Annotated in this window: 56 protein-coding genes and 1 other RNA gene (1 of these 57 running past the window's edge); 12 read left to right on the forward strand and 45 right to left on the reverse strand. The window is 36.7% G+C overall.

The features are described 5' to 3' along the window. Nucleotides 1-194, reverse strand: a 194-nt coding sequence (locus BUB03_RS00005) for a protein O-mannosyl-transferase family (protein WP_139258717.1), incomplete at its 3' end; no start/stop codon positions are given. Nucleotides 195-416: 222 nt separating this feature from the next. On the opposite strand from BUB03_RS00005, the gene BUB03_RS00010 reads away from it, so the two are divergent. From BUB03_RS00010 to BUB03_RS00025, 4 genes are all read left to right on the forward strand, one after another. Continuing rightward, nucleotides 417-1,454 carry a PLP-dependent cysteine synthase family protein gene (locus BUB03_RS00010; protein ID WP_073059390.1) on the forward strand — a complete coding sequence of 346 codons (1,038 nt, stop codon included), beginning with the start codon at nucleotides 417-419 and terminating at the stop codon, nucleotides 1,452-1,454. A gap of 81 nt (nucleotides 1,455-1,535) precedes the next feature. Continuing rightward, nucleotides 1,536-2,807 carry an aminotransferase class I/II-fold pyridoxal phosphate-dependent enzyme gene (locus BUB03_RS00015; protein ID WP_175547485.1) on the forward strand — a complete coding sequence of 424 codons (1,272 nt, stop codon included), beginning with the start codon at nucleotides 1,536-1,538 and terminating at the stop codon, nucleotides 2,805-2,807. A gap of 71 nt (nucleotides 2,808-2,878) precedes the next feature. After that, nucleotides 2,879-3,775 (forward strand): DMT family transporter, encoded by an 897-nt coding sequence (locus BUB03_RS00020; protein WP_073059391.1) that lies wholly within the window; start codon nucleotides 2,879-2,881, stop codon nucleotides 3,773-3,775. A 147-nt stretch (nucleotides 3,776-3,922) separates the two neighbouring features. Further along, nucleotides 3,923-6,112: a B12-binding domain-containing radical SAM protein gene (locus tag BUB03_RS00025; protein ID WP_073059393.1), complete on the forward strand. Its 2,190-nt coding sequence runs from the start codon at nucleotides 3,923-3,925 to the stop codon at nucleotides 6,110-6,112. A 142-nt stretch (nucleotides 6,113-6,254) separates the two neighbouring features. On the opposite strand, the gene BUB03_RS00030 is transcribed toward BUB03_RS00025, so the two are convergent. From BUB03_RS00030 to atpD, 3 genes are all read right to left on the reverse strand, one after another. Next, nucleotides 6,255-7,073 (reverse strand): hypothetical protein, encoded by an 819-nt coding sequence (locus tag BUB03_RS00030; RefSeq protein ID WP_073059394.1) that lies wholly within the window; start codon nucleotides 7,071-7,073, stop codon nucleotides 6,255-6,257. 81 nt (nucleotides 7,074-7,154) lie between these two features. Beyond that, nucleotides 7,155-7,436, reverse strand: coding sequence for a FoF1 ATP synthase subunit delta/epsilon (locus BUB03_RS00035; RefSeq protein WP_073059396.1), 282 nt, complete (start codon nucleotides 7,434-7,436; stop codon nucleotides 7,155-7,157). An 82-nt stretch (nucleotides 7,437-7,518) separates the two neighbouring features. Then, nucleotides 7,519-9,027, reverse strand: coding sequence for a F0F1 ATP synthase subunit beta (gene atpD, locus BUB03_RS00040; RefSeq protein WP_040994950.1), 1,509 nt, complete (start codon nucleotides 9,025-9,027; stop codon nucleotides 7,519-7,521). Between the two features lie 203 nt (nucleotides 9,028-9,230). On the opposite strand from atpD, the gene BUB03_RS00050 reads away from it, so the two are divergent. Continuing rightward, the gene (locus tag BUB03_RS00050; RefSeq protein WP_073059400.1) at nucleotides 9,231-10,151 is read left to right on the forward strand and encodes a bifunctional riboflavin kinase/FAD synthetase; all 921 of its coding nucleotides are present in this window, start codon (nucleotides 9,231-9,233) and stop codon (nucleotides 10,149-10,151) included. On the opposite strand, the gene BUB03_RS00055 is transcribed toward BUB03_RS00050, so the two are convergent. Further along, on the reverse strand, nucleotides 10,148-10,501 hold the full coding sequence (locus tag BUB03_RS00055; protein ID WP_073059402.1) for an MmcQ/YjbR family DNA-binding protein: 354 nt from the start codon (nucleotides 10,499-10,501) through the stop codon (nucleotides 10,148-10,150). The genes BUB03_RS00050 and BUB03_RS00055 overlap by 4 nt on opposite strands. A gap of 96 nt (nucleotides 10,502-10,597) precedes the next feature. On the opposite strand from BUB03_RS00055, the gene BUB03_RS00060 reads away from it, so the two are divergent. Further along, nucleotides 10,598-11,254: an NAD(P)H-binding protein gene (locus BUB03_RS00060; protein ID WP_073059404.1), complete on the forward strand. Its 657-nt coding sequence runs from the start codon at nucleotides 10,598-10,600 to the stop codon at nucleotides 11,252-11,254. Nucleotides 11,255-11,271: 17 nt separating this feature from the next. On the opposite strand, the gene BUB03_RS00065 is transcribed toward BUB03_RS00060, so the two are convergent. From BUB03_RS00065 to BUB03_RS00110, 10 genes are all read right to left on the reverse strand, one after another. Then, on the reverse strand, nucleotides 11,272-11,787 hold the full coding sequence (locus BUB03_RS00065) for a VOC family protein (protein WP_317041460.1): 516 nt from the start codon (nucleotides 11,785-11,787) through the stop codon (nucleotides 11,272-11,274). A gap of 166 nt (nucleotides 11,788-11,953) precedes the next feature. After that, nucleotides 11,954-12,529: a glutathione peroxidase gene (locus tag BUB03_RS00070; protein WP_040994944.1), complete on the reverse strand. Its 576-nt coding sequence runs from the start codon at nucleotides 12,527-12,529 to the stop codon at nucleotides 11,954-11,956. A 76-nt stretch (nucleotides 12,530-12,605) separates the two neighbouring features. Next, nucleotides 12,606-13,268: a hypothetical protein gene (locus BUB03_RS00075; protein WP_040994942.1), complete on the reverse strand. Its 663-nt coding sequence runs from the start codon at nucleotides 13,266-13,268 to the stop codon at nucleotides 12,606-12,608. 105 nt (nucleotides 13,269-13,373) lie between these two features. Then, nucleotides 13,374-14,096, reverse strand: a complete 723-nt coding sequence (kdsB, locus tag BUB03_RS00080; protein WP_040994941.1) for a 3-deoxy-manno-octulosonate cytidylyltransferase — start codon at nucleotides 14,094-14,096, stop codon at nucleotides 13,374-13,376. A gap of 207 nt (nucleotides 14,097-14,303) precedes the next feature. Next, nucleotides 14,304-15,557, reverse strand: coding sequence for a pyridoxal phosphate-dependent aminotransferase (locus BUB03_RS00085; protein WP_040994939.1), 1,254 nt, complete (start codon nucleotides 15,555-15,557; stop codon nucleotides 14,304-14,306). Between the two features lie 99 nt (nucleotides 15,558-15,656). Further along, complete coding sequence (locus BUB03_RS00090) at nucleotides 15,657-17,372, reverse strand: phospho-sugar mutase (RefSeq protein ID WP_073059405.1); 1,716 nt, start codon at nucleotides 17,370-17,372, stop codon at nucleotides 15,657-15,659. Nucleotides 17,373-17,537: 165 nt separating this feature from the next. Continuing rightward, nucleotides 17,538-18,239, reverse strand: coding sequence for a GIN domain-containing protein (locus tag BUB03_RS00095; RefSeq protein WP_040994937.1), 702 nt, complete (start codon nucleotides 18,237-18,239; stop codon nucleotides 17,538-17,540). Between the two features lie 202 nt (nucleotides 18,240-18,441). Next, complete coding sequence (locus BUB03_RS00100; RefSeq protein ID WP_073059407.1) at nucleotides 18,442-18,819, reverse strand: hypothetical protein; 378 nt, start codon at nucleotides 18,817-18,819, stop codon at nucleotides 18,442-18,444. Between the two features lie 186 nt (nucleotides 18,820-19,005). Next, nucleotides 19,006-19,956, reverse strand: coding sequence for a glycosyltransferase family 2 protein (locus BUB03_RS00105; protein WP_040994933.1), 951 nt, complete (start codon nucleotides 19,954-19,956; stop codon nucleotides 19,006-19,008). Nucleotides 19,957-19,971: 15 nt separating this feature from the next. After that, the gene (locus tag BUB03_RS00110; RefSeq protein ID WP_073059409.1) at nucleotides 19,972-20,571 is read right to left on the reverse strand and encodes a DUF4199 domain-containing protein; all 600 of its coding nucleotides are present in this window, start codon (nucleotides 20,569-20,571) and stop codon (nucleotides 19,972-19,974) included. 131 nt (nucleotides 20,572-20,702) lie between these two features. Between BUB03_RS00110 and ffs the strand changes: the two genes are divergently transcribed. Further along, an RNA gene (gene ffs / locus BUB03_RS00115) (signal recognition particle sRNA small type) lies at nucleotides 20,703-20,800 on the forward strand. A 103-nt stretch (nucleotides 20,801-20,903) separates the two neighbouring features. Here ffs and BUB03_RS00120 read toward each other — a convergent pair. The 6 genes from BUB03_RS00120 to gyrA all read right to left on the reverse strand — a co-directional run bounded on the left by BUB03_RS00120 (nucleotide 20,904) and on the right by gyrA (nucleotide 27,750). Further along, the gene (locus tag BUB03_RS00120) at nucleotides 20,904-21,590 is read right to left on the reverse strand and encodes a metal-dependent hydrolase (RefSeq protein ID WP_040994928.1); all 687 of its coding nucleotides are present in this window, start codon (nucleotides 21,588-21,590) and stop codon (nucleotides 20,904-20,906) included. Between the two features lie 69 nt (nucleotides 21,591-21,659). Then, the gene (locus BUB03_RS00125; RefSeq protein WP_073059410.1) at nucleotides 21,660-22,106 is read right to left on the reverse strand and encodes an SRPBCC family protein; all 447 of its coding nucleotides are present in this window, start codon (nucleotides 22,104-22,106) and stop codon (nucleotides 21,660-21,662) included. 12 nt (nucleotides 22,107-22,118) lie between these two features. After that, on the reverse strand, nucleotides 22,119-23,048 hold the full coding sequence (menA, locus tag BUB03_RS00130; RefSeq protein WP_073059412.1) for a 1,4-dihydroxy-2-naphthoate octaprenyltransferase: 930 nt from the start codon (nucleotides 23,046-23,048) through the stop codon (nucleotides 22,119-22,121). 66 nt (nucleotides 23,049-23,114) lie between these two features. Beyond that, nucleotides 23,115-23,951: a 1,4-dihydroxy-2-naphthoyl-CoA synthase gene (locus BUB03_RS00135; protein ID WP_040994924.1), complete on the reverse strand. Its 837-nt coding sequence runs from the start codon at nucleotides 23,949-23,951 to the stop codon at nucleotides 23,115-23,117. A gap of 159 nt (nucleotides 23,952-24,110) precedes the next feature. Next, nucleotides 24,111-25,136, reverse strand: coding sequence for a tetratricopeptide repeat protein (locus BUB03_RS00140; RefSeq protein ID WP_073059413.1), 1,026 nt, complete (start codon nucleotides 25,134-25,136; stop codon nucleotides 24,111-24,113). A gap of 28 nt (nucleotides 25,137-25,164) precedes the next feature. Next, nucleotides 25,165-27,750, reverse strand: a complete 2,586-nt coding sequence (gene gyrA / locus BUB03_RS00145) for a DNA gyrase subunit A (protein ID WP_040994920.1) — start codon at nucleotides 27,748-27,750, stop codon at nucleotides 25,165-25,167. 148 nt (nucleotides 27,751-27,898) lie between these two features. Here gyrA and BUB03_RS00150 point away from each other — a divergent pair, with 148 nt between their 5' ends. Then, the gene (locus tag BUB03_RS00150; RefSeq protein WP_040994917.1) at nucleotides 27,899-28,213 is read left to right on the forward strand and encodes a DUF4286 family protein; all 315 of its coding nucleotides are present in this window, start codon (nucleotides 27,899-27,901) and stop codon (nucleotides 28,211-28,213) included. A 45-nt stretch (nucleotides 28,214-28,258) separates the two neighbouring features. Here the strand turns inward: BUB03_RS00150 and BUB03_RS00155 are convergent, their stop codons facing one another. The 4 genes from BUB03_RS00155 to BUB03_RS00170 all read right to left on the reverse strand — a co-directional run bounded on the left by BUB03_RS00155 (nucleotide 28,259) and on the right by BUB03_RS00170 (nucleotide 29,973). Continuing rightward, a complete protein-coding gene (locus BUB03_RS00155; RefSeq protein WP_073059415.1) occupies nucleotides 28,259-28,492 on the reverse strand; it encodes a hypothetical protein in 234 nt (77 codons plus the stop codon). Between the two features lie 158 nt (nucleotides 28,493-28,650). After that, on the reverse strand, nucleotides 28,651-29,145 hold the full coding sequence (locus tag BUB03_RS00160; RefSeq protein ID WP_073059417.1) for a GNAT family N-acetyltransferase: 495 nt from the start codon (nucleotides 29,143-29,145) through the stop codon (nucleotides 28,651-28,653). A gap of 8 nt (nucleotides 29,146-29,153) precedes the next feature. Then, a complete protein-coding gene (locus BUB03_RS00165; protein WP_040994914.1) occupies nucleotides 29,154-29,666 on the reverse strand; it encodes a DUF421 domain-containing protein in 513 nt (170 codons plus the stop codon). Nucleotides 29,667-29,838: 172 nt separating this feature from the next. Further along, on the reverse strand, nucleotides 29,839-29,973 hold the full coding sequence (locus BUB03_RS00170) for a bacteriocin-like protein (RefSeq protein WP_073059419.1): 135 nt from the start codon (nucleotides 29,971-29,973) through the stop codon (nucleotides 29,839-29,841). A 200-nt stretch (nucleotides 29,974-30,173) separates the two neighbouring features. Here BUB03_RS00170 and BUB03_RS00175 point away from each other — a divergent pair, with 200 nt between their 5' ends. Continuing rightward, nucleotides 30,174-30,653 (forward strand): hypothetical protein, encoded by a 480-nt coding sequence (locus tag BUB03_RS00175; RefSeq protein WP_042279033.1) that lies wholly within the window; start codon nucleotides 30,174-30,176, stop codon nucleotides 30,651-30,653. Between the two features lie 80 nt (nucleotides 30,654-30,733). Here the strand turns inward: BUB03_RS00175 and uvrA are convergent, their stop codons facing one another. The 5 genes from uvrA to BUB03_RS00200 all read right to left on the reverse strand — a co-directional run bounded on the left by uvrA (nucleotide 30,734) and on the right by BUB03_RS00200 (nucleotide 38,670). Next, nucleotides 30,734-33,565, reverse strand: coding sequence for an excinuclease ABC subunit UvrA (gene uvrA, locus BUB03_RS00180; RefSeq protein WP_073059421.1), 2,832 nt, complete (start codon nucleotides 33,563-33,565; stop codon nucleotides 30,734-30,736). A gap of 228 nt (nucleotides 33,566-33,793) precedes the next feature. Beyond that, nucleotides 33,794-34,726, reverse strand: coding sequence for a DUF3829 domain-containing protein (locus BUB03_RS00185; RefSeq protein WP_073059423.1), 933 nt, complete (start codon nucleotides 34,724-34,726; stop codon nucleotides 33,794-33,796). Between the two features lie 21 nt (nucleotides 34,727-34,747). Continuing rightward, complete coding sequence (locus tag BUB03_RS00190) at nucleotides 34,748-36,631, reverse strand: type VI secretion system baseplate subunit TssF (protein ID WP_040994906.1); 1,884 nt, start codon at nucleotides 36,629-36,631, stop codon at nucleotides 34,748-34,750. Nucleotides 36,632-36,654: 23 nt separating this feature from the next. Further along, complete coding sequence (locus BUB03_RS00195; protein ID WP_040994904.1) at nucleotides 36,655-37,095, reverse strand: GPW/gp25 family protein; 441 nt, start codon at nucleotides 37,093-37,095, stop codon at nucleotides 36,655-36,657. A gap of 159 nt (nucleotides 37,096-37,254) precedes the next feature. Then, nucleotides 37,255-38,670, reverse strand: a complete 1,416-nt coding sequence (locus tag BUB03_RS00200; RefSeq protein WP_073059424.1) for an APC family permease — start codon at nucleotides 38,668-38,670, stop codon at nucleotides 37,255-37,257. A 143-nt stretch (nucleotides 38,671-38,813) separates the two neighbouring features. On the opposite strand from BUB03_RS00200, the gene BUB03_RS00205 reads away from it, so the two are divergent. Then, on the forward strand, nucleotides 38,814-39,323 hold the full coding sequence (locus tag BUB03_RS00205) for a DUF4920 domain-containing protein (protein ID WP_040994902.1): 510 nt from the start codon (nucleotides 38,814-38,816) through the stop codon (nucleotides 39,321-39,323). A gap of 156 nt (nucleotides 39,324-39,479) precedes the next feature. On the opposite strand, the gene BUB03_RS00210 is transcribed toward BUB03_RS00205, so the two are convergent. Next, nucleotides 39,480-40,589, reverse strand: a complete 1,110-nt coding sequence (locus BUB03_RS00210) for a M14 family zinc carboxypeptidase (protein ID WP_073059426.1) — start codon at nucleotides 40,587-40,589, stop codon at nucleotides 39,480-39,482. A gap of 778 nt (nucleotides 40,590-41,367) precedes the next feature. Here BUB03_RS00210 and BUB03_RS00215 point away from each other — a divergent pair. Further along, on the forward strand, nucleotides 41,368-41,904 hold the full coding sequence (locus tag BUB03_RS00215) for a helix-turn-helix transcriptional regulator (protein ID WP_073059428.1): 537 nt from the start codon (nucleotides 41,368-41,370) through the stop codon (nucleotides 41,902-41,904). Nucleotides 41,905-41,960: 56 nt separating this feature from the next. On the opposite strand, the gene BUB03_RS00220 is transcribed toward BUB03_RS00215, so the two are convergent. From BUB03_RS00220 to BUB03_RS00260, 9 genes are all read right to left on the reverse strand, one after another. Continuing rightward, complete coding sequence (locus BUB03_RS00220) at nucleotides 41,961-43,127, reverse strand: proline dehydrogenase family protein (protein ID WP_040994896.1); 1,167 nt, start codon at nucleotides 43,125-43,127, stop codon at nucleotides 41,961-41,963. A gap of 64 nt (nucleotides 43,128-43,191) precedes the next feature. Beyond that, nucleotides 43,192-44,121, reverse strand: coding sequence for a UbiA family prenyltransferase (locus BUB03_RS00225; RefSeq protein ID WP_073059430.1), 930 nt, complete (start codon nucleotides 44,119-44,121; stop codon nucleotides 43,192-43,194). A gap of 10 nt (nucleotides 44,122-44,131) precedes the next feature. Further along, nucleotides 44,132-45,058: a mevalonate kinase family protein gene (locus BUB03_RS00230; RefSeq protein WP_073059431.1), complete on the reverse strand. Its 927-nt coding sequence runs from the start codon at nucleotides 45,056-45,058 to the stop codon at nucleotides 44,132-44,134. Nucleotides 45,059-45,246: 188 nt separating this feature from the next. Further along, nucleotides 45,247-47,412, reverse strand: coding sequence for a M12 family metallo-peptidase (locus BUB03_RS00235; RefSeq protein WP_073059433.1), 2,166 nt, complete (start codon nucleotides 47,410-47,412; stop codon nucleotides 45,247-45,249). A gap of 220 nt (nucleotides 47,413-47,632) precedes the next feature. Next, entirely contained in the window at nucleotides 47,633-48,016 is a 384-nt protein-coding gene (locus BUB03_RS00240; protein WP_083538844.1) for a DUF3060 domain-containing protein, read from the reverse strand. A 131-nt stretch (nucleotides 48,017-48,147) separates the two neighbouring features. Continuing rightward, nucleotides 48,148-49,635, reverse strand: coding sequence for an MFS transporter (locus tag BUB03_RS00245; RefSeq protein WP_073059434.1), 1,488 nt, complete (start codon nucleotides 49,633-49,635; stop codon nucleotides 48,148-48,150). Between the two features lie 233 nt (nucleotides 49,636-49,868). Continuing rightward, complete coding sequence (locus BUB03_RS00250) at nucleotides 49,869-51,038, reverse strand: hypothetical protein (RefSeq protein WP_073059436.1); 1,170 nt, start codon at nucleotides 51,036-51,038, stop codon at nucleotides 49,869-49,871. A gap of 39 nt (nucleotides 51,039-51,077) precedes the next feature. Then, nucleotides 51,078-51,653, reverse strand: coding sequence for a DUF6705 family protein (locus BUB03_RS00255; protein ID WP_073059438.1), 576 nt, complete (start codon nucleotides 51,651-51,653; stop codon nucleotides 51,078-51,080). A gap of 12 nt (nucleotides 51,654-51,665) precedes the next feature. Further along, complete coding sequence (locus tag BUB03_RS00260) at nucleotides 51,666-52,994, reverse strand: hypothetical protein (RefSeq protein ID WP_073059440.1); 1,329 nt, start codon at nucleotides 52,992-52,994, stop codon at nucleotides 51,666-51,668. Nucleotides 52,995-53,132: 138 nt separating this feature from the next. Here BUB03_RS00260 and BUB03_RS00265 point away from each other — a divergent pair, with 138 nt between their 5' ends. Further along, complete coding sequence (locus tag BUB03_RS00265; protein ID WP_052352586.1) at nucleotides 53,133-53,498, forward strand: helix-turn-helix domain-containing protein; 366 nt, start codon at nucleotides 53,133-53,135, stop codon at nucleotides 53,496-53,498. A 165-nt stretch (nucleotides 53,499-53,663) separates the two neighbouring features. Here BUB03_RS00265 and BUB03_RS00270 read toward each other — a convergent pair whose 3' ends face one another. The 5 genes from BUB03_RS00270 to BUB03_RS00290 all read right to left on the reverse strand — a co-directional run. Next, a complete protein-coding gene (locus tag BUB03_RS00270; protein ID WP_073059441.1) occupies nucleotides 53,664-54,842 on the reverse strand; it encodes an acetyl-CoA C-acyltransferase in 1,179 nt (392 codons plus the stop codon). Nucleotides 54,843-54,901: 59 nt separating this feature from the next. Continuing rightward, nucleotides 54,902-55,315, reverse strand: coding sequence for a hypothetical protein (locus tag BUB03_RS00275; protein WP_073059444.1), 414 nt, complete (start codon nucleotides 55,313-55,315; stop codon nucleotides 54,902-54,904). Next, nucleotides 55,312-55,716: a hypothetical protein gene (locus BUB03_RS00280; protein WP_073059445.1), complete on the reverse strand. Its 405-nt coding sequence runs from the start codon at nucleotides 55,714-55,716 to the stop codon at nucleotides 55,312-55,314. The genes BUB03_RS00275 and BUB03_RS00280 overlap by 4 nt, the downstream gene beginning before the upstream one ends. A 149-nt stretch (nucleotides 55,717-55,865) precedes the next feature. After that, complete coding sequence (locus tag BUB03_RS00285) at nucleotides 55,866-56,963, reverse strand: OmpH family outer membrane protein (RefSeq protein ID WP_073059447.1); 1,098 nt, start codon at nucleotides 56,961-56,963, stop codon at nucleotides 55,866-55,868. A gap of 77 nt (nucleotides 56,964-57,040) precedes the next feature. Continuing rightward, nucleotides 57,041-57,671, reverse strand: the 3' portion of a protein-coding gene (locus tag BUB03_RS00290) for a hypothetical protein (protein WP_073059449.1). The gene runs 80 nt beyond the window's last position; only the last 631 of its 711 coding nucleotides appear in the window; the start codon falls outside the window, past its right edge — the gene reads right to left on this strand; it ends in the stop codon at nucleotides 57,041-57,043.

The following is a 57,671-nucleotide window of genomic DNA, read 5'->3' on the forward strand; positions in this document are numbered from 1 at the left end:
ACAGCACCCACAATCTGGAATAAAGCCGCTCCGGGAGCATGCGTTACTTCAAGTTTTACCGCAGAAGAAATATACTCGCCACAGTCCCAGAAACTGAAATTAGGTTCTATGGTCGACAAGTACGTGAAAAATGCAATGACGAAAATCACCCATCCTAAAACGGTGTTCCATTGCCTAAAAGTCCAATTTTTCATAGTATTAAATCAATTACGCGAAAATAAGGCTTTTATACGATTCTATGGTGTTTTTAACAAAATTTAAAAATTTTGGCGTAGTATTTGCGATCGTACTTCAGCTAAGATTGCAAATCAGAAAATAAATTTTGCTGAATCACAGGCTTGAAATCAAACAAAAGTTTAGTAATTATTTATTTTTTTGTATTTTTGCGGTCAGATTTTTATTGAAAATAACAAATAATGAGTAATGTTTACGATAATATTCTTGGCCTAATAGGAAATACTCCTATGGTGAAGCTTAATACTGTTACAAAAGATATTCCTGCAACCGTTTATGCCAAGTTAGAATCATATAATCCTGGACATTCCACAAAAGATAGAATAGCACTTCATATTATAGAAAACGCTGAGAAGAAAGGTTTATTAAAGGAAGATTCCGTAGTTGTAGAAACTACTTCAGGAAATACCGGGTTTTCTATTGCGATGGTCTGTATTATTAAAGGATATAAATGTATTCTGGCGGTAAGCGACAAAACAAAGCCCGAGAAAATTGCTTATCTGAAAGCATTAGGGGCTACGGTATACATATGCCCTGCCAATGTTGCTGCAGATGATCCTAGATCTTATTATGAGGTTGCTAAAAGAATAGCTTCAGAAACACCAAATTCAGTTTACATCAATCAGTATTTCAATGAATTGAATATTGATGCGCACTATCAGACTACCGGTCCTGAAATTTGGGAGCAGACAGAAGGCAAGGTTACACACCTTTTTGCCTGCACTGGAACAGGTGGAACATTGTCCGGTTCAGGTAAATTTTTGAAAGAAAAGAATCCTGATATCAAGATTATCGGTGTGGATGCGGACGGCTCGATACTAAAGAGCTACCACGAAACGGGAGAGATCCGTAAAGAAGATGTTCATCCTTATCAGATTGAAGGAATGGGAAAAAATTTGATCCCTTCTGCCCTGCTTTTTGACAAGGTAGATGAGTTTGTAAGGGTAAATGATGAGATGTCTGCTTACAGAACCCGTGAAATAGCCCTTAAAGAAGCTATCATGGGAGGATATACAACAGGAGCTGTAACCCAGGCGCTGATTCAGTATGCCCAATCCCATGAATTGACCAAAGATGACATTATAGTACTGATCTATCCTGATCACGGATCAAGATATATCACAAAGGTATACAGTGACAAATGGATGGCCGAACAAGGTTTTGTAAATAACTGCGTACATAATTACGATGAAGTTTTCAAGACAGAATTTATTAAATAGATTTAAATAAACCACGATACAAATCAAGCCTTTTGTGTTCTACAGGAAAGGCTTTTTTACTTAAAATTACGATACAAAATGTTGGATATTTTTGAAAGAATAAAAGAAAATCCAGGACCTCTTGGACAGTTTGCAGATTACGGTGAAGGTTATTTTATCTTCCCAAGACTAGAAGGACCTATCGGGCCGAGAATGCAGTTTCAGGGAAGAGAAGTGATTTTCTGGAGTGCCAATGACTATTTAGGATTATGTAATCACCCTGAGGTGATAGAGGCTGATGCTAAAGCCGCTGCAGAATATGGAATGTTTTATCCAATGGGCGCAAGAGCTATGTCCGGTGAAACAGAACAGCACCTTCAGCTGGAAAGAGAACTGGCAGATTTTGTACAAAAAGAATCAGCGTACTTATTGAATTTCGGGTACCAGGGAATGGTTTCTACCATTGATGCTTTGGTAAGCAGAAATGATGTGATTGTATATGACGTGGATTCTCATGCCTGTATTGTAGACGGAGTAAGACTTCACTCCGGGAAAAGATTTACCTACAGACACAATGATATTGAAAGTCTTGAAAAAAACCTTCAGAGAGCAACAAAAGTAGCTGAAGAAACCGGAGGCGGTATTCTTGTCATTACGGAAGGAGTTTTCGGAATGAGAGGCCAGCAGGGAAAACTTAAAGAAATCTGTGATCTTAAATCCAAATACAGCTTCAGACTGCTTGTAGATGATGCACACGGATTCGGAACTCTTGGAAAAACAGGAGCCGGAGCAGGTGAAGAGCAGGGATGCCAGGACCAGATCGATGTATACTTCTCTACATTTGCCAAATCTATGGCAGGTTTCGGAGCTTTTCTTGCCGGTGATAAAGAGATCATCAGATATCTGAAATTCAACTTAAGATCTCAGATCTTTGCCAAATCTCTTACAATGCCAATGGTAATCGGAGGGTTGAAAAGACTGGAACTTTTAAGAACCAGACCGGAAATTAAAGCTAAGCTTTGGGAAAATGTAAACAAATTACAAAGCGGACTTACAGAGAGAGGATTCAATATTGGAAATACCAACACCTGCGTAACACCAGTAATGATGCAGGGAACTCCGGTAGAAGCTACTCTTCTTGTAAAAGATTTAAGAGAAAATTATCGAATTTTCACCTCTGTAGTTGTTTATCCGGTAATTCCAAAGGGAATGATCCTGTTAAGATTGATTCCTACTGCTTCCCATACCGATGCAGAAATTAATGAAACATTAGCTGCGTTTGAAGCTATTCATGATAAACTAGTAAGTGGTTACTATAAAGAGCAGGAACAGAAACTTCTGCAAGAGCAGGGTTTAAGTTTTAAGCCAATCTAATGAAAAAGATAAAACCACTGAAAATTTCAGTGGTTTTTTTATGGAACGCTTTATTTTAAATCATAACAAAAATGAAATTCAAAGGTTATATGCTGGGAATTTTATCAGCCATTTCATTCGGGCTGATTCCTATTTTTATCCTTCCTCTGAAGCAGGCTCACTTTTCTATGGACATTACTTTGTTCTATAGATTTTTATTTTCAGCGATGATGGTCGGCGGATACCTGCTGTATTCCAAAGAGCGTTTCAGGATCAATAAGAAAGAAACTCTGATCCTTGCTGTTTTGGGAGTATGCTATGCTCTTTCCTCAGAGTTTTTATTTATCGGTTATGATTTTCTTACGCCGGGAATTGCTTCTACCGTTCTTTTCATTTATCCGGTTATTGTTGCTTTAATCATGTTTTTCTTTTATAAGGAAAAGCTTACCAGCCTTTCGGTAGGATCTTTGGTTTTTGCTTTTGCAGGTGTTATTGTCTTATGCTTAAAAGAAAAAGGCCTGGAAATCAATTTTGCAGGTTTGGGAGTTGTCATGCTGAGTTCCCTGTTTTATGCATTGTATATGGTGATTGTAAATAAATCGGATATGAAAGTCTCCGGGTTTAAGCTTTCTTTTTATTCAATGCTATTCACCTCAGGATTTTTTATGATAAAAGCCTTTACAGAAGGTGAATCTTTTGTTATTCCTTCCCTGTCTGTTTTTTTTAATTTCATTGTCTTTGCTTTTCTGACGACTGTAATTTCCGGCCTATGCTTAGTGTATGCTATAAAATATATCGGATCTACGCCTACCGCTATTTTAGGGGCACTGGAACCGGTAGTTGCTGTAATGGTAAGCGTGCTGATGTTCCATGAAAGGTTTACTGTAAATCTGCTTATTGGCATTATTCTGATTCTTTTAGGGGTTATTTTAAATGTGATTGCGGATAATAAAAAGTCCAAACATCATGAGATTTTAGAAAATGCATAAACATTTAATTTTGATAAGGTCAATTGCAGCATACGGCACAATTTAACTATCTTTGCAAATAAAATCTGGTGAAGACGAAAAGCATTAAATCAATGTAAATCAACATCTTAAAACCGGATTAATATAATTAATTTGAAAAATTTCCTGTTGAAAGACCTGCTTCTCATTACTCCGCCTTTTACCCAGCTCAATACTCCATATCCGGCAACAGCTTATATAAAAGGTTTTCTGAATACTAAAAATATTTCCAGCTATCAGATCGATCTGGGACTGGACGTTATTTTAGAATTGTTTTCAAAAAGAGGATTAGAGAAAATCTTCAGCACAGGAATTAACCTTCAGGAAATATCGGAGAACTCACAGCGAATTTATGCGCTACGGGAAGAATATTTAAAGACAATAGATCAGGTTATTCCTTTTCTGCAAGGAAAAACCCCTACACTGGCCAGACAGATCTGCAGCATGAACTTCCTGCCCGAGGCGTCCCGTTTTAACCAGCTGGATGATATGGATTTTGCGTTTGGGAATATGGGACTTCAGGATAAAGCCAAGCATCTTGCCACCTTATATTTAGAGGATATTTCTGATTATATCATTGAAAATATCGATCCGGACTTCGGATTCAGCAGATATGCCGAACGCCTGGGGAAAAGTGCCAATTCTTTTGATGAGCTGTATTCTAAACTAGCAGATAAACAGACGTTTATTGATGATTTTACTTTAAAAATACTTCAGGAAAACCTAGAGTTTATCCAACCTAAATTAGTCTGTTTTTCTATTCCGTTTCCGGGAAATCTTTATGCAGGTTTCAGATGTGCCCAATATATTAAAAAACATTATCCACACATTAAAATTGCAATGGGTGGAGGATTTCCCAATACCGAACTTAGAGAAGTAAAAGATCAGAGGGTTTTTGAATTTTTTGATTTCATTACTCTTGATGATGGCGAGCTTCCTCTTGAGCTTCTTTATGAAAATTTAAACAGACCAAGCGAAACTGCAGAATACAAAAGAACATTTTTAATTGAAAACCAAAAGGTTACCTATAAAAATAACTCCAAACGTCACGACTATAAACAGGCCGAAATCGGTACTCCTGATTATACTGACCTGAAGCTGGATCAATATGTTTCTGTTATTGAAATTGCCAATCCCATGCACAGTTTATGGAGTGACGGAAGATGGAATAAGCTAACAATGGCACATGGCTGCTATTGGGGAAAATGTACTTTCTGTGATATTTCTCTGGATTATATCAGGATTTATGAACCTGTTTCTGCCAAAATATTGGTTGACAGAATGGAAGAGCTCATCAAAACAACTGGTGAGACGGGATTCCATTTTGTGGATGAAGCAGCACCGCCAGCTTTAATGAGGGAAGTTGCACTGGAAATTCTACGAAGAAATCTGGTCGTTACATGGTGGACGAATATCCGTTTTGAAAAAAGCTTTTCCCGGGATTTATGCTATCTCCTGAAGCTTTCAGGCTGCGTTGCAGTTTCCGGAGGTCTTGAAGTAGCCAGTGACCGTTTATTGAGATTAATCGAAAAAGGTGTTTCGGTGGAACAGGTGGCACAGGTAACCCGAAATTTTACAGAAGCCGGGATCATGGTTCATGCCTATCTCATGTATGGCTACCCTACCCAAACCATACAGGAAACAGTGGACTCTTTGGAAATGGTAAGGCAAATGTTCGAAATGGGAATTCTGCAAAGTGGTTTCTGGCATCAGTTTGCCATGACCGCTCACTCACCTGTCGGAATCAATCCTGAAGAGTTCGGGGTAACTCCTGTCAAGGAAGAAATTCTGTTTGCCAATAATGATATTGATTTTAAAGACAAAACAGGAATCGACCACAGTAAGTTCAGCTTCGGATTGAAAAAGTCTCTTTTTAATTATATGCACGGAATCAATTTTGAAATTCCGCTTCAGGAATGGTTCGATTTTAAAATTCCGGGAACAACTATTCATCCTGACTATATTCATGACTGTCTTCTGGACGAAAATCAATTTGGCTTTAAAGCTAACTCCAAAGTTGTTTTTTTAACGAAAAACGTAATCGCTGAGAATCGCGTAAAAAATAAAAAGAAATACTCCGGTATCTATACGCTTCTTACATTTCACTTAAAAACGAACATTATAAAGATCGATCTGGAACAGGATAAGGCGGAATGGCTTCTGAATGTACTGAAAGAAAACTCTATAGAAAACCCTAAAAAAGTTACAGCTCAGCAACTTAAAAATCAGTTTGAAGAAAATTTTGAAGATTTCGAATTATTCTGGTTCTCCAAACCTATTCAGCAGCTCAAGGAAAACGGGGTAATCTTAAGTTTATAAAATTTTTGTTTTTTCTCAGAGATTTTTAAAATTGGGAAACTTTCTATAAGTTTGGCTAAAGCCAGACCAAATTTGATCTTTAATAAAAAAACGGGCTAAAGCCCGTTCCTATTGATATAAAATTTTATTTATCAGAATCTTCTTAATTGGGAGTTTCTTTTGATACGGTACCAATAGATACTTTTTCCTGAACTTTAATAAAATTAGGGTCCATAATCGCCATGCGTTCTGCCAATGCTTTATAGGTTGGGAATTTCAGGATAGAAGCTCTCCCGGACATTTCTCTGTATATGGTAAAAGATTTCCCTCCAGCTGTTTTAAGCTGTTTTGTAGTTGTGATATATCTTCCGATAAGCTTACTTTTGGCATCATAGATCTCAATATCTATAGGGGTTTTATCCATAATAGTGTCTTCAGAGCCAAAACTTACTGGTAAATTGGAAAAATAGCCCACAGGAACACCATTGCTGAGAATCTCGCCTACTTTATTGACCTCAATATTCATCTTGTCTATTTTCTTTCTGATCGCATAAGCATCTTTTGTTTTAGCGTCCAGCTTTCTTTTCGGAACATTTGAAAAAATCTCATCAAGATTTTTGACATTGATCCCTTTGTTATCAATGATTTTTAACCCTTTTATAGAAGTATATACTGCTGACTTTTCTTCACCGGAAAATGCGGACGGAGAAATATAATCCAGCTCTATGGTTTTATCACGGTTATAAACCCTGTTTAGATTAATATAACTGTCTCTTACAGAATCCACAATGCTTTTATCTATGAACTCTATGGTATACATGGGAGTCTCATTGAGATCCATAAATGTATAGACATTGGATTTGTTGGAGATCTTGGCGACATGAACACCGTCAAGACTTATAATACCTCTTTTGGTTTTGAAATTTTGGGCATTGCACAGGATTCCCAGAACGGTAAAGAATATGATTATACTTTTCTTCATAAAATCAGACTTTTACACAACATAAAAAAAAGTGTAACCAAAGTTACACTTTCTTGAAAATATATTTAGCTTTTCATTTAATTATTCACAAAGGATAATTCCTTTATCATGATTAAATTCTACAACACCGCTTTTGATAGGATAAGAAAAAACAGAGTCTTTCTCATTTTCTTTGGTAAAGTTTTTAGCATAAGATTCTCCTACAGAAGAAGTAAAAAGCTTCACCTTACCTCCGATTAAAGAAGAAACAATAGCTGCGTGGTTTTTCATGATGTGGAATTCACCATTTTTCCCCGGCAACAATACAGAGTTTACTTCTCCTTCAAAAACTACGTATTCTGGTGTTAAAATTTTTATATTCATTTTTTTATGAATTATAGATTATAGATTTTAAATTTTAAATGATTTTTCAATCTAAAATCTAAAATTTAACATTTAAATTTTCTTAAGCGTTTTCAGCTAACATTTTTTGTCCAGCTTCGATAGCTTCCTCGATAGTTCCTTTCAGGTTGAAAGCAGCTTCCGGTAAATGGTCTAATTCACCATCCATAATCATGTTGAATCCTTTGATAGTATCTTTGATGTCTACCAATGATCCTGGGATACCTGTAAACTGTTCAGCTACGTGGAAAGGCTGAGAAAGGAATCTCTGAACTTTTCTTGCACGGTAAACTACTGATTTATCTTCTTCAGAAAGTTCTTCCATACCAAGAATCGCGATGATATCCTGAAGCGCTTTGTATCTCTGAAGAATTTCTTTTACTCTCTGAGCACAGTCATAATGTTCAGCACCGATAATTTCCGGAGCAAGGATTCTTGAAGTAGAAGCCAATGGATCTACCGCAGGATAGATACCTAATGAAGCAATCTTTCTGTCTAGTACCGTAGTTGCATCCAAGTGAGCAAACGTAGTTGCAGGAGCCGGGTCAGTTAAGTCATCCGCAGGTACGTAAACCGCCTGTACTGAAGTAATTGAACCGTTTTTAGTTGAAGTAATTCTTTCCTGCATCGCTCCCATTTCAGAAGCAAGAGTCGGTTGGTAACCTACCGCTGATGGCATACGGCCAAGTAGTGCAGATACCTCAGAACCAGCCTGTGTAAAACGGAAGATGTTGTCTACGAAGAAAAGTACGTCTCTACCTTGTCCGCTTTCACCACCGTCTCTGTAGTATTCAGCCAATGTAAGACCTGAAAGGGCTACTCTCGCTCTTGCACCTGGCGGCTCGTTCATCTGTCCGAAAACGAATGCAGCTTTTGAATCTTTCATCGCTTCTAAATCTACTTTAGAAAGATCCCAACCTCCGTTTTCCATAGAGTGCATGAAATCATCACCATATTTGATAATTCCTGATTCAAGCATCTCTCTCAAAAGGTCATTTCCTTCTCTCGTTCTTTCACCTACTCCGGCGAAAACTGAAAGACCTCCGTGTCCTTTTGCAATATTGTTAATCAACTCCTGGATCAATACTGTTTTACCTACACCGGCACCACCGAACAATCCGATCTTACCTCCTTTTGCGTAAGGCTCGATAAGGTCGATTACTTTAATACCTGTAAATAAAACTTCCGCAGAAGTTGAAAGTTGATCAAATTTTGGAGCTGGTCTGTGAATTGGCAGACCACCTTCTTTAGAAATATTTTGAAGTCCGTCGATAGCATCCCCAACAACGTTGAATAGTCTTCCGTTTACAGCTTCACCGATTGGCATGGTAATAGGATTTCCAAATCCAATTACGTCCTGCCCTCTTTTAAGACCGTCAGTAGCGTCCATTGCGATACATCTTACTGTATCTTCGCCAATATGTTGTTCTACCTCTAAAACTACTTTTTCACCGTTTTCTTTTGTAATTTCTAACGCGTCATAGATTGCTGGAACAGCTTCCACATCTGTGAAGACAACGTCGATTACCGGACCAATAATTTGAGAAATTTTACCTTTAATTTGGTTTGCCATTGCTAAATTTTTTCTTGGTGCAAATATAATGATTCTTCATAAACCCACAATTGGTAAAAAAAAGATTTTTATCATACTTTTTTATTAATTTACGAATGTATCGATTTGACAATATAACAAGGATATTGTCTGGAAATATTGGTAAACCGTTAAATTGGTACATTGGTACATTATCTTTATATTTGCACTCAAATTTTTCCGTTTTGAAAATTTTCAAGAATTTTAAAGATTATTCCTCCCAAAAGCCTTTAGCATTATCTCTAGGAATGTTTGACGGAGTACATCTGGGACATAAAAGTATTATTGATGAACTGATCAATGTGGGCACAGAAAACAATCTGGAAACTGCTATCCTTACTTTTTGGCCGCATCCCCGTTTTGTTTTCAACCCGAATGAAGATCTCAGACTTCTCAATACACTGGAAGAGAAAAAACAGCTGATTGAAAAATACGGCATCAATCATTTATTCCTGAAAGAATTTGATGAAGAGTTCAGAAACCTTACGGGAGAAGAATTCGTACGCCAGATCCTTATTGATAAACTGAATGTAAAATACCTTATTATAGGTTACGACCATTCTTTCGGAAAAAATAAGAGCGGTAATTTTGAACTTCTTGAGAAACTATCAAAAGAACTGGGTTTTGTTGTGGAACAAATGGAAGCCATCAACATCTACGAAAACAATATCAGCTCCACTAAAATCCGTAATGCTCTGTTAGCAGGCAATATAAAGGAGGCCAATGAAATGCTGGGTTACTCCTACTCTGTTTCCGGAACCGTTGTTCATGGAAAAAAGATTGGAAGAACCATCGGTTATCCTACCGCCAATATTGAAACGGAATCTATCAAACTTCTTCCAAAAAAAGGAGCTTATATTGTAGAAGCCGAAGTAAAAGGACAGCAATATAAAGGAATGCTCAGCATCGGTACCAATCCTACCGTAAATGGAGAGAAATTAACCGTTGAAGTGTATATTCTTGATTTTGACGGCGATATCTACGATGAAAAGATTACTGTAAAATTCAGGGACTTTCTGCATGACGAGATTAAGTTTGAAGGCCTTGAAAAGCTTATTGAAAGGCTGGATGAGGACAAAAGACTGACCCAGGAGTTTCAATTTTAGCTATTTACAATTTCTTCCTTAGCTTTCTTCGTTAGTGAATTAAACACTAATTCGTAAGAATGATCGATCAGTTTAAAGATCAAATCTCTTTTCAATCCGTCTGCAAGTACAGAGTTCCAATGGGTTTTGTTCATATGGAATGCGCCGGTGATCTGCGGATGTTGTTCGCGAAGCTCTGCACTCCACTCTGGGTCTGTTTTTACATTAATACTTAACGGCTGCTTTTCTAAGGGCATCAGCAGGAACATTTTTGTCCCGACTTTCATCACAAGTGTTTCATTATCAAAAGGGAAAGTTTCCGTGACTCCTTTTTTTGTCAGGCAATAATCTAAAACTTCGTTGGCATCCATGAATTTATAATTGATAAATGATTAATGATCATTGATATTAATTTCAAATTTAGTAAATTTAAGAAAGAAATAATATCATAACCAATCACAATTATTATGAAAGCTTTGGTCATCGGTGCAACAGGCGCTACAGGAAAAGATCTGGTTAAGCAATTGCTTAACGATAAGGAGTTTGAAGAAATTGATATTTTCGTAAGAAAGCCTGTGGATATCCAGAATGATAAGTTGAATGTTCATGTAGTTGATTTTGAAAAACCGGAAGAATGGAAAGATAAAGTAAAGGGTGACATTGCGTTTTCATGTCTTGGAACTACATTGAAAGATGCCGGAAGCAAAGAAGCTCAAAGAAAAGTAGATTTCGATTACCAGTATGAGTTTGCAAAGGCAGCGAAGGAAAACGACGTGGAAGATTATGTTCTTGTATCGGCTTACGGAGCCAATCCAAAATCTAAAATTTTCTATTCGAAAATGAAAGGTGAACTGGAAGAAGCCGTCAAGCAGCTCCATTTTAATAAAATTACCATTTTCAAACCCGGAATGCTTGAAAGAAAGGATTCTGAAAGAACCGGAGAAGTTCTGGGCAGCAGGATTATAAAATTTGCAAACAAACTGGGACTTTTGGAAAGCCAGAAGCCTTTACCTACAGATGTTCTGGCTAAAGCCATGATCAATTCGTCCAAAATAAAAAGCAACGGCTACTCCAGCATTAAACTGGGGAATATTTTCTGCTTTGCGGAAAAAACTGATCAATAAAAGCCGGCTGAGCATTTTTATTTAGTAGTTTTTGCACCAATACTGTTTCCTAATTTTTCATATTCAATATCATCAGGCTCCCAAAGCTCTATTTTGTTGCCTTCTATATCCATGATGTGAACAAATTTACCGTATTCATAGGTCTCAATTTTGTCAACAATGGTAACGTTTTCTTTTTTCAGCTGTTCAACGAGCTTTTCAAGATTCTGGACGCGGTAGTTGATCATGAAATCTTTTTCAGAAGGCTGAAAGTATTTCGTTTTATCACTAAACGGGCTCCACTGGCTAAATCCTTTTTTAGAATTGTCCGAGCCCTGATACCATTCAAATACGGCTCCATACTCATTGGTGCTAAGTCCCAGATGATCTTTATACCAATCTCTCATCTTTTTGGGATCCTTACATTTAAAGAAAATCCCACCGATTCCCGTAACTCTTTTTACATCATCTGAATTCTTTTCTGTAGCTGATTTAAAGGCGAAACCGAGCATAAAAGAAGCCAGAATACAAAGGGCAAAAATTAGTTTTTTCATGAGCAAAAATTTATTTTTTATAAAAATATATTTTTTTCGGATACTTTGAGCATATTATTGGTTGTTTATAAACGCTTCGACTCCGCTCAGCGTGACATTTCTAATACTACTTGTATTGTTTAAACTGTCACGCTGAGCGGAGTCGAAGCGTTAATTATGCTTTATCTTACTTCAAATACTTCGTAATAGCCTCATCCGTAGGTTTTGTAGTACTTACAAAGGTATCAATCAGTTTTCCGTTTTCATCCAGCAGGAATTTGGTGAAATTCCAAAGGATCGTTGTATTCTTAACTCCGTTGAGCTCTTTTTCTGTTAAATATTTAAAAATAGGAGCTGTATCATCTCCTTTTACAGAAACTTTAGCCGCTAAAGGAAAGGTCACTCCATAATTTTTCTGGCAGAATGCTCCAATTTCAGTATTGGTTCCCGGCTCCTGACCTCCAAAATTATTGGCAGGAAAGCCTACAATAACAAGTTTATCTTTGTATTCTTCATACACTTTTTCCAGGTCTGCATACTGCGGCGTGAATCCGCACTCCGATGCTGTGTTTACGATAAGGATCTTTTTTCCTTTAAAGTCTGCAAAGTTAATCTCCTTACCATCAAGGCTTTCAACTTTAAAATCATATATTGTTTTTCCCATAAGTTCGTTGGTTTTAGCTTGAGAAATTTCACTTTTCTGATTGGTACAGTTCTGTAAAAATGCCACAAAAGAAAGCAGCAATAAGAAAATCTTTTTCATTCCTATAAATTTTAGCGGGCAGTTCTGCCACAGTTATTTTCCAAAAAATGTAACTCTTACATTATTATGCTCCAGCCTAGAATTTAAATGTATTGGCAGGGAAAACTTTATTCACATCTATTCTGTTTAGAATCATAACGAAGTCTCCATCCTTTTTAGTACTTGAAGATTCAATCTTAAAAGGCATGGAAAGATTTCCTACTTTCTTATAATCGGCATATATCAGTGTTTCGTCCTTTTTAACTTCTTTCAAAAGCATGTATGTTTTAACATCGAAATAATAAATATTTTTATTTACATTTTTAGTTAATTCCACTTTATGGCAATAGATTTCACCTACTTTTTCCTTTCCCAGATATTTGGCATCAAACCCTTTGTTTTCCCAGTCGATAAAGTCATTATCAAAGCTTTCAGGGACATATTCAGGGTATACCTGAAGTTTGTTGGCTGCATAATTCATTGCATATCCTTTAGTTCCGTCAAAGCCTTCTATTGCTGTTTCTTTCCCGTTAATGGTTATCACTGTTTTAGTAAGATTGGGGCGCTGCTGAAAAATTTTTATAGGGTATTCATCTTTAACTCCCAGGATCACTTTTCCCTGCAACAGTACTGAATTTAAGAGCTTCCAGTTCATTAATCCTCCGGATAGTTCTATATTTTTTTCTATAATCTCTTTTGCTGTTTGCGCGAAAGACAACTGTGAAAGTATCAGCACGAATACAAAAAATAATTTCTTCATTAATCTTATTTATATTTCAAATATAAGGGGAATTGGGCGAAAATGCAAAGAAGTGAAGACAATTGGGAAAACGGTAAGAGCAATATTATCTCTGTCTTTTCTTCCTTAAATTAATTTCCTGGCTTTTTCCAGATCTTCAGGAGTATCAATTCCTACCCCAATGAAATTGGTTTCTATTAACTTGATCTTCATTCCATATTCCAGGTAACGGATACATTCTATCTTTTCTGATATCTCAAGAGGCTTCATTTCCAGCTTTGAGAACTGAAGCAGTGCATGCTTCCTGAAAGCGTATACTCCAATATGCTTAAAATAGGTTACATCGTAAGAAACTTCTCTGTGAAAAGGAATGACGGAACGGCTGAAATAAAGGGCAAATCCATTGTTGTCCGTAATTACTTTTACATTATTCGGATTTTCAATTTCTTCTTTTTCCGTCAGTTTTATCTTTAATGAAGCCAGCGAAATTTCCTGATTATCGTCTTCTTTAAAAACCTCAATCAGCTGCTTTAAAGGCTCCAGTTTAAGAAAAGGTTCGTCACCCTGAACATTGATAACAATATCACAGTCGATATTCTGTACCGCTTCTGCAATACGGTCGCTTCCGGTTTCATGCTGCCCTGTCATGACAGCTTTTCCGCCATTACGTACAATTTCATCAAAGATGATCGTTGAATCCGTAGCCACAAATACTTCATCGAACAGCCCGGTTTCTGCAACGTTCTGATAGGTGGTCGTGATGACTGTTTTTTCACCCAACATCTGCATTAGCTTTGCCGGAAAGCGGCTGGCTTCGTAACGGGCGGGAATGACAGCTATAATTTTCATTGATAGATTATTAAAATTAATATAACCGATTATTTATATCTTAATAAACGCTTCGACTCCGCTCAGCGTGACACTGCTAATCCTAATTTTTTGTGAAAACGTGTCATGCCGAGCGGAGCCGAAGCATTTATTTTATCTATAACAGCATAACAGTTTTTAGCATTTAAAATATTGATAAACTGTTAGGTACATTGTTACATTGAAGAATTACTTCAAATTGTTCAGTGCATTTTCAAGTTTCGGAAGCATCACTTTGATCTCATCAACCGCTAAACCACCTACGGAAGCACGGAACCAAGGCTCAGATTTTGCTTCACCGAAAGCTGAGAACGGTACTAAAGCAACCCCGGCATCATTGATCAGATAAAATACCAGATCGGAAGAGTTTTCAATAACAGATCCGTCAGGTTTGGTTTTTCCGATATAGTCTAATTTAATGGTAAGATACAGAGCTCCCATCGGTTCAATGCTTTCTACTGCTAAACCTTTTCCTTTCAAATCCTGGATTCCTCCGTGAAGAATTTTCAGGCTTTCCTCCAGTTTTCCTTTGAAATCTTCTACAAATACATTGACGTTTTCTGTATTTTCAAAGAATTTTGCGGTAGCTTCCTGTTCAGGTTTAGGCGCCCATGCTCCAACGTGCGTTAAAAGGGCTTTCATTTTATCAAGAATATGAGAAGGCCCGAATCCCCAACCTACACGTACACCAGTTGCGGCAAGGCATTTAGAGATCCCGTCAATATAGATGGTGTATTCCTTCAGTTCAGGGAAGAGAGAAACCGGATCTACATGTTTTGCACCAAAAGTAAGGTTAGAATAGATCTGGTCATACATCAGGTACAACGGCTTTTCGTCTGCTCCTCTTTTTCTGTTTTCTTCAAGAACCAGTTCGCAGATATCTGAAAGCTGCTCTTTTGTAAACATGGTTCCTGTAGGATTCAGCGGTGAACACAGGGCTAACAGGACTGCTCCACTTAAGTGTGGTCTCAAATCGTCAGCGGTTGGAAGGAAATTGTTTTCAGGGGTTGTTTTCACTTCTACTGCTTCTGCAGAAGTAAGGTAAGCATAGTGATTGTTGTTCCATGACGGTGTAGGATATACTACTTTATCACCTTCATCAACAATTGTCTTGTAAACTGCATAAATCAATGGTCTTGATCCGGCAGTAATTAAAATATCGTTGGGTGAATATTCCAGGTTCCATCTGTTTTTCAGGTCTCTGGAAACTTCTTTTCTTAAAGATAAAAGTCCGTTTGCAGGCGGATAGTTCGTCAGATTATTCTGATATGCCTTCTGAATCTCCTCTTTCAGCAGTGCCGGGATGGGATAGAGATTAGAATTCAGGTCACCAATAGTAAGATTGGCTATTTCCGCTCCTTTTGCTTTTAAATCATTTACTTCATTACCAATTTTTACAATTTCAGAACCAATCAGGTTCGCCGCTAATTTTGAAACTTTCACTTTATTTTTATTTAAATTTATATTTTTTATGGGATTAGGGATTAGGATTTAGTTTTGAGTGTAAAATTCCCTGGTTCCTAAATCCTAATCCCTATTTTCTTATGTCAACTGTAAATCTTTTCTTACGTCTTCTATTTTAGCTTCCAGAGATTTTAATTTATCCCTGAAATCAGCTTCAGAAGTAACAGCATCTTTTACAGAAATATAAAACTTGATTTTCGGTTCTGTACCGGAAGGTCTTATACATACTTTAGTGCCGTCCTGGGTATAATAAATCAGTACATTCGATTTTGGAATGTCATTCATTACTTTTGTTTCGTTCTTTGAAACAGAGAAGCTGGTTTGTTCTTTAAAGTCTTTAACTTCTTCCACTAATGATCCAGCTAACTCCTTTGGCGGGTTTTCGCGGAAGTTTTTCATCATATTCTGAATTTCTTCAGCGCCTTCTTTCCCTTTTCTTACGATATTCACCAATCCTTCATAATACATTCCAAGATCCTGGTAAATCTCAATCAAGTACTGGTACATTGTTCTTCCGTTAGCTTTACACCAGGCAGCAATTTCACATGCTAAAAGAATACTTCCGCAAGAATCTTTATCGCGGACAAAATCTCCGGTCATAAAACCAAAGCTTTCTTCACCACCGCAAACGAATTTTTCTTTTCCTTCTGCCTCGCGGATCATTTTTCCGATCCATTTAAATCCTGTTAATCCAACTTTGCAGTCAACGCCAAATTTCTGGGCAATATCAAAGAAAATATCTGAAGTTACAATGGTAGAACCAATGAACTCTTTTCCTGTAATTTTTCCCTGCTTTCTCCACTCGTTCAAAATATAGTAGGTAAGAATCGTGTTGGTCTGATTTCCGTTCAGAAGCTGCATTTCACCGTCAAGATTTCTTACGGCAATTCCCAGTCTGTCACCATCCGGATCCGTACCGATCACAATATCTGCGTTGGTAATTCTTGCCAGATCCATAGCCATTTCCAATGCTGCCGGCTCTTCAGGGTTTGGAGATTCTACCGTAGTAAAATTGCCGCTCGGGATCATCTGTTCTTTTACCAGATCCACTTTTTTAAATCCTGCTTTTTCCAAAGCTTTCGGAACTGTAGTATAAGTGGTACCATGGATAGAGGTGAAAACAATATTTAAGTTTTCTTTCCCAACATTTTGGTAGGTTGAATTTTCAATACAGGCATCGATATACACATCGTCCTGCTCTTCCCCGATCCATTCGATCAGGTCATCATTTCCATTGAATTTAATTTCATCAAATTTAACGGCATATACTTCATTAATAATCGCTTCGTCATGTGGAGGAACAATCTGTGCTCCATCGTTCCAGTATACTTTATAGCCGTTATATTCCGGCGGATTATGAGAGGCTGTAAGTACAATTCCTCCGTTACATTTTTTGTCTCTTACGGTAAAAGAAAGTTCCGGAGTCGGTCTGTGATCTTTGAAAAGAAGCACTTTAATTCCGTTGGCAGTTAAAACGTCGGCAACCAGTTTCCCGAATTCTTTTGAGTTATGGCGTACATCGTAAGCAATAGCCACTTTGATTTCCTCACCTTTAAACTGCTGAAGCATATAATTGGCCAATCCCTGTGTAGCCTGGCCTAAAGTATATTTATTCAATCGGTTGGTTCCTACTCCCATGATACCTCTCATCCCTCCTGTCCCGAATTCGAGTTCTCTGTAGAAGGAATCTTCCAGATCCGGAGAATTGCTGTCGATTAACAACTGTACAGCTTCTTTTGTTTCTTTATCGAATGTATCGCTTAACCAAAGCTTTGCTTTTTCTAATGTTGTCATATTTGTATTTAAGTTTGGAATCAGAAAAATTTGAAGATGGGGAATTGTTCATCCAAATTCAAAGTTTCTGTTTTTTGTTTTATTATTTTTTATTTTTTTCTGGAAGCTTAAGGCCTGAAGACTGGAGAAATCCTTACCTTCTATCTTTCATCTTTCTCTTCTCTGTCAGTCCAGTTTTTTATTCTCAACCTTTGTTGTTTTATCGATCTTAAATGCACGGATCGGGTTGTTATAATAAATAAATTTTGCTGTATTCTGAATATTTCCTTTTAGGGAATCTTTTACGTTAACTTCTGCATAGTTTCCGTTTTTAGAATCAATATTCAGGTTTTCTATTTTCCAGTAAGGAGCTATCAAACTTGCTGTATCAGAGATTTTTATCACTGCATTTTTGGTTTGTCCCAAGAAATTGGCCCGACTTCTGTTCTGCATCTCTACTTCTGCCCTTCTCGTGTTCACTGAACCCATAAAAGTAGCATAATTTTTTAAATTAAGCCTAAAATTATCGGTCTTAATTTCGCTAGAAATATTCATTTCTACAGAATCTGAAACAGCAACTTTTTCAAGATTATATTTTGAATAAATGGTAACATTATAGAAATCCACCCCTTTTGTTCCTCTTTTTTCTTTGATGAAAAGGGTTTTGTCATCAACGTCCACATCAAGATTGTTGGCAACGTTAGGATAGGTTTCTATTTCAACAAAATTCTTAGGTCCTCTGGCGTAAAATACACGGAACTTCCCTTCCAGGTCAAGATTGACGAATTCTGATACATCCACATCTTTCTTTTCAATATTTCCCTTTGGAGAAACTTTCCCACAGGAAACTACTGCCATCAGCATCAATGTGCATACAACTTTTTTCATATTTAATTTTAAATATTCTATATTACAATCGCAATGATTTTCACTGAAAACCTCTGAAAGCTTTTTTCTATGTCTCTTACAGGACTTTCAATATTATTTTGAACAAAAATAGGATTAAAATTTCTAAAAAACTTTGTCTTTTGACAATAAAATACCTGATAATTTTCAATTTTTTGCTTTTCAGGAAAGACTATTTCTTATTCTACTTTTCTTTTATTTTCTTATAAAACCAAGTTTTAGGACTGCCAGCCATTGAAAATAAAAGCAGATAATTTTTACTTACGTCAGAAATCTTCATTGGAGTAACATTTTCATCATCATTATACTTCATTTTTAATAGATTATTTTCTATCTGATAAGTTCCTCTGTTTCCCATCGAACTGAAAGTTTTATCCTGATAAAAAGTAAGAATTCCTGTTCCGTATATGGAATTGTTTGTTTTGGTTTTCAAGGTATCTGTGTTATGCATTTCACCGTCATAAACATCAATAAATTCCCAGGAACCAGAAAGCTTGTTGGATGAACAGCAAGCCGTTAAAATCAAAAGAAGATAAAAAAGAATTGAATTAAGTTTGAACATTCAGGCTAAAAATTTTTATAAAAATACAAAAAAGCACCCTGTCTAGTCGTCAGAGTGCTTTTATTATTAAGATGAAGTTATTTATACTATCATTTAGCATTAAAACCACTAAATGTGCTAATTTTTACACCAATATCACAAGCACCAATAGTGTCGTTTGTGAAATATTCGTATCATTAGTCTAAACTATATCACTTCATCAATATTGTAATTCTTATGTTCCCTGTTGGTTCTGATGATCATTTCTCCCAAGAATCCTGCTATAAAAAGCAATGTTCCCATAATCATCATAGTCAGTGCAATATAAAACCACGGATTGTTCGTGATCAGGTGTCCATAAATCCCTCTTGCGACATCAATCAGTTTTGAAACTCCCAGCCAAAGTGCAGAAAGGAATCCTACAATAAACATTACCGTTCCCACAGCCCCGAAGAAATGCATAGGCCTTCCTCCGAATCTACTGACAAACCAAAGCGTTACGAGATCCAGGAAACCTCTGATGAATCTTTCGGTACCGAATTTTGAAGTTCCGTAAGGTCTTGCCTGATGCTGAACCTCTTTTTCGGTAATTCTTCTGAACCCGGCATTGGCTGCTAAAACAGGAATATAACGGTGCATGTCTCCATACACGTCGATGGATTTTACCACCTGCTTTTTGTAAGCTTTAAGGCCGCAGTTAAAGTCATGAAGGTAAACGCCTGAAACTTTTCTTGCCGCTGCATTGAAGAGTTTCGACGGAACATTTTTCGTCATTACGTTGTCAAAACGTTTCTTTTTCCAGCCTGAAACGATATCATAATTATCTTCCGTAACCATTTTATAAAGTTCAGGAATTTCTTCCGGAAAATCCTGTAAATCAGCATCCATGGTAATCACTACTTCACCGTTTGTTCTTTCGAAAGCGGCATGAAGGGCTTGTGATTTTCCATAGTTTCTGGAAAATTTGATGGCGTGGATCTGAGGGTGCTGAACCTTCAGATTTTCGATGATGCTCCACGACAAATCTGTACTTCCGTCATCTACAAACCAGATTTCATAGGACAGATTGTTGGAATAACACACATTGTCAATCCTTGAAAAAAGCTGTTCCAAAGAGTCTTCTTCGTTTAATAACGGAATAACTATAGATAAATTCATTTAATTTTAATAAAATTATTCTTGGTTTTCTGTTTCCTGGTACACTGTTCTTGTTCTGAAAAATGCTCCAAAAAACACTGACAAAACTACGTAAAATATAAGAATTGCTGCAAAATATCCTGAAAAATGACTTGCCGTAAGCATATCTTTTCCTTTAATAGCTTCAGGAGAAAAACTTGGCAGTCTTTCTTTGTACTTTTTGTTTAATTCATCAATATCTTTCTGATGCTTCAAAATCTTTCTTGCAGACTGATATTCAGTATCCAGTTCTGTTTTCTGTCTTTGTACATATTGGTAGTTCAGCAATTTTTTGGCATCCGTATCCACGAAATTAAGAAAAGCATAAATACTGAAGATGGAAAGAATTCCCCCGATGAACATCGGAATGAATGCTCTTGAAAACGCATCTTTAAAAGTTACCACCCTGTTTTTGTTCCAGAAAGATTTCACGGACCAAAAGGCTGTTCCTGCATACAGAACCGGAAGAACGAATGCGTTGATTTTCAAAGAGGTATCAAAGTAATTGATTCCGGAGAAAAAGTAATAGGCTACAAAAAAAATGATCATTGTAGCGATAAAAAGTAAAATTCCTAATGTTGATGGACTTTTCGTCATGTTTAATTTTTTAGAAAAAATGTGAAAAATTATTGCTCTAAATTCCAGCCGTTTAGCTTTATTACAGCTTTTTTTCGACTAATTTTCTCTAATTATGTTTTGAAGTTTATAAAATATTCTTACCTTTGCAACGGCAAGTCCTAAACAACCAGCTCCTGAGAATCCTCCAGGGTGGGAACACAGCAAAGGTAATTGGTCGTAGCGGTGTGATTTAGGTAGCTTGCCATTTTTTTTGGTTTAAGTTGAAGTAAGGTAATTGGAAAATTATCTTTTTTTGTTTCCATACTTTTCAGCATTTCCATTCTAATTTTCAAATTACCTTTCATCGTTATTTAAAATTCAAACTCCTCTCCCAGTTTCGGAAGAACAAGTTCTACATTTTTATCTGCAAAATGCTTTAATGCACTTTCATGGTTGATTTCAATAGCAGGAAAGATATCAAAGTGACAACCGATTACCTTCGGAGTTTTCAATAATTCTGCTGCTGCAAAAGATGCTTTTCTCGGGCACATAGTGTAGTGGCCTCCGATAGGAAGGATAGAAAGGTCTATATTTCCGAAAAGTCTTGGGAAAAGCTCCATATCCGCCATTACGCCGGTATCTCCTGCCATATAGATGTTCTTCCCTTCAGGGAGTCTGAAAATATAACCTACAGGAACGCCTCCATAGCTTCCATCCGGGAACGAACTTGTATGATGAGCCGGTACCATTGAAATTTTAAGATCGTCGATTTTTGCTGATCCTCCTAAGTTCACATCATTTTTATTTTTAGCTGTTTTGAAATATCTGCAAACCTCAGGAACACCAATGACTACAGCTTCCGGATGATGCTGTAATACTTCTTCCACATCGGCAGTATGATCGCCATGGGCGTGGGTAAGTAAGATATAATCTATTTTCTGAGCCGCTATATCAAAGCCGGATTCCGCTTTTTTGTAATTGTAAAAAGGATCACTTAAAATTGTTTTGTCTTTGTAAGTAAACAAAAAACAGTTTTGTCCTAAAAATTGTATTTTCATTTTTAAATTTTTATATCGTTAACAATAAAAATAATATTGAATAATGCTTAACTAATGTAAGATCATTGCTTATTTTGCAGGAAATTTATCTTCAATTAAATTCAGTTTGATTCCATGTTCAAGATAAGCCTTACAACCGTCTAAAACTGTTGTAAAACCACCTGTATTATCATTAATTATCTTTAAAAGATCTTCTCCAGTCTGGCTGAATCCATAGCTTTTAATGATAACCAAAGTTCCTTTCTCCATCGCTGTGAATTCATAATCCGCATTTACTGCAGGATCACCCCACTCTGTTTTTATCAGTCGATTAGGAATGATCTCATGCACAAATACATCCGATTTTACGTTGTACATTTCCCATTCCCAGGTAATGGTTTTACCCTTCTCTAGTTTCCCGGTAGATTTTGTAAACCAGAATTTGGTGGTTATTTCAGGGTTTATGAATGCTTCAAAAACATCTTCAACCGGTTTCCTGATAAGCATCTGTGCCTGAACATAAATATCTGAACTCATAATCGTGATAATTTATTTAAAGAAATTAAGTCCTATCGCTGTAAGAACAGCCATTGTAAAAGTAAGTATACCCACTTGTTTCAAAAATGGATCCAGATCTTTAGGCTCTTTTACAGACATGATATTTCTTCTGAGCTTGGAAAATGGAATCAGTAAGATCATTACGATGAAAACATAGTAATTCTGAGACTGTATAAATCCATTTAATCCTAAAAATATAAGGATTAAGATCAAAGGAAGCTGCAAAAGGATCATTTCATAGATCATTGCATTTTTGAAACCAATCCTGAGCGCAAAGCTGTTTTTCCCGGATAGTCTGTCGCTTTCTATATCTCTCATATTGTTAAGATTGAGAACTGCCATGCTCATCATTCCTACTGCAGTTCCCGGTAATAACATATCCCAGCTGAACGTTTTTGTGAACAGGAAATAGCTTCCACAAACCGAAACCAAACCGAAAAAGATAAATACGAAAAGATCGCCCAATCCCATATATCCATATGGTTTTTTTCCAACCGTATAACCAATTGCCGCTAAAATACAAGCTACTCCCAGCCCTATGAAAATATAAAATACATTCATATAATCCGGGATGAAGGCCACATACAACAAGGCAAGTGTTGCAATAAATGACAGAACAGAAAAAATAATCACCGCATTTTTCATTTGTTTTGCCGTAATTTTTCCTGAGGCTACTGCCCTGGATTCTGCTTCATTGATCCTTTTGGCATCTGTACCCTTTACGCCATCTCCATAGTCATTGGCATAGTTTGATAAAACCTGGTATAGAAGTGTTACCAGAAGTGCCAGAGCAAAAATTTTCCAATCCCATATTCCACCTTCACCATAAAGTCTCCATTTTGCGATGAAGGCTCCCATAATAATTCCGCTTAAGGAAAGCGGTAAAGTTCTTAGCCTTGCGGCTTTTATCCAATCTGACATAGTTTATAAGTAATGGGCAATCAGTAATAAGTAATAGGGAAATTATTTATTACTGATTACCAATGTTTAAGATATCCACTGATTTTCTCCGAAGTCCGGTTTTCTTTTTTCAAGGAATGCATTTCTTCCTTCCTGAGCTTCTTCCGTCATATAAGCCAAACGGGTTGCTTCTCCGGCAAATACCTGCTGACCAACCATTCCGTCATCTGTAAGGTTCATGGCAAATTTCAGCATTCTGATGGAAGTCGGGGATTTTGCCAATATTTCCTGTGCCCATTCGTAGGCGGTATCTTCCAATTCTGCATGTGGAATTACAGCATTCACCATTCCCATGTCCAAAGCCTCCTGAGCAGAATAATTTCTTCCTAAAAAGAATATTTCACGGGCTTTTTTCTGCCCCACCATTTTAGCAAGATAGGCAGATCCATATCCACCGTCAAAGCTTGTAACATCAGCATCAGTCTGCTTGAAAATAGCGTGCTCTTTACTCGCTAAAGTAAGATCACAAACCACATGAAGTGAATGTCCGCCGCCAACAGCCCATCCCGGAACAACCGCAATAACAACTTTTGGCATAAAACGGATCAGACGCTGCACTTCAAGAATATTCAGGCGGTGTCTTCCGTCTTCCCCTACATAACCCTGATGACCTCTTGCTTTCTGGTCTCCTCCGCTGCAGAAAGCCCAGCCTCCGTCTTTGGCACTTGGTCCTTCTCCTGAAAGCAGAACAACTCCTATTGAGGAGTCTTCATAAGCATCATAAAAAGCATCATACAGTTCTGAAGTTGTTTTAGGTCTGAAGGCATTTCTCACTTCCGGTCTGTTGAAAGCAATTCTTGCTACCCCGTTACATTTTTTATAGGTAATATCTTCGTATTCTTTGGCGGTTTTCCACTCAATCATCTTGTAAAATTTTTCTCAAAGATACGGAATTGCAGAGAATTTTTAGGGTGAAATTTCAGGATAATGAAGGTAAAAAACAGGGCTATATTCCAGATTAAAAAAATAATAAAACCGGAACAGTTATGCTCCGGTTTTATTTATTATTCAGCTAAGAAATTATTATTTTGCTTTTGCTTTAAGCTCAGCTTCCTTAGCTTTCAGATCTTTAAGCTTATCCATGTTTTTTGTTACCACATAGATCTCTTTCAATGCAGTAAGTGCATCAAGGTTTTCAGGAGCAGCTTTGTACCATCCTTCAGCATATGGAAGTGCTTTTGCAAATCTTTCTCTTCTTGCATCGATCAGTTTGGTTGCTTCATCCGGCTTGTCTTTTCTTAATGCGTTGATTTGTTCTACCACTTTTGAATCGTCGCCAACTACCGTATATACAAGGTTCTGATATGCATTATCAAAATCCGGTTTGATTTCAATTGCTTTTTTGAATGAAGCTACTGCATCTTCTACCGTAGCAGGATTCTTAGACTGCATTACTCCAAGATTATACCAGTTGGTAGCATCGTTAGGGTTTTTAGCAAGCTGTTCTTTAAGAGTCCCAATGAATTTATCCGTATTTCCGGATTCGAAATAGGCAGTTCCCTGAGCATCTTTAAGTTTAGCATTATTCGGAAACTTTGCCAATCCTTTATCAATGATAGCCAGTGCTTCATTAGATTTCTTTGCATTAAGAAGCAAAGTCGTTAATGTTTCATACAGTTCCGGTTCTACACTTGGTGTCTGTTCTGTTTTAAAGTCTGAATAGTCAGAGTTCTTTTTCATCAGATCCCAGGTAGCTTTATCCAGATTCATTACCTGGCCGGACTTTTTATCTTTTGCAGTATAAGTTGTCTGAACACCTGTGAAACCAGAATTAACAAGATCCGTATATATTTTGATGGATTCATCTGTATTGTTTGCCAAAGCATAGCTTAACCCTGCATAATACATATAAATCTTATCATCCTGCCCGTTTGTCTTCAATAAGTTATAAACTTCTACAAACTTAGGAGCAGCAGCGGAATAATTTTTTGCATTATATGCATCCATTGCAGCTTTGTTCGCTTCCTGTAATTTGGCATTCACATCATTCTTCTGACCGAACACGAAAGCAGAAGCTACGATGGCTATACCTAAAATGAGTTTCTTCATAATAACTATATTATATTAATTGTACTTTTTATTCTTCAGAATCAGAATTCTCATTTTCCTCAGCTTGATTTTCTTTTTCAGCTTCTGGTTGTGTACTGTTTTCCTGGTTATCGGTTACAATTCCTGTTCCTTCTTCATTTTCTTCAACATCAACCTCTACCTCTTTATCCATTTCTACTTTTGCAATAGCTGCAATTTCGTCATTTTTCTTGAGATTGATCATTCTTACTCCCTGGGTATTTCTTCCCATCACTCTCATTTCATCCATATTCATTCTGATGGCAACTCCGGACTTATTGATAATCATCAATCCGTCGTCGTCTGTCACATTCTGAATAGCGATCAGATTTCCTGTTTTTTCGGTAATGTTCAGGGTAATAACTCCTTTCCCTCCTCTGTTGGTAATTCTGTAGTCTTCTACAGCAGTTCTTTTACCGTATCCTTTTTCGGAAACGACAAGAACTGTTTCTTTTTCTACATCATTCACAACAATCATACCAATTGCCTCATCATCATCATCCATGGTGATACCACGTACACCGATCGATCCTCTACCTACTTCTCTAACTTTTTCTTCAGGGAAACGGATACATTTACCATTTTTGGTCGCAATCATGATCTGAGAATTTCCGTTGGTCAGGTATGCACCCAATAACTGGTCATTATCTCTGATTTCGATAGCATTAACCCCATTCACCCTTGGTCTTGAGTAAGCTTCAAGAGATGTTTTCTTGATCGTCCCGTTCTTGGTAACCATCACAACACTCATCTGGTTTACGTATTCGGCATCTTTCAGGTTGTTGGTTCTGATGTAAGCTTTGATCTTATCATCCTGCTCAATATTGATAAGGTTTTGTACGGCTCTTCCTTTGGATGTTTTTGAACCTTCCGGAATTTCGAATACCCTTAACCAATAACATCTTCCTTTTTCCGTGAAGAATAACATATACTGGTGGTTGGTCGCAGAAACAATATATTCAAGGAAGTCTTCGTCCCTTGTAGTTGCTGCCCTGTTCCCTACACCTCCTCTGCTCTGAATTTTGTATTCGGAAAGGGATGTTCTCTTCACATATCCTGCGTGTGAAATCGTAAGAACTACTGCTTCATTCGGGATGATATCCTCAATAGACATTTCTCCTCCTGAATAGTCAATGGCAGTTCTTCTTTCGTCACCATATTTTTCTTTGATTTCAAGCAATTCTTCTTTGATGATCTCGAATCTTCTCGGCTCGTTGGCCAAAATATCTTCCAAGTTCATAATCTCTTTCATAATCGCATCATATTCGTCACGGATCTTGTCAAGCTCCATTCCTGTAAGACGGGCCAGTCTAAGATCAAGAATCGCCTGAGCCTGGATTTCAGAAAGTTCAAATGCTTCGATCAAACCTTCTTTTGCAGCCTGAGGATTGGCACTGTGACGGATAATAGAAATAGCTCTGTCCAGAGCATCCTGAGTTCCGATTACTTTCATGAAACCTTCCAGGATGTGAGCTCTTTCTTTGGCTTTCTTAAGCTCGTACTGAGTTCTTCTCACGATCACTTCGTGTCTGTGCTCTACGAAATGGTGGATGATATCCTTCAAATTCAGCTGTTCCGGCCTTCCTTTGACCAATGCAATATTATTAACACTGAAAGAAGTCTGAAGGGCTGTATATTTATATAATAAGTTTAAGACCACATTCGGGATGGCATCATTTTTCAGTTCATAAACGACACGCAGACCATTTCTGTCCGATTCGTCTCTGATTTCATGAATACCAACAATTTTCTCATCTTTAACAAGTTCAGCGGTTCTGGCGATCATGTCGGCCTTATTCACCTGGTAAGGAACTTCAGTAACGATGATAGCATTTCTGTTTCCGATTTCCTCGAAATTCACTTTTGCTCTCAATACTACTCTTCCTCTTCCTGTGTGGAAAGCATCTCTTACACCATCATAACCATAGATAATACCTCCTGTAGGGAAATCCGGCGCTGTAATGTGGTGCATCAGCTCATCGATGGTAATTTCCCTATTGTCGATGTAAGCACATATAGCATCAATAGATTCTGAAAGGTTGTGCGGTGCCATATTGGTCGCCATACCTACTGCAATCCCGGAAGTGCCGTTTACCAGAAGGTTAGGAACTTTGGTAGGAAGTACTGTAGGTTCCTGTAAACTGTCGTCGAAGTTATTCTGAAAGTCAACGGTTTCTTTGTCCAGGTCAGAAAGTACCTCATCAGAGATTTTTTTAAGTCTTGCCTCGGTATAACGCATTGCTGCAGGCGGATCGCCATCCATTGAACCAAAGTTCCCCTGCCCGTCTACCTGGGGATAACGTAAGCTCCATTCCTGAGCCATTCTTACCATGGCATCGTATACTGAGGAGTCTCCATGTGGGTGGTATTTACCCAAAACATCCCCAACGATTCTTGCAGATTTCAAATATTTTCGATTAGAAAAAACCCCTAATCCGTACATACCATAAAGTACTCTTCTATGAACGGGTTTCAGGCCGTCTCTTACATCCGGTAACGCTCTTGAAACGATAACCGACATCGAATAATCGATATAAGACGATTTCATTTCATCAACAATGTTGATAGGAATCAGTCTTTCTCCTTCTTTTTGCATAAACAAATTTTATTATAATGACAGTCAGACCTTTAGCTGTGCGTCTGAAAATAATTTATTTCCAATTTTTATTAACGGGCTAATTTACGAATTTTTTACCGATTTTTGTGGTAGAATTTATCCAAAAAATCTTAAAAATTCATAAAATATGAGCTTATTGAGTATAACTTTCCACTGTACGAAAAACAATATAGAAGAATGGGAAAATTATATCGACGAAACACTGGTTCTGATGGCAGAAAACCTGATGGACGTCAATAAATATATTCTTTCTGAAGTACACAGTGATTATATTGATGAAGGTAAGAATTACAATCTTCTCCTGATGTTTGATAATGATGATCTCAGGGATGATTTTATTAAAAGTGAAATGCTGAATATTTCGGAAAGGGTTGAGAAAAAGTTCGGGACCGATGTAATGATCTTCAATACATTCCTTAATCCTAAAAAATCGAGATTTTAGATATCAATCAAAAGCCCTGAAAAAATCAGGGCTTTTTTATTTTTCTCAATCTCTGTGATGTTTGTGTCCTTTGTTTTTATGATGATGACCTTTGTTGTCATAATCATAATAATACACTCTTTTTTTAACCTGTCCGGGTGCGTAGTATCTTGCGCTTCCACCATATACCTTTTTAGCATGTCCCGGCGGCAGCCTCCTTGCGTGATGATCATGCACCACACATGAAGTCATCATTAACATAACGGTTATTACCCCGACAACTTTAATTAAACCTTTCATATTTTCCACTTTTTCAAATTTCAGTAAAGCAATAACAAGGTTAATGCCAAAGTAGGTTATGAGAATTTTTATATTGGAAAGCCAAGAGATCTGAAGAGCATTTGAATTTGGGGAATTTCTTAAAGCACCTGGTGTTTAATGTTAAGATTATCCTTTACTTAACCTACAATTTCGCTTCGTTTTTCAAACAGGATCACATCCTTCCATTGTCCGTTAAGTTTTCCAATTTTCTTTCTGACTCCCACAGTTCTGAACCCATTTTTCTGGTGAAATTTTATCGAAGCTTCATTTTCGGGAAATATACTGGCCTGAAGTGTCCAGAAACCATGGCTTTCGCTGTCAAGGATCATCTTTTTTAACAGGACCGATCCTAAACCCTTCCCCTGATACCCGTTGTCAAAATAAATGCTTACTTCAGCAACTCCTTTGTAACATTCTCTTTTGCTTACCGGCTTCAAGGCACACCAACCTACTACTTCATTGTTTTCGTTTTCCAGCACCCAGCGGCAGTCGTTGAAATAATCCATGTTCCATGCTTCGGCCGTAGGAACTTCTGTTTCAAAAGTGGACATTCCCCCGTCCAAGCCCTGCTTATATATTTCCAGCACTCTTTTTTCATCACTGGAAAGCATTTCTCTTAATTCGTAATTCATACTTTTATTTAATGGTATTTTCTTTTATTTTTTCTTTTGATTCTTGTATAATGAGTCTGCTTTTCAGTTTCGTCTTCTGAAATAACGCTGATATTCCCGTCTACTTCAAGGATAGAAAGCTTTACATCTTTTATTTTCTCCACTCCGTGCTCTCTTATGGCTTCTTCCAGTTCATCCCGGGTAATCTTCACCCTGTTCAGCGCGGTCTGATCTATCTTCCCATCCCTAATCAGAATGACAGGATCTTCTTCCATAAAACTTTCAAATTTACGGTTGGAAAACATCAGTCTTTTCAGAATAAAGTTGGCTGCAAACAGAACAAGTGCAGCAATAAGTCCACCCTGAAGCGAGGTATCCTGTCCTACCATAGCATTCTGAACTGCATTGGAAATGAGCAGAAGCAATACCACATCTCCCGCATTGAGCTGAGAAAGCTGGTTTTTACCAAAAAGACGGATAGCAATTACCATAAAAAGGTAAACGCACAGGGAGCGTATAACAACATCAAGAATAGGATTCACAAATCATGTTTTAATGATCAAATGTATCGTTTTTTTTGATTGATTGAAATAAATCTTTGCATTTGGAAAAGAAAGTCTTGTCATGGGAAGCAGCAGTATGAGAAACTGAAAGCCTGCTTCAAAAATATTTAACCCTTATCATAAAAAAAGCTGCTAAAAAGCAGCTTTGATTTTAAGGACATTGAGAAATCTGAGCTTCGCTGCAGACTGTTCTGTTGAGTCTTTCACAGAATACACAATAAATTTTAGGTGATCCTCCATACACTGTTTTCAACTCGTTCTTGTTAAGTTTCTTTAAATTTTTCATATTGTTTTAATTTATGTCTGATAAATATAGAACGCTTTTTTAGATCATTTATTACAATTTAATACTCAAAGTTTTCATTATTTATAGAAACTTCAAAAAAGGATAAAAAATACTTCAACAGCTTATTTATTTATGATTAAATATTATTTATAATATATTATGTATCTTTAAATACACCAAAACCATAAAATAATATTGAAATGATCACACCAAAAGGAGCCCATATGGGGCAATTAGATCCGGCAAAAAAATCATTAATCTCTAATGGTCTTCTTTCCGGCCAGGATGATATCAGCAATTACAACAAAGGAGTATGCCATGATGTGGTAGCGTATGCCTTGTATATGCGAGGAGCCGCTATATCTCCGGATGAGCTTGTTCAGTTTAGAGCTCAGGGATGGCTTAATAAATTCAATTATTCTGCGGGAGACAAATGGAACGGTTATTCAGTTATCCCTAAAGGAAAAGCAATTGGTTTCTACAGAGTAAGGGATAAAACCTGGTTTCACTCTGCTATCACTACAGGAAACTGTTCAGAAATCAGATCGGTAAATGGCTTCTCACTGGGAACGGCATGGTCGGTTCCGGTAGATATGAAATGGGTTTTAGGCAAACCTAATGAAGATGGGACATTCAACTATGACGGGACAAAAATTGAAGTGTATATATCGCCTTTGTAGATTCTGAATTAAGCTATAGAAAAACCCCAGCCGGACTTTTGTCCGGCTGGGGTTTTATGTTATAAGAGTTATTGCCTCTTTTATTCCAGTTCCCGCTTCAGGAATTTTCCTGTTAAACTTTTCTTGGACTTTACAATTTCCTCAGGAGTTCCCTGCGCTACAATCTGTCCGCCATGTTTTCCTCCTTCAGGGCCGACATCAATGATATGGTCTGCCAACTTTATCACATCCATATTATGTTCAATAATGATGAATGAGTTTCCTAGCTCTACCAGTTGATTGATGGCATCCATCAGGATCTTTACATCTTCAAAATGTAATCCGGTGGTCGGTTCATCCAGAATGTAAAGGGTGTTTCCTGTTTGTCTTTTTGAAAGTTCTGTCGCCAGTTTGATACGTTGTGCTTCCCCTCCTGAAAGTGTGGTAGATTGTTGCCCAAGGGTAATATATCCCAATCCTACATCCTGAAGTGTTTTTACTTTAGCAAAAATTTTAGGGATCGGCTGGAAGAATTCTACGGCTTCATCAATCGTCATATCCAGTACATCGGAGATGGATTTTCCTTTGTAACGAACTTCAAGCGTTTCTCTGTTGAAGCGTTTTCCGTTGCAGGTTTCACAATGAACGTATACGTCAGGCAGAAAGTTCATTTCAATTACTTTCAATCCTCCTCCCTGGCAGGTCTCACATCTTCCGCCTTTTACATTGAACGAAAATCTTCCCGGCTTATAACCCCGGATTTTACTTTCAGGTAGTTCTGCAAACAGGTTTCTGATGTCTGTAAACATTCCCGTATAGGTTGCAGGGTTGGATCGGGGTGTTCTTCCGATTGGGGTCTGATCTACATCTACAATTTTATCAATATTCTCAAGACCTTCAATTTTTTTATACGGAAGAGGTTCCTGAACAGCTCTGTAAAAATGTTTGTTAAGGATCGGATACAAAGTTCCGTTAATGAGGGAAGATTTTCCGCTTCCTGAAATTCCGGTTACCACAACCAGTTTCCCCAATGGAATATCAAGGGTAACGTTTTTAAGATTGTTTCCTGTAGCTCCCTTTAGCAGAATGTTTTTACCATTCCCGGCTCTCCTTTTCTCAGGGACTTCTATTTTTCTTTCTCCATTAATGTACTGTGCCGTAATGGTATCTGCCTTTAAAAGATCTTTAGGTTTTCCCTGCCAGAGTATTTCCCCTCCGAATTTTCCGGCTCTCGGCCCGATATCCAGTACCTCATCGGCTTCCAGGATCATATCTTTGTCATGCTCTACGACAAGGACAGAATTTCCTATATCTCTGAGGTTTTTTAAGGAATTGATCAACCTCTCGTTATCTCTCTGGTGAAGTCCGATGCTCGGTTCATCCAGGATATACAATACATTGACAAGCTGCGACCCGATCTGCGTAGCAAGACGTATCCTCTGGGATTCACCGCCGGAAAGGGTTTTTGAGCTTCTGCTTAAACTCAGGTAATCCAAACCTACGTCCAGAAGGAACTGAAGCCTTGTTTCAATTTCTTTTAGGATTTCGTGAGCTATGATTTTGTGTTTTTCTGAAAATTTATCTTTGACATCTGATAACCACTCTTTCAGGTCAGATAAACTTAAAGCATTGATCTCGGCAATATTCTTTCCGTCTATTTTAAAACTTAAACTAGCTTGCTGAAGACGTGTCCCACCACATTCCGGACAGGTTTCCTCAGTGGTAAAATGCCTTTCCAGAAGCACTGCTTCATAAGATTCTTTCTCATCAATGATTTCTTCCATAAAGGCAATCAAACCATCGAAGCTTATTTTTATTTTCTTGGTAATCCCTGCATATTTCAGGTCTTTATTAAACTCTTTATGGCATCCGTTATAAATATAATCCAATGCTTCTTCCGGGATATCCTTCATGGGTGTTGCCATGCTCAATCCAAAAATCTCAAGAATATTTTTGATCTGGGACAGTATCCACTTATTGGATTTAATGTCTTCCAGAGGCAGCAATCCGCCCTGATTAATGGATAATTTAGGATTATCAATAAAATAGTCGGTGTTGATTTTCTTAATCGTTCCTAATCCTTTACATTCAGGACAGCTTCCTTTCGGAGAGTTGAAAGAGAATGTATTGGGTTCCGGAAGAGCAAGTGAATGTCCGGTTTCTGCATCCATCAGGTTTTTGGAGAAGTATTCTATGTCAGTACTTCCCAGCTTCTGAATTCCGATAATCCCTTCCCCCATTTCCATTGCAGTACGCAAGGATTTCTCCATTCTGGCTTCGGAGGCATTCTCCCCAATGATCCAGCGGTCGATTACAATATCGATATCGTGGGTTTTGTAACGGTCCAGTTTCAGGTCATATTCTATGTCCTGCAGCTCACCGTCAATTCTTGCCTGGCCATAGCCTTTTTTTGCCATCTGTACGAAAAGCTCGTGATAATGTCCTTTTCTGGAACGTACGACAGGAGCAAGAAGCATTATCTTTTCCCCTTTATAGTTTTCCTTAATGGTTTCCAGAATCTGGTCTTCGGTATAGCTTACCAATCTCTTCCCCGTAGAAAGGGAGTATGCATCAGAAACCCTTGCAAACAGCAAACGAAGAAAGTCATACAGTTCAGTAACGGTTCCTACGGTAGATCTGGGATTTTTATTGGTCGTTTTCTGCTCTATGGCAATTACAGGGGAAAGCCCTTCTATCTTGTCTACATCAGGACGCTCCAAACCGCCCAAAAACTGGCGTGCATAAGCCGAAAATGTTTCAATATAACGACGCTGTCCTTCTGCAAAGATGGTGTCAAAAGCCAGAGATGATTTTCCACTTCCGGAAAGTCCGGTAATGACCACCAACTCATTACGTGGGATCTTGACATTAATATTTTTTAGATTGTGTTCACGTGCTCCGTAAACTTCTATATATTCTGTTGATTTACTCATAATTTGGGGTGATTCTACATGAAAATCACAATGTGCAAAATTACGGAATTTTATGGAATTGTGTTAACCCGAAAGTTTTTATTAAAGTTTAATTTTAGTTAATTTTTTAATCCTCTACATTCACTGAGGATGACATTGATAATACTGTATTTTTTGAAGTGCTGATATTGTAAATAAAAAGACCGGCACATGGTACCAGTCTTTTTTCTATAGGTTTTATACCTCCTGTTATTTTACAAATGAATTGTAAGAATTCAACACAGATTCATAAGCAGAATCGATCTGTTGGATATCATTATCTGAAATTTTTCCTGTTCCTTTAGAATCGCGGATTACTTTTCTGTAGGTATCCAAAAAGCTGGATGCACTTTTATTGAAACTTTCAAACAATGATTTTTTGTAGGAATACTGCTGATCCTTAACAGTGAATTCTAATTTTGAATTCGCTTCCACTGCTTTGGCCAGCTCATCATATTTTTTCTGAACTTCTGCTTCGTTGAACTTCCCTGAATATTGTTTATCCAGAACATCTATATTGGAATCCAGAGAATTCATCACGTTCTTGGAAGAAATAATATATTCTTTCATAGGATGATCCTTCAGGATTACTTCTTCTGCAGCATCAGTCGCCGGTTTGATCTTAGCCACAATATTTTCACCTGAAATAAATAGTGCCTTAGCTTCGGTTTCAATTTCTTTTGTTATCGTTTCAGCCCTTGCTCCTTTATCGTCTTTATAATCTTCGGAATTCATATAGGATTTAAGCTCTTCAAACTTTTTCTCTATACTTTCCTTTTTATTCTTATAAATCTTAAAATCGGCTTCTATTGAAGCTTTGTCTTTACCAAAACCAGATGGTATGTCTTTGATCTTCCCGAATGAATAATCCATAGAACCAATCACAATAGGCATTATCATAACATCCCCTCCTTTTGCCTTCACAGAAGCTGCATCGGCATATTTAAGAATGTTCTCTATATGTTTGGAGGTGCTTTTATAGGAGTCTAAAAAGTTATTATTAAAATCAATAATAGCATTGGCTTCATTGGTACTCCCCAGGCTCACAACAGATTTGCCCAGTTTGTCGATATCTTTTTTACAGTTGATTACACTAACCGATGTAAAGGTCAGTGCCATTGCAAATACAATAATTTTTCTCATATTTTTATAGTTTGGTTAGATTTATATTTCATCAAGATCAACATCTTCATTGCTTATCTTCACTACATATTCAATTCCGTCGATCGCTTTAGAAATAATTTGATTTCTCAGGATATTGGCCATATTTTCCCAGTAAGCCCTTCCATAGAAAGAATAATTCTGAGGAATAATTTCTATTTCAACAGTTCTCACAAAGCCTTCCTTAGGACGGTTGCTGATCATGGTTCCTCTTCTTACCCTCACTTCTTTCACCTCATCTTTCAGCACCATTCTGCAGTAGTTTTTAACGTCTTCCAGAGAAATGATCTTGTCTCTCGTCGTTAAAGCATATCGGTAAGCCTGGATGCTGTCTGTTCCTTTCTGCTCCTCGGAACCACCAATGGTTTCTGTAAGAAGCACAACGGTCTGCGATTTCAGCTGATTGGAAAGCTCTGTTCCCGGACGCATATGATTAGCCAGCGTACAGTGGGTAACCCAGAATGAAGCGTAAGTATGGTCTGTTTTTTCTACAGGTTCCATGATTACATAATTAAGCTCCTGCCTGATATTTCTTTTCGCATTATTCACCTTTTGTACCATTGTCTTCATTTTGTCAGACATTTCACTGAGTACTCCTTTAACATTATCCCTGTTTAAAAGTGAAAACGCAGCAATCTCATCCCTTGTAAGTTCCAGTACATTAGCGATCATATCTACAGCATTTCTGTTGGTAAAACGCTCCATTCCTCCTTTTCTTACAGTATATAATCCTTTTTTAAGGTCATCTGCAGGTGTAAACGGTATTTCGGTATATCTTCTTCCGTCACCGTCCTGAACCTCATCTACATACAGAAAATGCTCTCCTTCGTCCGTAACCAATGGAATATTGTTTCCCATAATGTCCAGACTATATTCTGTTTTCTTCCAGCCCCTGTTATAAATAGGGAAAGCATTCATTACAAATGAAAAATTATCTAAAATCTCAGCAGAAAACTGAGGTGGAAATTCAAAAGTAAGCCACAGGTAGCGTTTGTCACCAATCTGCTTTTTAATCTCTTCTTTTTCGTTGAGAAAATCCAGGTTTTGCGGTAAAACTCCGGGCTCCGAAAACAGACTGCCGGAAAGTCCTGTGATTTCAATGAATTTGTGGCGGTAAATGCTTTTGATGTCTTCGATGGCTTTGTTCCGGATCGACTGTTCCTTAAACATCTGTTCATATCCATCCTGCTGGCTGTTGGTAAGGTAACTCAACCCTTCTCTTACAAATAGCGGGTTTCCATTACTGGTAACCGTAATATAAGGAAGAAGTTTGTATACAAAATCTATATGTTCAAAGGCAGGATTCGAACAGAAAACACTGATATATTTAGGGAAGTTTTCATTGGCATACCTGCTTACATCTACTCCGATTGTAATTTTTCTGTAATCTTCGGGTTTTCCCTGGAACCTTGCTACCGGTATTTTATTAAGTCTGTCATCCACACTGTAGCAGGTATTTCCTACAAACATCACGGCGGTCTGTATTTTATTGATCCTTACATTTCCTACCGGTGTAAAGGGAATATTAAGCTGCTTATCCGATTCAGACTTCACTGTAGAGGTCATCTGTTTGCGAAAGAAGAATTCCGTATGCTCCAGCAGGATTTCAGAAGATTCATAAGGCTGTGTAAAAGCAACTGCATGAGCAGGAACCGGATGGGTATAAAGGGATGGCGTCAGAAGTTTTGCCAGTTTCTCAAGGATTCTTGCATTAACGGTCTGAATCTCGTTATTGGCTTTAAAGACTTCCGTACTGAATGCATCTATCAGCAATTTTACAAAAGGATCCAGAGACTGCGGGCTTTTCAGTCCCCACACTTTGGTGGCATTCTGAAGCATTCTTGCCTTTACAGATTCTTTGGAATATATATTTTGATCTAAGTTCATAATTTTTCTTGCTGTTAAAACAATTAATCAATAGACATCGGACTTAAAAATAATTCTGTAGAAAAGCTGAAACGCTCTCCTGTTGCCTCCATTTTTGCATTGATGGCAATTCTTACTTTCTTTTTGATCTCCGTGTGTTCTTTGGTATCATAGCTGTGCTCTACAAACTGAATATGGGCTTCAATCTGTGGCTGTACGATACGAGGTTCATATTCCTGAATCTGCCTTCTGAGGCTTTTAATGAAAACGCTTTCCCAAACGGCACTGGTAACTCCATTGTCGAATTCCAGATTCCAGACGTCGTTTCCATAATTGTCATCATATCTGTTTTCGCCTTTTTTTGTGGTGATCAGGAGCATGATATTGTGGGCAATGCTTTCACCCATGTCGCAGATATCGATGCTTCCTCCTTCAGTCATTAATGTTGAAGGGACAAAAGGCATTCTGTAATTTGGTGTATCCATAGTCAACTTCTTATTTCATAGTCTAGTTCTTAAAAAGAAATACCAAAATACACATTTTCATGAAATAAACAGGAAAAGGCATCAAAAATATTATTGAAAAAGGGCTTCCAAACAAATGTTGGAAGCCCTTAAGTAATATAATTACAGTTCAATTTTACACTATTGATCCGTCTGTTTTTTTCTGTTAATAAAATAATATACCGGAAGCCCAAGAAGTACCATCAGGAAGCCCGGCCATGTATACTGCTGTTTGTATATCAAAAGAAGCACACAGAATCCTGTACCTATCAGCAGGTAAACAAAAGGAGTTACAGGATATAGCCATGTTTTGTAAGGTCTTTCCAGCTCTGGCTTTTTGAATCTTAAATAAATAACTCCAAAAACGGTAATCATATAAAACAGCACGATCACAAAAGAAATCATATCCAGAAGATTCCCGTACTGTCCGCTAAGACATAATACCGAAGCCCAGATTCCCTGCATCCACAATGCATTTTCCGGAACTTCATTTTTATTGTTTTTTTCGGCAGATTTAAAGAACATTCCATCTTTTGCCATGGTCTGGAATACTCTGGCTCCTGCCAGGATCAGCCCGTTATCGCATCCGAATGTAGAAATCATTACAAGAACAGCAATGATAATGGTTCCCGCACTTCCGAAAATATTCTGTGAAGCTACGACTGCTACCCTGTCATTGGCTGCAAATGCAATACTATCTCTATCCAAAGCATTCAGATATACATAATTGACTGCCAGATAAAGAATCATTACTGCAGAGGTCCCATAGATCATTGACTTAACAATATTTTTCTTCGGGTTTTCCACCTCTCCTGAAACAAAAGTTACACTTTCCCAAGCTACAGAGCTGAAAACAGAGCCTACCATAGCTGCTGCTATTCCTCCAAGTAAAGTCATTCCACTGATGGGTTCCCAACCTTCTTTAAGAAAGTTACCGCTGATATCTTTTTTAAGATTGTTAAATGAATCCATACCCAGGCTGAAATTCTCAGCCAGGTGCGAGAAGTCAACTAAAATAAACCCGGTTGCAATCAGACCCAGCAAAGCAATAATCTTTGACCCTGTAAATACATTCTGAAGCAGTTTGCCACTTTCTACGCCTCTTGTATTGATATAAGTAAGCAAAAGAATAACCGCTATGGCCAGAATCTGTATCCACGTAATTTTAAATTCCCCGCTCTGGAAAAGAGGGGCTGCATCATTCAGTGAGGGAACGAGATAAGCTGTAAATTTTCCGAAAGCCATTGCCACTGCTGCAATAGTACCGGTCTGGATTACTGTGAACAGACCCCAGCCATAAAGAAACCCCATTTTTTTTCCGAAAATCTCCTTAAGATAGGTGTACTGCCCTCCTGCTTTTGGAAACAATGCCGAAAGCTCTCCGTAGCTGATGGCTGCTGCTACCGTCATGACTCCGGTAATGACCCAAACTATTATCAGCCAGAAACCGGATCCCAGGTTTCGCATCATATCGGCACTTACAATAAAAATACCGCTTCCGATCATGGATCCCATTACGAGCATAATGGCATCCCAAAGTTTCAGTTTTTTCTGCATAGTCAATTATAGGCGTCAAATATAAACAAATATGACATTGATTTTTAAATTTGTTTAAAATTTACTGCTCCATCTGTTTTTTATCAAGCTTTTAACGAATTGTTATTCGATTTTAATTAGTACTTTTGAAAAAAATATTAAAAATGAAATTCAAAGCTATATTATTTGCAGCAGCTGTAAGTATTTCAACTTTAGCTTTTGCACAGGAGACTTCACAGAAAAAAGCAGGACCACCGGCAGGAAATGCTATTGTAGGTGATACGTACGGATCTGCAGTAACATCAGAGTCCAAAGCCATCACGGTAGACAAATTAAGCAAAAAGCTTAAAAAGGATAACAAAAAGGTCGAAAATGTAGCAGTTAAAGGAAAAGTAACTGATGTTTGCGAGAAAAAAGGTTGCTGGCTTACGATTCAAACGGAAGATAATTCTCAGTTTTTCGTAAAAATGAAAGATTACGCATTCTTTGTACCAACTGCTTTAAAAGGTAAAAATGTTGTTTTGGAAGGTACTGCAGAAAGAAAAGTGACCTCAATAGATGAGCAGAAGCATTACGCGGAAGATGCTAAAAAGCCTCAGGCTGAAATTGATGCCATTACGACTCCTAAAGAAGAGATTAGATTTGTAGCCAACGGAATTAAAGTAGTAAACTAGTTATTCCGTATAAAAATAATAACGTCCTCAAAAAATAGTACTTTTGAGGACGTTTTGTTTTATCCCTTTATAATTTCTCGTAGATCTGGTAGATGATTCTGTTATATTATTTTCTATTAAAAATGCTTTAATTCAGCCAATAAAAATATTGAGCGTTTAATCTTCTATTGTAAATTCTGCAGGGGCATCCAGTTTAGGGTATTTTGTAGCCGCTACAAATTTCTTCCCTGTACAGTCTATTTCCAGCCAGCCTTTTCTTTTTTTCACATCCCCAACTTCCATTACAAAGGGGATAAAAGATATTTCATCTTTTCCTTCTTCTATGATTTCACGGTACTGAACGGCAACATCCAAAATGCATTCATGATCGGTATTTAATTTTACATTTCTGTAAATGATATCATAATGCGTTTCCTGATTTTCAGGAATTTCAAGATACTTTTCCCAACCTTCGATATCTGAATTTAGCTCACTGATAGCTTCCAGTGCATAGTATAAAGCAATGGTATAATACTTTCTGGTTCCCTTTCTCGTATAATCATCCACAAAATGTCCGCCTTCAAATAAAATAGTAGGCATTCCTGCCTTAATAAAATTATCCCCTGTGGAGGTAGGATAAAATTCATCCGAATATCTTCCGATCTGGTTAGGAATTAATTCTTTCAAATGCCCATAAACCTTTCCTATTACAGCCATACACTTTTTTCTGTTATCTGTTACTGTACGTTCTACATTTTCGGAAGGAGCCAAAAAAGAAAGTGTTGCGGGATGTATTCCGTCTGTAGTAAAAATGGTTCTCTGCTCATGGAGGTTCAATGCGTAATCATACTTATTTGAAGCAACAGCAGTTTTAAGAAACTTAATTTCCGTACTTGATTCATTATGAAAGTCTCTGTTCAGATCAATATCTGCTGCATTCAGCCTGGTCCATCTTTCTGAACCGTCAGGGTTGAGCATAAAAATAAAATCCAGTTTGATTTTACTGAAAAGATTCTCCTTCAATTCCGGAGCCTTATCAAGCGTCTCGAGGAGATCAAGCATTGCATGGCTGGCATTCGATTCATTTCCGTGCATCTGTGACCAGGCAAGAACATTTATAGAACCGGTTCCTATGGTCAATTTATAAATAGGCTTGTCTAAATAAGATCTCCCGATCTCCTGAATATAATTGCTGAGATTGCTCTGTAGGTAAGAAAATAATTTTTCAGGGGAAATATAGCGGTTTGAGAAGTTAGGATTTGGAGAATAGATCTGTTCAAAATTCATTATCAATAATTTACAAGAGTCAAATTTAAGGATTTTGAAGCAAAAAAATACAATTTACATTAGTAACCTCACTAAACAACTTGGACTGCCATTTTGTCTGTGGATAAAATTGTTAATTGAATATAATTTAAAAGATAATTATTAAATGTTTAAAAATGAATGATTTACAGTTTTTATATCAATCAGATTCATAACAGTACTTTAACTCTGTAAATGAGTATTTATTTGTAAATAAGTATAATAAAGCTAAACATTATAATTGTGGAAAACTCAGTCAATTTTCATTGTATACATGTGTAAACTTACTTATTTAATAAAAAACGTGAAATTTTAGTTTGAAATATACGAAACAAACAGTAAATATTCCTTTAATCAATTGAAAAGATTTTTGAAAACGATTAAAGAATATAATTACCTTAAAATCAAAACATTACTAAATTAAACAAATGTAAATAGTATGAAAACCTTCCTTTTTGTTTAATATAAAAGAAATCTAATAAATTATATAATATTATTAATCAATTAATTATATTGAGATATATAAGTCTGCCACTCTTCTTTAAAATCCACAATTAATTGTAAGACATATAGTAGTAAACTCAAATTTTACATTATTTAATTGTAAACAATAATCTAATATATCATGTAATAGTCTGTAAAATAAATATTTATAATTAGTTTACAAATGTTTATTATTGAATTTACAGCTTTATATACATTTGTAATTTGTTTATGTAAATTTTATACTTTACATTTGTAAAGCAATTAATATCTTATTATGACCCTAAACGAGAGAATTTCCAAAGTGATAGAGTACTCTAATCTCAGCCCTTCTGAGTTTGCAGATGAGATCGACGTACAACGTTCTTCTATTTCACATATTACTTCCGGAAGAAACAAACCCTCTCTGGAATTCATTATAAAGATTAAATCAAAATTTCCGGAAATCCTTTGGGACTGGCTGGTTACAGGCGAAGGTGAAATGCTTAAATCAGAATTGTCATCCACCCCATCTGCTGTAGAATCAAAAGAGCAGGACGAGAAAGGAAAGCCTGTTCCGCTACCCGATTTATTTACGATGATGAAAGATGATGAAGATTTCGGAACCGATGAAGAAATTGACTCAATAAATGAGAGCCCTCGAGAATCGTTTATACCGCCCCCATACAAGACACAGGAAAATTTATCCGATTCTCAACGATTAGGAAATCTTAAAGATTATACAACTAATCAATCCACTGATAATCAAGAAAATAAGATTAAACGGATTGTTTTGTTTTATGAAAATGGAAAATTTGAAAGTTTTGAACCATAAAAAAAACCTGGCCGGAGAAAATGGGCCAGGTTTTTATAATATATCTTTTAAAATACTTATTTTTTTCTTCTTTCAAGCTCTTTCTTGATAAGTCCTAGTTCTCTTCCGGTCTGGCCAGCTACAGAAGTATTTTCTCTGGCTCTTCTTGTAAGATATGGAACAACATCCTTTACAGGTCCGTAAGGAAGATATTTAGCCACATTATAGCCTTTATCTGATAAATAGAAGGTAATATTATCACTCATCCCATAAAGCTGCCCAAAATAAACGTGCGGATTACCATTATCCAGAGATTTAGCTTTCATTTTATCCATAACCAACTCTGAAGACACTTCATTATGGGTTCCGAAAAATGCAGATACTTTATCCAAATGATTCATCACAAAATCAATTCCGGCATTATAATTTCTGTCTGAAGCTTCTTTATTCGGCTGGATAGGATCTGCATATCCTTTTTCTGCAGCTCTTGCTCTTTCCTTTTCCATATAAGCTCCACGTACAATCTTATATCCTATAAAATAATTCTTTTCTCTGGCTCTCTGCAGATGAGCTTCCATATACTCCAGTCTTCCGGTTCTGTACATCTGGATGGTATTCCATACAATCGGTTTTTCCTGATTGTACTTCTCCATCATTTCTTCACAAAGCTGGTCCGCCGAATCCTGCATCCAGGTTTCTTCAGCGTCTACCATTACTTTCTTATCATTTTCATGACAAAGACTGCATACCTCATCAAACCTTCTCACCACTCTTTCCCATTCTTCTTTCTGGCTTGTGGTAAGCTCAGCTCCTTTTCCTACTGCTTCATAAAGATCGATTCTTCCGAAAGCGGTAGGTTTAAATACAATAAAAGGAATGGCAGGATTTCCTACCGAAAATCTAATGATATCTTTGATCTCTTTGCAGACTGCATCAAAGGTTTCTTCATCCTCTTTTCCTTCAATTGAGTAATCGAAAATACTTCCCACTCCTCTTTTGAAAAGCTGTTTTACTGCCTTCATACTCTCTTCACGCGTTTCGCCACCACAGAACTGCTCAAACAAAGTGCTTTTTACAATTCCGGTTACGAAAGGAAAATTATTATGTACCGTAAAATTAAGGACAGAAGTTCCAAGGCTGGTAAGAGCAGGCTGTTCAATCATTTTAAACATCCAGTACGCCTTTCTCAATTGTGCATCAGACTTGTCTGCAAATGCAACTTTAGTATCGTTAAAAATGGGCATTCCTTTTTATTAAATTTAGTTTCGCAAAGGTAATAATAACCTCTGTTTATTTAAAGAAAATTTTCTAGAATTTACTTTCAATTCCATTCAGCAGCATGGCAATAATTCCTACAAAAACCCAAAATCTTAATATATTGAGTGTGAAGAATTTACTCCTCCGGGTAGAATTAATCAACAGGTAAATACAAAAAATCATGACAAACATTCCTGCCGTAAAATAATAAGCCATAAAGCCTGAAATCCCTGTTTTAGAAATAAGTTTCATTGAAACAGCTATGGTTGTAACCAGCAGGGAAATGATAATGATCTGGGTATTTTTATTCTTAAAATAGTTAGGAATCGTTGTATAGCCGAAAGCCTTATCCACACTTTTCGTCAGCATATCTTTTACAATATCAATGCATAAAAGAATCAAAAAAAGAAAAATGGCCATCAGCAGCACTTTCTTGGAAAAGGTTTCATAATAGACCATCATTCCGAAGAAAGGATATAAAGTAAGACTTACAAAAGTAAGGTTATTGATAATCAGCAATCTGCTTAATTTATGGCTGTAAAACCACATAAAAAACTGATATACAAGGAAAAAGGCAAAGACTTTGTGAGAGATCATCCATGCAACGCCAAGAGAAACTGCGGTAAGGGCAAGATAGGCATACAAAAAGTATTTCTGCTTGATAAAGCTTTGGATCCTGGTTCTGAACGGCTTAGCCACATGATCTTTTTCCAGATCGTAAAACTGGTTAATAATTCCGCCGGCCAGAATAGAGATAACGGTACAGAAAATAATGCCGTGAACTTTAAAATCGAAGACAAATTTTCTAAAAGTCTCATCCTGATTGAAGAGGAAAAACGTAGAAACATACAAGGCAAATGTAAGCAATGCAGCTACAAAAAAGCGGGCACCGATAAGAAAACCCACGAACTGTGAGAATCTGTAAAAAATAGATTTAGAGACATCGTTTTTAGATTGGAAAGTTTCTTTTTCAGAATTCATTCCACTCGGTTTAAAATCTGTAAATCACTTCTTTTTGGAAGCCTTCAAGCATTTTTTCTGCTTTCGCATAGTCTTTGGTAAAGCCCAAAATATATCCTCCGCCTCCGCTTCCGCAAAGTTTCAGATAATAAGCATTAGAGTCCAGTCCTTTTTTCCAGATATTGAAAATACTTTCCGGGATCATAGGACGAAAATGTTCATATGCCCAGTAAGAAAGCTTTTTCAGGTTTCTGAAGAAAGGATTCATGTCTTTTTTAAGGAAAGAATCAATGCATGCATTGTTATAACGGATGAATTCTTCTTTTAACGTTTTGCGGAAACCTTCTGTTTTCATTTTTTCAAAGAAAATCTGGATCATTGGCCCTGTTTCGCCTGTAATTCCGCTATCGATAAGAAATATGGCTCCTTTACCTTCTTCACCTTCAGGAATAGAAACCCTGTCCAGGTTTTCTTTATTTTCGATAAGGATCGGCAGGTTCATATAACAGATCAAAGGATCCATTCCCGAACTTTTACCATGGAAATAGCTTTCCATTTCACCGAAAACAGCCTTCAACTTTTTCAGGTTGTCTTTCGAAATTTGTTCAGGTTCAAGTTTATTGAGTGCATATCTTTCAAAAATAGCAGCTACCAAAGCTCCGGAGCTTCCCACTCCATACCCCTGAGGAATATTGGAATCAAAGAAAAGTCCGGATGCAATATCATTTTTAAAGCTTGCGATATCTAGTTTGAAATCATCAGAAAGATCAAGCATTGCAAGAAAATCAGAGTATTTCTGCAGGTGTTTGTTTGATTTAAGTTCAAATTCAGAGCTCAAATCTGAGAATTTCAGGGTTCCCTTATAGAAGCTGTAAGGTACTACAAGCCCCTGGGAGTCTTCAATCATCCCATATTCTCCAAAGAGAATTATTTTTGCATAAAATAGAGGGTTCGTCATTTTGACAATAAATCTTTTTGCAAAGTTAAAAATTATTCCGCTGAATATAAGCAAAACTCAAGCCGAATTCCAATTTATTTGCATATAAATGGTTTTTTCTTTAAGTTAACAGAAAATAGAAATCGTTTCAATGAACAAAAAAAGCCTGAAATCTCAGGCTTTTATTATATGAATGGTATAAAACACAACTACTGCTTGATCAATTTTTTATTCACCGTTTGTTTCTCTGTCTCTACCGTTACAACATAATTTCCTGTCTGGATGGAAGAAATATTAATCTCCTGCTTATTTCCTTTTAATGAAGAATCAGATAGTACAAGTCGCCCTGCTTCATCATAAATTTTATAAGATTTTAAAGCATCTTTAGATGAGATAACGATCATGTTTTTAGCAGGATTCGGATAAATATTGATGAGATTATCATTTTTAGTTAACTCGTTCACCCCAAGAACATTACATGAGAAATTCGCTTTCCAGCCATTATCTGTAACTCCCGGATCCGATACAAATTTTACCGTAATAGCTCCTGATGAATGTGTAGAGGTAAAAGGACCAGGCACTGTATTTCCTGTCAGGCTATTTCCATTGGCAAACAAAGGAGATGCTGTAGAAGGGCCATTATACACGTACATAAAATCATAATCCTGCTCCAACGCAAACTCTGTAAATGTCATAGTAAGAGCTCCTGAAGAAGGGTAAAATGTTTTAATGATCGTTTCATCATTTCTGTAACCTTCGGTCTGGCCGCCTGTATCTGTAAATAAAGCACCGTCGCACCAGGAAGCATCCGTAAGGAATACCTGTGTCTTTTGGAAAGCATTGGAGCCAGAACAGGTTGTTCCTACTGATAACTTATAATACGTTGCAGGCTGAAGGCCGCTGAAGCTAAGGCTTTGTGAACTTGTTGTACCCGATGTTACAGAAGTTTCATCCATTTTGGTAAGCTTGTATTTCCATGATGTAGAAACACCATCAGTAAAGGCAGCATTTGCTGAAACCTGGGTAATATCCGAAACATTCATCCCTGTAACCGTTGCAGTACATGCGGTAGTACAATTTGTGCCCAAACATGCCTTCGAATCAACCGTATTCCTGATCAGGGCAGCAGGCTGAGGCCCAAAGCCATTATTGAAACTGATTCCTACTCCGGAAATCAGGTGGCAATAACTCATAATTGTTCCCTTCACAGTCGTGGAAGGAATCGGTCCTGTACAGCCTTCACTGTAGCCAGCCTGAGCTCCACACCCATCAATGGCAGTGTTGTTTCCGTTCCAGGCACAGGCATGGGTATGAGGAGAACCTAAGCTATGCCCCATTTCGTGAGTCATTGCCTGGATAGTCCATGAATAGACCGGTACATTGGAATAAGTCTGCGAAATCCCTGAATAAGCATGTCTGTAAGTTCCGCATAAAGAATTCACGTAAGCAACGCTTGTAGTGGCAGGCGCATTGATAAGATGGGCTAAATCGCCATTAAAAGTCTGTCTGTTATTCCTGAAATTCCCAAGGTTTGTATTCGGATTTCCGGTATAAGGATCCGGCGTTGTCCAGATATAGATTTCATTTAGAGCCACTTTAATGTCGTCATTACTGTAAAGAGTGGCAATATTATTATGAACCGCTGTAAGCCAGTTCGTAGTAGTCGTGATGTCTGAATTATTATTCTGATAAGGTTTGTAACATACCTCATAGTAAATCCTTACACAATTTTCTGTCATAGCCTTATTAGTTACAGACGGATCGAACGAGGCTTTTTGGGTCTGATTTTCCTTCAGCTCATCCACTCCGCAGACGAAAGGATTGGCACCGGTAAGTTTGGATTCCGAATAACTCACAAAATCTTCAGCATTTTTTGCCTTTCCTAATACGACATTACCAAGTTCCGAAGTTGATGCCACTCCCACAATATCATCATTGAAAAAGCTGAAAGCTGCAATAGAAGTATTATCCCCTTTCACAATTCCGATATAATAGGCACCCGGAGTATAGTTTACAACTTCTCCCTTATTGGTAACCACCTTAAACTCATTGGTAAAGATCTGGTTTTTATAAAGTTCAACAGTAATATGCCTGTTTCCATCAAAAGGAAAACTTATTTCAAGATATTCAGGCTTTTCATTAACCAGCTTTTTCAGTTCAGAAGATTTTAAGCTCAGTACCGTAATATCGGTAGCGGTTCTTTTATATTCTGAGAATTTATCAGAAGCTTTGTTCACTTCAAACAAAGTATACTTTTGGAAAGTTTTTTTCTCGGTATGAAATTCAGAAATTTTTTGTGCAACAGGTCTCAGCTTTTGCGAAAAACCAAGCACAAAGCACTGCACAAGGCATAGGAATAATAGTTTTTTAATCATTTTCACTTAATTAGATATGCAAATAAAATAAAAAAAATCAATATTAAGTGAAAAATAATTATCATTTTATTATACTTTTTCAACAAATCATAATAAATATATTGCAAACTGAAAATATCTTAATTTGAGACAATAGAATTTCTTTTTTCAAGAGTCATATATCATAAAAAAACTGAATATTTTCATATTCAGCCCTTTAATATTTTATACTACATAATTATTATTTTTTCTTCACACTATTGCCTACTCCTGTTATCGCAACATTAGGTTTCCCTGTTTTTGTGGATGAAGATTTATAAAACACCTTATTATTGCCTCCTTCCAGAATAATACGTGTTACTTTGTCTACATAAACTGTATTGTCGGTGCCGGATACCTCAAGCTTATCCACATTACCATTAATGGTAATTACATTATTTCCACCCGAAACTTCTGCGTTTCCACCATTTAAAGTATAAGAATTGTTGTGCCCAATACCATCAATTTCAAGGTGTTTATCCGTTTGTTTAGCTGTTCCGTGCTGAGAATCGACTTTGGCAGTTTTTTGAGCATTTGCAAGGCCTATTCCTATAAAAAGAACAGATAAGATGAGTGTTTTTTTCATAATATTTATATTATTTGATCCTGAACAGCTGCAATTAAAATGCCAATCAGCAGGTCAATATATTAACATCTGATTACAAAAAAAGATGTCCTGATTATAAGACATCTTTTTTATTATTTTGTTCATGCTTTTTAGAGTGTATCCCTGTTTTTCAGCATGTTTACTTTTAAAAACCGGATAAGAATAAGCCCTGCAGCAAAGAATAACGTCATGGAAAGTGCCGCAATACGCATATTATTAAAATGCTCAATTAAAGTAGCAAAGATAAATGTACCGATAATAATTGCTATCTTTTCCAGCACGTCATAAAAGCTGAAGTAAGTCGTGTTTTCCATAGAATCTTCCGGAAGAAGTTTTGAATAAGTAGATCTGGACATCGCCTGAAGACCTCCCATCACAAGACCAACTACCGCTGCTACCCCGTAGAACTGATATTCTACCGTAGGATTTTCTTTATTCAGGAAATAAGCCCAAAGACATGCAACAATCCATAAAATAATAGCAATGGAAATCACATTTTTGTTCCCTATTCTTTTTGATAACCTGGAGAATATTACCGCTCCAATGATCGCCTCAATCTGAATAACCAAAAGAGTTCCTATCAGCTTATCCTGAGCCAGATTGATTTCGCTTTTCCCAAACAGGGTTGCCATCAGGAAAATAGTCTGCATCCCGACACTGTAGAAAAAGAAGCTGGAAAGGAAAAATTTCAGATTTTTATCTTTAAACAATACGCCACCCACTTTAAACAGCTCGTGGAAACTTTCTTTGGCAATGTCTTTATAAAAACTCAGATTATCTTTAAAAACCTCAAAGAAGCCTCCCTGTTCTTCATGCTTTTTGAAAATATTCTTATAGTTTAAAAGAACAAGGTCTTTAGGAAGCTTTTCTTTAACATCCCCAAACTGTGGAAGATGCTTGAATGTATACTGCGAGAATCCAAACCACCATGCACCGGTCAGCAGGAAGCTTATTCTCGTGAATAAAAGCTGCTGTGCGGCTCCTTTTGCGAAAACCTGGATCAGTACCAGACAGATCACCACCAAAACCACAGAACCAATATACCCGTACACATATCCTTTTGCAGACAATGCATCCTGCTTGTCACGGGTTGCAATATCCGGCAGGAAAGAATTATAAAACACGAGACTTCCCCAGAACCCAACACTTGCCGTAATACTGAACAGAAGGCCTAAAAACACGTTATGCATTCCTGTAAACATAGCTAGCCCCATACATGAAGTTGCCCCAAGATAACAGAAAAACTGCAAAAATGACTTCTTATTTCCAATAGTATCCGCTAATGAAGACAGGAACGGAGAAAGCAACACCACAATAAAAAATGATATGGTAAGGGAATACCCATACACCGCATCAGGCTGGTATTCGTTTCCGAATATCTTGATCATATGCCTTACCGGAACATCGATCCATGATTTTGTTTCTTCCACGTACTCCTTCTTCTCGTAGGCAGTAGTAAGTATGGAATAGTAAATAGGAAAAATAGTAGAGGTAATAACCAGTGAATAAACGGAATTCGCCCAGTCGTATACAGCCCAGGCTTTCATAATCCTTGGATTATTCTTTATGTTTTGAGGTTGATTCTCAATTTCAGACATTTCAAATAAATATTAGTAGCACAAAAATAGAAAAACCATTAAGAAATTGATAAGATTTTAGAAAAATTATCGATTCCTTAATGGTAAAATATTATTAAACAAAATATTAGATGCTTCTTTAATCATAAAAACCGCCTCTCAGCGGTTTATATTACTATTGTTTTGTAAAAACTATATCAACTGGTTCATAAAGAAAACACTTTACATTTACAGCGAGTTGTTTTTATATGTCCTTAATAATATTGGATTTCTCTGACCCATTTATATAAGTCTTTCCCATTAACATTTTTAATTATTTCTATCCAGTTTTTATGTTTATCGAACTTATATTTAAAAACAACTACTGCTGCATTTTTTGGATTATTCCCATCCAAATAATATAATTTGGTTATATAATTATCTTTATACTCAAACCTGTTATCATACCAAAGTTTATCATTGTAATAGATTGTTTCTCTTTCTAATTTTTTGTCTTTGGTATAAGTATAAGTAGTGTACATGGTTTTTCCATAATTGCCATCTTTTTCTTCTTTGATTATTTTTCCATTTCCCAATATGGTATAATAATGATACTTTCCATCTTTAATATCAGTTTTCTTTATTAAATTTCCAGAATCATCATACTCATATGTCATATGCCCGCTTAAAAATATTTTTTTGTTTTCATAATCAAGTTTATGGTCGAAAAACTTTGATTCAATTACTTTATATCCATTATCATAAATCTTTACACAGCTCAATTTTTGATGATAAATAGAGTCTTTAATGCTACTAAAAGAACCGTTATCATTTTTTTTCCAAATATCATTTGTTACTATAAAAATACTGTCTGTCTTTGTTATAGTATCAAACTTCGTAACAAATAAAGGTTTAAGGCTTTCCTCATTACTAACATATTTTTCCATCGGTTCATCTTTCCATTTAGAATAATTCTCTCTAAATTTTGCAATCTTTTCATTTTTATTATAAAAATAATGGGAAGTTTGTTGGGAATAATCATTTTTGGATTTTTCTGTAACTAACCTGTTCAAATTATCATATGTATAATCATAATCATCTACAATTTTTCCTGATTTGTAGTACCATGTTTCTTTTGTTATATTTCTATTTTTATCATAGTATGTTTCATTGTTTATATATCGACAGAAATCTGTCCCAAACCATGTCCCCCTCATACTTCTTCGCAAATTTTCCGGCTGCATAATGGTTGCATGCCCATACTCATTGTCTCCCTTCATAAAAGTATATGGACCGGAATCATTTAGAAAAATTACATATTCTTTCACAAATTTAGGGCTGCCTAATACTGAATCTTTAATAACCTGGGAATTAAATGAAGCAGATAAAAAAAATATGGAAAATAATAACTGCTTTAATCTTTTATATAAAAAATATTTATTCATATTTCATCTTTTGAAAAAAGCCTCTGAAGAGGCTTTACATTACTGTTTAGTAAAAATAAGATTCTCTGTTTCCGGAAGGTAAATTGTCGTATTCTGATTTCCGGGACAATTTTTTGTTGTTAAGACACTATCATTAGGATAATAAGACCACGAAATAGTTGATGTATTGATCCTTTTTAATAAAATTTCACCCCAACCAACACCACAATTCGTCCCATTATAATAAAGAGATACAATATTATCTTTTACAGATACACTTGTGATGAAATTTCGATCAGCTTCACTCTGAGCATTAGTATTACTTTGTAAAACTGCACCAGATAAATCTGTAATAATATATTTTATAAGTAATGCATCCTGATAAAAAGTCGTAGTCAGATCACGCTTAAAAAGGTAATGTTCATGTTTCGTAATAGTCACAATAATATTTCGCCCATTAACGGTAGATTTCCATGTACCAATATAGGGGTCTAATTCATTACTAAGATCTTTCAAATATGAACCTGGTTGAACATCATCAGGATAAGTATTTAAAGGATATACTTGCTGTGCTTTACAAGAAGAAAAGTTTGTTATTAAAAATAATAATAAAACTGTTATATATAGATTTTTCATAATATTTTTATTTTATACACATGGAACTGCATCTATTGTTCCATCATTATTTTGCTTTATTGTTTTAATTCCATCATTATCTATTCTTTGCAATATAACCTTATTGCTTAGCCCCATTGCTTTTAAACTATCCATAAAAATTTTCTCTAATCCTGTTGAATTCAATTTTCCTGTCTGAGCATTACAATAAATTCCAGAAGTATCAGACAAAAGCCTTCCTTGATTTCTATATTGCTTAATTTTTAATATTTCAAGGTCTGTTTCACTAAATGTACCAGAAGGTGGTAAATCGGTATGATTACCATTAAAATACATTACATAATGTATTCCATTAGGGGCAACCATGCCTAAGAATCCATTCTCAGTGTAACCTATATCTTGGTATCTAACTATTTCTAAAAGAGTATCAATATCATTTGCAGAAAACATATCAACCTTTGTTCCAGTATGATTATGATATCCTCCATTCATTGTAGAAGGGTCTCCAAAATTTACACTGTGAGCACTATTTTCAGTAGTTGGTGTTGGAGGGCCTGATTTATTCAATCTCCATCCCTTTTCTCCTCCTGTCCCACTATTAAGATGATTTTTGAGGTCATTAACTACATCTTTTATTTCCTGTTTTTGCATTAGATTCTTTGTTTTCCCACAAGGGTCATTTCCATTATTAATTCCCCCAATAGGATGCGTCTGAGGATTAGGAACACTTACACTTCCTCCTGAAGGACCGGGAAAAGTAACAGGAGTGTTGGCTCCCCCATAGGTCATATACCACCACCAGGGTATTGGATCATTCCACGTAAGAACTATTTCGTCTACATAATATGTCGGCTCATTCCTGGCTGTCGGGTTGGAGATAGTGCTGTAGTAATTGGCAAATGTATTGATAACATTTTCATATTCTTTCACTTCTCCTGCTTCAAGAATTTTGTAATAGGCATCCGTCCTTTTTTCATTAATGGCACACGAGAGAATATAGTTTAGTTTCCCATTTTTTAATATCGGAAAGTAAACCAGTTTTTCAGCCTCTCCAAACGTTTGGGAAGCTATCCCAAAATCTACTTCACCAAAAACTTCCTGAAAGCTTTTTTTATATTCAGGGTTCTTTTCAAAAACCTGGTACAGGGTTTCAGCAAAAGGATAAGCATAGCTATCCTCTGCCCCTTCTCTGGCAGATAAAGAAGTGTGGATCCTTTTTTCAAAATCTTCAAAGGCTTTTAGTTTACCTTTTTCTGTACTTTGCCGGGAAATTTCATCCTGAAAATCTTCGGTATGGCAGGAATGTAAAGAAAGAGAGCAGGCTATCATAAATGACAGCCGGAGAATAAAATTTTTTCTCATACTTTTTGTTGTTTTTTAGTTGTTAAATATATAAAAAATTTCTAATCACACAATAGTGATTATATTTTTACAAAACTAATTTTTATGCAGATTGGATATTAACAAAATATTGCTATTTTTGATCAAAATAATGCTAAAATGAGTATCGGAAGCAAAGTGAGAAAATATAGAGAGGTTAAAGGAATGTCACAAGAAGATCTTGCCTTTCGTTTAGATGTTGCTCAAACTACAATTTCGAGTATTGAGTCTGATAAAAGCATTCCAAATTCTATTCTTCTCCACAAGATAGCGCAGGAATTAGATGTAGACATCAATGAAATACTAGACGAGGGAAAAACAAATATTAATACTGTAGAAAGAAATGAAGGAGTTATCAATGTTGATACTAATATTGGCACACTTAATATGCTTTCAGAAAAGCTTATCGAGCAGTACGAAGAACGCATCAAAGAATTAAAGGAACAGATAGACTACTGGAAAAGTAAAGCTGAAGCCGGCAAATAACATTCTCTTCTTCCGGAAAGTCTGATATTCCTTTGTTACAGACTTTCCGGAAAGGGAAAATCTTTTTCTCAATTGTATATCAAGCTTTTCCGGAAAACAAAAAACGAGGTTCTGAAAACCTCGTTTTATATATTTGAAACCTTAAGCTTCTGAGTTTATAGCTTATTACATATTCTCAATCACGATAGCAGAAGCTCCACCACCACCGTTACAGATCGCTGCAGCCCCGTATTTGGCATTATTCTGCTTCAATACGTTGATCAATGTAACAATGATTCTGGATCCTGAACTTCCCAGCGGATGTCCGATAGCTACTGCTCCACCGTTTACGTTTACTTTAGAGGCATCCAGTCCTAAGATCTTGTTGTTGGCAAGACCTACTACAGAAAATGCTTCGTTAAATTCAAAGAAGTCAATATCTGAAAGCTCCAGACCTGCTTTTTTAAGAGCAATCGGAAGTGCTTTTGAAGGGGCAGTTGTAAAGTTTTCAGGCTCCTGAGCTGCATCAGCATAAGAAACAATTCTTGCCAAAGGCTTAAGACCCAGTTCTTCCATTTTTTCTTTTGAAACAAGGATCAGAGCGGAAGCACCGTCATTCAATGTAGATGCATTGGCAGCTGTTACTGTTCCCTCTTCTTTTTTGAATACGGTAGGAAGCGTTGCAATTCTGTCGAAATTTACCGCTTTATATTCCTCATCTTCTGCAAAAATTACAGGATCTCCTTTTCTCTGAGGAATTTCAACAGGAACCACTTCTTCAGTGAATTTTCCTTCGCTCCATGCTTTTGCAGATCTTTTATAAGATTCTATGGCAAAATTATCCTGATCTTCTCTCGAAATACTGTAATCTACAGCACATTTCTCTGCACATACTCCCATATGTACTTTGTTGTATACGTCTGTAAGACCATCCAGCAACATTCCGTCCTGAAGTTTAATGTCACCTAGTTTGGTAGCTACTCTTGCATTATAGTAATGCGGAACCAAAGACATGTTTTCCATACCTCCGGCAACAATCACCTCAGCGTCACCAGCTTTAATAGCCTGAGCTGCCATCGTTACGGCTTTCATTCCTGAAGCACATACTTTATTTACTGTAGTAGAAGGCGTCTCAACAGACAATCCTGCCCCTAAAGCCACCTGACGGGCCGGCGCCTGGCCTTCTCCTGCCTGCAGCACATTTCCCATATAGATTTCCTGAACATTTTTAGGATCAAGACCAATTTTATTTAATGCTCCTTTTACAGCAGCTGACCCCAGCTTCGTAGCAGGAACGGTTGAAAGGCTTCCCATAAAACTCCCTATAGGCGTTCTTACTGCGGAAACGATGAATACTTCTTTCATGTGTATTATATTTTACTTTTTTTAAATGAAATGTGCCTTACGGCATCACTATAACTATACTATTTCTTTACTTTCACATAGATAACTTCATACTGGTCGTTCGCAATTTTAGACTGTACTTTCAGTAAATTATCCTGAGTTTCTACAATCTTATTACTGAAAACATCTCCTGTATGAATGCGGTCATCATTATTGGTTTTTTCCAGAACAATAACTTTATAATTACAATCGTCTACAAAAACAAGTGTTGACTTTATATAATCTTTGCCATTGTTGAAATATTCGGTCTGGATATTATCCTTAATAGTCATATGCCAGATTCCTTCCGGATAATTTACCCTCACAAATTTCCCGTCCCTGATATTTTTACATTTGGCCGGCTGGTCGGGTTTATCAAAAGCCGTTTTCTGAGATTTAGCCTGAGAAAATACCAGTGCAAATAAAACTGCTGATCCTAATTTTAAATGTCTCATATCTGTGTTCTTTTATTTACTTTCTTGTTGCCTGTAGCAAAAATCATAAGGAAAGCTCCTAAAAACTCTGCAATCCAGCCCCATTTCAGTTTTACAGTTCCTGCAAAGGCTTCTCTCCAGGATTTAAATGGAACAAAGCTGAAATATTCCAGAGACTGCATCTTAACTGCCACAAGTGTGAATGTAAATAACAGGATCATAAGTATTCCGAAAAACCTCACTACTTTCCCATTGTAATTCACAATACCAAAAACGGCACATGCTGCAAAAATCCAGCATGCAATAGCCAGGTAATGATCCAGTTTCCAGTAGTTCCAGTTTCCGATAACAGGAACATGAACAAGAGGCAGAAAACTGCCTATCACTACCAAAATCAATCCTAATAACTGAATATTTTTCATATTTCCTAAAGTGCCAAAATACAAAAAAAAACACACTTTTGAACAGTGTGTTTTAAAAACGGTTTAACTTGCCAAAGGCATTCATCCGGTACAAAGAAAAACTTCAAATTTTACATTTAATTTAAATAAATCAATTATTTATTATCAATTTAAAAATCAAGGTTAGCAATCTCAATACCAATCTGAAGACCATATTTTTTCTTCAGCAGGGCACTGTCATTGAATGCCGGTGTAAAATCTTTCTGAACAAACAGATTAAGACCAGCATAGCTGATTCCGAATTTGCCTCCAAAAACAAAGTCGTTCATTCCGTGCATCATTCTTTCTCTTTCTACAATTCTCCTGGAGTTCTCGTTCGAATATTTAATATAGTTGGTACTTGCCAGTCTCAGTCCGCCATAGACTCCCAGAATCAGGCTTAATTGCTGTTTTCTGTTATCCAGATATTTCACCCCTTTATATTCTGTATATTTTGGATTCAGAACAAATCTGAGGTCCAGAGGCATGTAGAGATAATAAACATTCAGCTTGGTTTTCTTTAAATTACCACGGTCAAAATCATCTACAAAAAGAGTGTTAATATCCTGTTTGAAAACTTTTTCATACTTAGGAACATATCTGTCTGATCTCATCCCCAACCCTAAACGGTAGAAAACAGGGCTTGTGAAACCTCCGATCTGATCTTCGTACCGTAAAGCAAACTGAGACGAATTAATGATCGTATTTCTGGTGTCCGAATCACGGTTATAAAAACTGAATGGTTCATCTTTCGATGTAAGGCCGCTTCCCATTATACTTACAGAAAGATCAACAGATCTTAGAAAATATTTCGGATCGTTTCTTTTCTTATTCTGCCCAAACTTTAAGTTTACACCATCATGCCCAATACTGAATTCATTCTTAGATCGTATTGAATCCCTGTCCATGAAAACAGAATTTTTAACCATTTCTTTGGTTGCAGCCTCAAGTTGCTGCTGCTGCGCATCTACTTTCCCGTTAATAATCTGCTGGTATTTCTGTGCAGTTTCTTCCCGCTGCTTCAGCTTTTCCTCGATGCTGATTTTCTTTTCACTGAAGTTTTTATCTATGGCATCCAGTTCTGCATTCATTTTTGATTTTTCAGATACCACAATGCTGTCGATCTTTTGTGAATAGCGTTTTATTTTCGGATTCATTTCCGGTGTCTCCTGTGCAAAACTGCATGTGAAAGCTACTATGGCAGTCATTAAGGCTAACTTTGTTCTCATATTTTTATTAATTTTTAGACAATATTTTGGCTCTGACCTTGTTCAAGGACAGTATTTTGTTTTATAAATTTTCAGATTTATTTGGAATCCAGGTAAACCGTCACTCCTAAAACGGTTACGTTACCTACCGTTGGAACCACTTTATTAAAACGGATCACTCCAAATTTATGGTCGTCTTTAGCTGCTTTTGCACGGTTTTTATCAAATTCTCTACCCTGAAGAAGTTCGTCAGCATCAATATAGCTGGATTTTGGCCTCTGCACTTCTGCAACTAAAGGAGGAATGGGATTAGTAACATTTTCCGTTTTTACCTGATAGGTCTTATTTTCCGATTGATTAACCACGATCTGTTCTTCTTTATATTCTGAACTTTGAGGGGTGGTTACTTTTTTTTCTTTTAAGGGAGTTAAAACTTCTTCCGAGTTTATTTTATGATCTTCATTTACAATTTTCACAACTTCCGGAATAGGTTCTTCATTTAAAATGACCGGCTGTTTTTGGGGATTATCTTTTACAGGATTGGTTGTTTCTTCCAGAACCAGTTTAACGATATAGTCTGTTTTTTTATAATCAAATTCATTTCCGGATCTGTTATAATAGATGAGGGAGCCCACAGAAATCAATACCAGCACAGCAGCAGCATATTTCCACCACTGAAAAGACATTTTCGATACCGTTTCCGGAGTTTTCTCCGGATTCTGATCTATC

It is taken from the genome of Chryseobacterium oranimense, from assembly GCF_900129755.1.
Lineage (GTDB): Bacteria > Bacteroidota > Bacteroidia > Flavobacteriales > Weeksellaceae > Chryseobacterium > Chryseobacterium oranimense.

Excerpts from the sequence above, each read along its gene's own strand:
- BUB03_RS00265 (WP_052352586.1), top strand. The coding sequence starts at position 53,133 with ATGAGTATCGGAAGCAAAGTGAGAAAATATAGAGAGGTTAAAGGAATG.
- BUB03_RS00070 (WP_040994944.1), bottom strand. The coding sequence starts at position 12,529 with ATGAAAAAGATTTTCTTATTGCTGCTTTCTTTTGTGGCATTTTTACAG.
- uvrA (WP_073059421.1), bottom strand. The coding sequence starts at position 33,565 with ATGAGTAAATCAACAGAATATATAGAAGTTTACGGAGCACGTGAACAC.
- BUB03_RS00240 (WP_083538844.1), bottom strand. The coding sequence starts at position 48,016 with ATGAAAAAAACACTCATCTTATCTGTTCTTTTTATAGGAATAGGCCTT.
- BUB03_RS00285 (WP_073059447.1), bottom strand. The coding sequence starts at position 56,963 with ATGAGAACAAAGTTAGCCTTAATGACTGCCATAGTAGCTTTCACATGC.
- BUB03_RS00020 (WP_073059391.1), top strand. The coding sequence starts at position 2,879 with ATGAAATTCAAAGGTTATATGCTGGGAATTTTATCAGCCATTTCATTC.
- gyrA (WP_040994920.1), bottom strand. The coding sequence starts at position 27,750 with ATGCAAAAAGAAGGAGAAAGACTGATTCCTATCAACATTGTTGATGAA.
- BUB03_RS00075 (WP_040994942.1), bottom strand. The coding sequence starts at position 13,268 with ATGAAGAAATTATTTTTTGTATTCGTGCTGATACTTTCACAGTTGTCT.
- BUB03_RS00195 (WP_040994904.1), bottom strand. The coding sequence starts at position 37,095 with ATGGATACACCAAATTACAGAATGCCTTTTGTCCCTTCAACATTAATG.
- BUB03_RS00190 (WP_040994906.1), bottom strand. The coding sequence starts at position 36,631 with ATGAACTTAGATCAAAATATATATTCCAAAGAATCTGTAAAGGCAAGA.
- BUB03_RS00160 (WP_073059417.1), bottom strand. The coding sequence starts at position 29,145 with ATGAATTACGAATTAAGAGAAATGCTTTCCAGTGATGAAAAAAGAGTG.
- BUB03_RS00205 (WP_040994902.1), top strand. The coding sequence starts at position 38,814 with ATGAAATTCAAAGCTATATTATTTGCAGCAGCTGTAAGTATTTCAACT.
- BUB03_RS00235 (WP_073059433.1), bottom strand. The coding sequence starts at position 47,412 with ATGATTAAAAAACTATTATTCCTATGCCTTGTGCAGTGCTTTGTGCTT.
- BUB03_RS00275 (WP_073059444.1), bottom strand. The coding sequence starts at position 55,315 with ATGAGACATTTAAAATTAGGATCAGCAGTTTTATTTGCACTGGTATTT.
- BUB03_RS00035 (WP_073059396.1), bottom strand. The coding sequence starts at position 7,436 with ATGAATATAAAAATTTTAACACCAGAATACGTAGTTTTTGAAGGAGAA.
- BUB03_RS00230 (WP_073059431.1), bottom strand. The coding sequence starts at position 45,058 with ATGACGAACCCTCTATTTTATGCAAAAATAATTCTCTTTGGAGAATAT.
- BUB03_RS00090 (WP_073059405.1), bottom strand. The coding sequence starts at position 17,372 with ATGACAACATTAGAAAAAGCAAAGCTTTGGTTAAGCGATACATTCGAT.
- BUB03_RS00175 (WP_042279033.1), top strand. The coding sequence starts at position 30,174 with ATGATCACACCAAAAGGAGCCCATATGGGGCAATTAGATCCGGCAAAA.
- BUB03_RS00100 (WP_073059407.1), bottom strand. The coding sequence starts at position 18,819 with ATGTTCAAACTTAATTCAATTCTTTTTTATCTTCTTTTGATTTTAACG.
- BUB03_RS00150 (WP_040994917.1), top strand. The coding sequence starts at position 27,899 with ATGAGCTTATTGAGTATAACTTTCCACTGTACGAAAAACAATATAGAA.
- BUB03_RS00260 (WP_073059440.1), bottom strand. The coding sequence starts at position 52,994 with ATGAGAAAAAATTTTATTCTCCGGCTGTCATTTATGATAGCCTGCTCT.
- BUB03_RS00245 (WP_073059434.1), bottom strand. The coding sequence starts at position 49,635 with ATGTCTGAAATTGAGAATCAACCTCAAAACATAAAGAATAATCCAAGG.
- BUB03_RS00185 (WP_073059423.1), bottom strand. The coding sequence starts at position 34,726 with ATGAGAAAAATTATTGTATTTGCAATGGCACTGACCTTTACATCGGTT.
- BUB03_RS00280 (WP_073059445.1), bottom strand. The coding sequence starts at position 55,716 with ATGAAAAATATTCAGTTATTAGGATTGATTTTGGTAGTGATAGGCAGT.
- kdsB (WP_040994941.1), bottom strand. The coding sequence starts at position 14,096 with ATGAAAATTATAGCTGTCATTCCCGCCCGTTACGAAGCCAGCCGCTTT.
- BUB03_RS00255 (WP_073059438.1), bottom strand. The coding sequence starts at position 51,653 with ATGAAAAATCTATATATAACAGTTTTATTATTATTTTTAATAACAAAC.
- BUB03_RS00210 (WP_073059426.1), bottom strand. The coding sequence starts at position 40,589 with ATGAATTTTGAACAGATCTATTCTCCAAATCCTAACTTCTCAAACCGC.
- BUB03_RS00270 (WP_073059441.1), bottom strand. The coding sequence starts at position 54,842 with ATGAAAGAAGTATTCATCGTTTCCGCAGTAAGAACGCCTATAGGGAGT.
- BUB03_RS00215 (WP_073059428.1), top strand. The coding sequence starts at position 41,368 with ATGACCCTAAACGAGAGAATTTCCAAAGTGATAGAGTACTCTAATCTC.
- BUB03_RS00220 (WP_040994896.1), bottom strand. The coding sequence starts at position 43,127 with ATGCCCATTTTTAACGATACTAAAGTTGCATTTGCAGACAAGTCTGAT.
- BUB03_RS00055 (WP_073059402.1), bottom strand. The coding sequence starts at position 10,501 with ATGGATGCCAACGAAGTTTTAGATTATTGCCTGACAAAAAAAGGAGTC.
- atpD (WP_040994950.1), bottom strand. The coding sequence starts at position 9,027 with ATGGCAAACCAAATTAAAGGTAAAATTTCTCAAATTATTGGTCCGGTA.
- BUB03_RS00110 (WP_073059409.1), bottom strand. The coding sequence starts at position 20,571 with ATGACGAAAAGTCCATCAACATTAGGAATTTTACTTTTTATCGCTACA.
- BUB03_RS00060 (WP_073059404.1), top strand. The coding sequence starts at position 10,598 with ATGAAAGCTTTGGTCATCGGTGCAACAGGCGCTACAGGAAAAGATCTG.
- BUB03_RS00105 (WP_040994933.1), bottom strand. The coding sequence starts at position 19,956 with ATGAATTTATCTATAGTTATTCCGTTATTAAACGAAGAAGACTCTTTG.
- BUB03_RS00170 (WP_073059419.1), bottom strand. The coding sequence starts at position 29,973 with ATGAAAAATTTAAAGAAACTTAACAAGAACGAGTTGAAAACAGTGTAT.
- BUB03_RS00250 (WP_073059436.1), bottom strand. The coding sequence starts at position 51,038 with ATGAATAAATATTTTTTATATAAAAGATTAAAGCAGTTATTATTTTCC.
- BUB03_RS00200 (WP_073059424.1), bottom strand. The coding sequence starts at position 38,670 with ATGCAGAAAAAACTGAAACTTTGGGATGCCATTATGCTCGTAATGGGA.
- BUB03_RS00095 (WP_040994937.1), bottom strand. The coding sequence starts at position 18,239 with ATGAAAAAAGTTGTATGCACATTGATGCTGATGGCAGTAGTTTCCTGT.
- BUB03_RS00010 (WP_073059390.1), top strand. The coding sequence starts at position 417 with ATGAGTAATGTTTACGATAATATTCTTGGCCTAATAGGAAATACTCCT.
- menA (WP_073059412.1), bottom strand. The coding sequence starts at position 23,048 with ATGTCAGATTGGATAAAAGCCGCAAGGCTAAGAACTTTACCGCTTTCC.
- BUB03_RS00225 (WP_073059430.1), bottom strand. The coding sequence starts at position 44,121 with ATGAATTCTGAAAAAGAAACTTTCCAATCTAAAAACGATGTCTCTAAA.
- BUB03_RS00140 (WP_073059413.1), bottom strand. The coding sequence starts at position 25,136 with ATGAAGAAACTCATTTTAGGTATAGCCATCGTAGCTTCTGCTTTCGTG.
- BUB03_RS00030 (WP_073059394.1), bottom strand. The coding sequence starts at position 7,073 with ATGAAGAAAAGTATAATCATATTCTTTACCGTTCTGGGAATCCTGTGC.
- BUB03_RS00125 (WP_073059410.1), bottom strand. The coding sequence starts at position 22,106 with ATGAGTTCAGATATTTATGTTCAGGCACAGATGCTTATCAGGAAACCG.
- BUB03_RS00065 (WP_317041460.1), bottom strand. The coding sequence starts at position 11,787 with ATGAAAAAACTAATTTTTGCCCTTTGTATTCTGGCTTCTTTTATGCTC.
- BUB03_RS00155 (WP_073059415.1), bottom strand. The coding sequence starts at position 28,492 with ATGAAAGGTTTAATTAAAGTTGTCGGGGTAATAACCGTTATGTTAATG.
- BUB03_RS00120 (WP_040994928.1), bottom strand. The coding sequence starts at position 21,590 with ATGAAAATACAATTTTTAGGACAAAACTGTTTTTTGTTTACTTACAAA.
- BUB03_RS00135 (WP_040994924.1), bottom strand. The coding sequence starts at position 23,951 with ATGATTGAGTGGAAAACCGCCAAAGAATACGAAGATATTACCTATAAA.